Origin of the sequence: Myxococcus sp. CA033 (assembly GCF_013336625.1) — a bacterium.
Lineage (GTDB): Bacteria > Myxococcota > Myxococcia > Myxococcales > Myxococcaceae > Myxococcus > Myxococcus llanfairpwllgwyngyllgogerychwyrndrobwllllantysiliogogogochensis.
On record NZ_JABUMU010000021.1, the window covers coordinates 115,343 to 173,013 of the forward strand.

Here is a 57,671-nt window from a genome sequence, read left to right on the forward strand (position 1 = left end):
CGCTGCTGGGCGATGCCGAGCGCCTGGGGCACGTCGCTGCGGCCGGTCAGCTTGCTCCACGCCGCGGCGGGGCCAATGCCGTCGATGGCCGCCGGGGGGTTCGGGTAGACGCCGGCCTCCATGACCATCACCTCGCCGTCCGCCAGCTCGAGGAACTCGACCACGTTGCCGTTGTCGCGCTCCACGCGCGCCAGCACCGACGCGGGCGTCTCCGTCTTCTCGGTGGTGGTGGCGGCGTCCTCGATGCCGCAGCCGGCGGCGAGGACCATCATCATGACTCCAGGGACGATACGCTTCATGGGACTTCTCCCGAGCAACGCGCCTGGCGCCGCTCATGTTGTTGTGGGGTGGGATGCAAGTGCGCGCCGCGAAACCGCATGCGGACCGTGTCGGCGTGCTCCCGGTCCATGAGCAATGGCCGTGCCGCACGTGCTCTCAGAGGGAAGCGCGAGGAATCAGGGGCACGTGAGCGCAACGCCGGCCGGCAAGTCCTGCCGTGTCAAAGGCAGTCCTTGCTCGTGCCTGTCGCTCCGCTGGAAATGCAGTGGTGGACAGGTGCGGGCGCGGGCATGGGGCGTCCCGGAGGGAAGTAGGGCAGACTTGGTGGGTGATGGCCCCGGCGCCACGGATGGCGCGGTGGGTGGACGGGCAGCGCCCGTACCAGGGGCCGGGAGTCAGGCCAATGAAGCACAAGGAAGCCAGGATGGTGTCCGTCAACGGCCCCGCGGGTCGGTTGATGGCGACAGTCGAGGGCGACGGCGGCATCCCCGCCATCTTCGTGCACGACGTCGCCGGGGACCGGTCTCACTGGGCGGAGACGCAAGTGGGCCTCGCGACGCGCAGCGTGGCCTTCGACCTTCGCGGGCTGGGCGAGAGCAGCGGCTCCCACGGTCCCTTTGGCGTGGAGGCGGCGGTGGAGGATGTCGTCGCGGTCGCCGACGCGCTGGCCCCCGAGAAGTTCGTCCTGGTGGGGCATGGCTTTGGAGCCGCGGTGGCTGGCGCCTTCGCCGCGTACTACCCCGAGCGGCTGGCCGGGCTCCTCTATGTCGAAGCGCCGGGAGACCTGCGCCGCATGCCGGAGGCCGAGGCGGAGGCCTGGCTCGACAACTTCAGCGCCGCGAAGTACGGCGCCTTCCACGAGCACTGGCTCACGCCCCAGCTCCTCGCCGCGAAGGATTCCACGCGCGTGTTGGTGATGAAGACGATGCGCACGTCGCGTCGCGAGGCCATCGCCGGGAACCTGGAGTCGCTGCTCGCGCATGACCCGGACGCGGCGTTCGAGCAGTTCAAGGGCCCCACCCACGCGCTGGTGGCGGCCACGGGGCCGGAGACGCTGGTGGGACAGCGGGCCGACTTGTCCCGCACCGTGGCGCCGCACGCCAGTCACTGGCTGATGTTGGACTCGGCGAAGTGGTTCCACACGGAAGTGGTCCGCTTCCTCGGTCAGAGTCGGCACCACCCCTGAGCCACGCGGGGCCGGGTCCGCTCGTCTCGGGTGCATCGTCGCTCTACACTGCCTCCCTCCTGGAGGAACGATGCACCTGAAGAGACTTCATCGGTCGGCAGTGAGCGCGGTGTTCTCGCTGGCCACAGGCTTCGCGCTCGCCAGCGTGGCGGGCTGTTCGAGCGAGGATGCGCCGGGCGTGGACGTGCCCAACCCGCTGACCAATCCCAAGGATGGCCCGCCCGCCGGCAATCCGAACGCGGAGGCCACCTGCACCGTGCCCGCGGAAGCGGGGCTCGCTGACAGCTCCAGGCCGACCACCGTTGTCGGCACGGGAACGCCCGCGAGCTGTACCAGTGCCGCCTTTGTCGAGGCAGTGGCCCGGGGCGGGGTCATCACCTTCGACTGTGGCCCGGAGCCGGTGACGATCACGCTCGACAGGACGGCGAAGATCTTCAACGACAAGGGGCCGGAGATCGTCATCGACGGCAAGGGGCTGGTGACGCTCAGCGGAGCGGGCAGGCACCGCATCCTGTACATGAACACCTGTGACCAGAAGCAGGTGTGGACGACCTCCCACTGCCAGAACCAGGACCACCCTCGGCTGACGATCCAGAACCTCACGTTCGTGGATGCCAGCTCCAAGAGTGAGTCGGAGTTCGACGGAGGCGGGGCGGTCTGGGTGCGCGGTGGGCGGGTGAAGGTCATCAACTCCCGCTTCTTCAACAACGCGTGCGCGGATGTCGGGCCCGACGTTGGAGGTGGCGCGCTCCGGGTGTTCAGCCAGTACGACGGGCGGCCGGTCTACGTGGTGAACACGACCTTCGGCGGCAAGCAGGGCTTCGGCGGAGTCTGCTCCAACGGTGGTGGCATCAGCAGCATCGGCGTGTCGTGGACAGTCATCAACAGCCTCTTCTCCCACAACCGGGCCATCGGCAACGGCGCGAATCCCGCCACTCCAGGCACCCCGGGAGGGGGCAGCGGCGGCGCCATCTACAACGACGGCGACAGGATGACGCTGTCCCTGTGTGGCACGCGAATCGAGCACAACGAAGTCAACGCGCATGGAAGCGCCATCTTCTTTGTCAGCAATGACCATTCGGGCGACATCCGCATCGACCGCTCGGTCATCCAGAACAACCGGGGTGGCTCCTGGTACGTGACGTATCCCCAGATATCGAATCACTCGGATACGCCGATTGCCGTCACGAACTCCACGATTGAGTGACGGAATGGCTGTCAAGGTGCGGGTAAGAGTGCGGGCTACCATTGACACCAGTGAGCAATTGACTGGGAGTGAACAGTGTGCTTTTTCTCGCACTGCCTCGAGGCTATCAAAGGCTCATCAAAGGATCGTCCCAAATGTCAGTGGTTTCGAAGCTGCCCGCTCCGGCTGCCCCGCCCCCGGCTCAACCTTCCGGTACCGTCACGCTCTACAAAGACGCGGGTTGGGTGGGCTCGCCCTACTCAGTCAATACCCGTGATTACCTCAAAGACACACGCCATTCCATCGCCGGGTCGAGCCTTCACGACGAAGCGACCTGGATTGCGTTCAATCTGCCGGTAGGCACCGTCATGACCCTGACGGATAACTATGTCGCCCCGGCCAACGGCAATGTCTATGACCTCATCAACTGCGGCAGGGTGGTCGACCTCGTGGGAACAGGCCAGACCGAGGCCGTGGATCTCACGAAGATCAACCTGAACGATTGCATTTCGGCGTTCTTCTGGCACACGCCCGACCTGAGCGCCGGCGCCATCGAACTCTACGAATCCGCCGCCTTCGCGGGGAACCGCACCGTCCTGTTCCTCTCGGAGTGGGGCGCGGGAAAGACCTACGCCCTGGATGGCTGGTACATCAAGGATCGCGCGAGTTCCGTGCGCTGGCCCGCGCTGGTGGACGCCCAGATGGCCTCGTTGTTCAACAACAACGACGGCTCGGGGGCGGCCTATGGGAACATCAAGGCGTGGGGCAGCTTCTCGGAGGTGAGCAATCTCAAGGAGGTCGGATTCAACGACGCCGTCTCCAGTTTCTCCTGGAACAACCTCCTCCCGAAGCAGTCGTTCGTCAAACCGGTGGACATCGTGGTCCCCGACTCCGTCGGGAAGAGGGTGTCGGACAGTCTGCATTGGCCAAACGACTCCTCCGCGGTCCAGAAGCAGACCCTCTCGGTCGACGTCACGGACGAGCAGACGACAACGGTGACGGCCACCAACCAGTACACGGCGGGCATGCAGTTGAGCTATTCGCTCTCGGCCAAGAAGACCCAGGGAACGAATGAGGTGACCAAGGAGTGGACACTCAGCGTCGGCTTTGTCTATTCGCATACTGATGAATCGTCGTTGACCAAGACGCAAAAAACGACGCTCGTGGTCACGGTTGAGTTGAATGTGCCCCCCTACTGCATCTTCGACGCGACGCTGTGGGTGCAGCTGGGGCAACTGCCCCCTGGCACGACCTACAAGACCACGGCCGAGCGCTGGTATGACCAGGAGCTCAAGGGAAGCGTGTACGATCCTGCGAACGGCTACTGGAAGCGCACGGAGTCCGTCACCTTGCAGATGGGCGGAACCCTGGCCGTCAGTCAGACCTGTGAAACCAAGGAGAGCGCTCTCCCCGAGAAGCCGCCGGTCACCGCGCCATAGCATGCAGGCGTCGTGAATGGCTGATGGCCGCGCCGCTCCGAGGAGGGGCGCGGTGGACTTCCCGGCATTGATTCGCTAGGAACCGTCAGTCCATGAACTCAAGAATAAGCAGTGCGACTGTTTTATGGGCAGGAGTGCTGGCCGCAATCGCGCTCACCGGATGTACGAAGGAGGGTGAGCGCGAGAGCCGCGTGGGGACCGTGTCGCAGGCCGCGACGTCACCGGTGAGCGTGTCGGAAGCGGTGGCGATCACCAGCCAGGGCATGACGCAGAACGGCTCGGCGCACCGCAACGAGGCGCTGCTCGGGGTGTTCCAGACCGAGGACTACGAGGTCGAGGCGCTGCTGCGCTTCCCTCAGCTCGGGGTGCCGCAACGGGCGGTGGTGCAGAGCGCGACGCTCCGGTTCGCCGTGGAGACCTATACCGACGACTTCGCGATTCGTGGCTCGTATGTGCAGGCGCCCTGGAACCTGGTGGCTGGAGACCTGGGGTGGCAGTTCCGGGATGAGGACCTGGCGTGGGACCGGCTGGGCGCGGTGGGGCAGGGGACGGACCTCGTCGCCGGCTCCTCGTTCCAGGTCACCACGTTTCCGAGCACGGTGAGCGTGCACAACGTGCCGCTCGATGTCGCGGTCGTGCAGTCGTGGGTCGATGACCCTTCGACGAACCAGGGTGTGATGCTGGCGAACTCGAAGGTTGGCAAGGTGGCCAAGCTGTTCACCAGCCTGGCGACCCAGCCGGAGCGCCGGCCGATCCTCACCATCGAGTACACCCCTCCCGTGCCGAACAGCGACACCACGCCACCGACGGTGGCAATCACCTCGCCCGCGGGAGGCGCGACGGTGGAGGGCGTGGTCGCAATCACCGTGGCCGCGAGCGACAACGTAGGCGTGGCGAACGTGCAACTGCGCATCGACGGCCGCAACCTCGCCTCATCGCAGCTCGACACCCGCTTGTTCCGCAATGGCGACCACGTCCTGACCGCGCACGCGCGAGATGCCGCTGGCAACCTCACCACCTCGGCCTCCGTGCGCATCACCATCGACAACGAGCTCGTCGACACGGGTCCTCCGCAGGTCCAGGTCACCGCGCCGGTCGCGAGTGAGACGGTGAGCGGGCCCTTCACGGTGCGGATGAGCGCGGTGGACGACATTGGCGTCACCCGGGTGCATGTCGAACTGGATGGCACCCAGGTCGGTGAGGCGGACATGGCCGCCCCCTGGTCGGTGACGCTCGATACCGAGGCGCTCCAGCCCTACGGGCTTCGGCAACTGACCGCGGTGGCGCGCGACGCCGCTGGCAACGTCGCCAGCTCGGCGCCGGTCGCAATTACCGTGAGCGCGCCTCCGCCCGATACCATTCCTCCCGAGGTGCAGATCGTCTCGCCCGCGAGTGGCGTGACAGTGGGCGGCACCATCCAGATCAAGATCGACGCCTACGACAACGTGAGGATCGCCGGCGTGCAGTTGAAGGTGAACGGCCAGAATGTGGGCCGCGAGGACCTCAGCTATCCGTATTGGATCAACGTCACCACCACGCAGGTGGGCGATGGCACCTTCCCGGTGACGGCGGTGGCGAGAGATCGCGCCGGCAACCTCACGACCTCCGCGCCCATCACGCTCACCATCGCCAACGGGCCTCCGGTAGTCCTCGCCATTCCCGTGGCGCACCCTCGCGTCTGGTTCACCGCGTCCCGGCTGGCCCGTGCCCAGGCGTACTTCGCGCAGCACCCGTACACCCCGGTGGCGAACGTGCAAGGCCCCGAGCAGGCCATCGACGCGGCGATGCATTCGCTCATCACCGGCACTCCGGCGTCGTGTCGTTCCGCGATCACCTGGGCGGTGCAGACCGAAATCCCCATCAGCGAGAACACGGTGTCGAGCGATCCGGCCCGTTGGTACGGCGAGGCGGTGATCCTCACCTATGACTGGTGCTTCGCGCACCTGCTGCCGGCGGAGCGCACGACCTTGATTGCGCGCTGGAACCTCGCGATCGAGGCGCTCAACGACAACCCGTGGGGCGGCATCGGCATGGAGGGCAACAACTACTACACGGGCTACTTCCGCAACTCGCTCCTGTGGGCGATTGCCAGCTGGCATGAGAACCAGCCATACGCCAACAACCTCCTGCAGTATGCGATGAGCTCGCGCTGGGACTTCTCGCTCCGGCCCTACCTGGACGGCCCGGCCGCTGGCGGCGCACCCCACGAGGGTTCGACGTACGGCCGCCGGACGTTCGGCTACATGACGGTGCCGTTCACCACGCTCGGCCTGTACGGGCACGACATGTGGAACCAGACCAACTACTTCATGGAGTCGGTCTTCTGGTCCATCTACTCGACCACGCCAGGGCGCAGCCGGATGGGACAGTTCCAGCTGTTCGAGACCTTCCCGTACAACGATGACGAGCGCTGGTTGACCCGGTGGGACTCCAGCAACACCGCGCAGACGCTGCTGGGCAGCTACTTCGCCCCACTCATCGAGGAGTGGTCTGCCCAGCCGATCGCCGGCTATGCCAAGCGCTTCCTCGAACTCACCGGTCACCCGATTGATGACCGTCTGATTCGATATGTCTACAGCGCCACCGTGGCGGCGGTGCCGTCGAGGGACCTCGCGGAGCTGCCGCTCGACTACCACGCGCCTGGCCTGGGCATGGTGTACGCGAAGACGGCGTGGGCGCCCGATGCGACCATGATCAACCTGCAGTTCGGCATGACGTCCAACGCGGGCCATGCCCACCGTGACGCCGGCAACTTCCAGTTGTGGCGGGCCGGCGAGTTCCTGACGCGGGAGACGGTCGGTTACGCCAACTCGATTGTTGGCTACGCCGGGGGTGGCGCGGTCGACGTCGAATCGCCCGTCGCGCACAACACCCTCCTGTTCGAGGGGATGGGCACGGTCGGCTACTACCATCACGTGCCCCAGATGTTGCGGCTCCACTCGACGCCGGTGGTCAACTACGCCGCGGTCGACCTGACCGGTGTGTACGACTTGAACGACGAGTGGGCCCACCGCGAGGCCGAGGTCGGCAACCCGTACGCGGGCAGGGTGGTGCGGGAGACGCTGTTCGTCCGTCCGCTCGACACCTTGATTGTGTTCGACCGGCTGGAGAGCGCGAGCGACAACGCCGCGGTCGACAAGACCTTCGTCATCCACTTCCCGGAGAACCCGGTGCTCACGGGCAACACGTGGTCGGCGAACAGCGGCGGTCAGGCTCTGAGGGTCAGCACCCTGGTGCCGGCCACTCCGACGCGGCGAATCGTGGACGAGCGCGGCCCGGTGCGCCCCAACGGCACCTACCCGTACCCGGTCGGCCAGTTCCGTGGGGAAATCGAGACCAGCGGGCAGGTGGTGAGCCACTTCCTGCACGTGGTCCAGGCCAGGGATGCGGCCAGCGGTGCGAACCTGCAGCTCACGCTCAACGAGACGTCCACCGCGTACACGGTGACGCTGGTCCATCCAACTCGGGGGAGCGCTGTGGTCACCTTCGAGAAGGGGATTGCGAGCACAGGTGGCAGCTTCGGCTTCGCCGCCACGGGCGCGGTCACCCAGTCGCCGCTGCGCGCTGGCGTCCAGGTGATGACCGTCACGCCGAGCGGGCCGGTCTGGGGTCCGTGACCTGAAAAGAAGCGGGCATGGAAGTGGCTGATACCTGTAGTTTCAGCTCGATCGGAAACCAACATGGCCCGCAAATTCATGCCGTTCGCAATCATGTCGATACTCGCGCTGTCATCCCTTGTGATGGCAGCGCCGAGTACCCCTCAAGCGCCCCCCGCTCCACAACAAGCCCCCAAAGTCCCCAGCAAGAGCCCGCAACAAAAGAAGTCCCCACAGCCCGAGGAAACGAAGGCCAAGGCAAGTCCGCCCCCTGCAACGGGCAGTGGCGACTATGACCCCCGGTGGGCGAAAGGGGCCATGCCCGCATGCCATGCGGCATGCCAGAGACAGCACCGGACCTCCGCCAGGCAAGTCATTCCAGACAAGTCCGTGATAGACGTGGAGAAGTGCGACAATGTCGAGTGCGCATGCGCGAACAACGCAAGTGTCCGCACCCATCTCCCGGATGGCTCATTCTGCGTCAGATATTTGATTGTGACGCCGCCCCCCAAGCCGCAGTATGGCGTTTGCAAGCAGGGCCAGTGCTACGTCAAATAGCGGATTCCCGATTCGCAGAAGGAGTCAAAGGCCATGCGTCACCATCAAGTCTTGTTCAGCTTGCTCGTCCTACAGACGCTCGTCGTCGCCAATGCACTCGGCCAACAGCCCTACCAGAGCGCCGCGCTCTCCCTCCACAATCAGTACCGCGCGAAGCATGGCAGCCCGGCCTTGAAGTCGGATGCCAGCCTGATCGCCAATGCGGAGAAGTGCGCGAACTACTACGCGGCGAAAAAGACGATAGACCACACATGTCCTTTCAAGAACGGTGCGGGTGAAAACCTGAGTGGTGGCACGGGTTCGTGGTCCCCGGGCGACTTCACAGCCATGGGTGTCAAGATGTGGTACGACGAAGTCAGGTATTACGACTTCACGAAGCCTGGTTTCTCCATGCACACCGGCCACTTCACGGCGGTGGTCTGGAAGAGCAGCACAAAGCTGGGGTGTGGCGTTGCTACGAAGGATGGCTATACGGCCATGGCTTGTTTGTATAGCCCGCCGGGAAACATGATGGGGCAATTCCCGGCCAACGTCCTTCGCTTGCGGTAATCCAGCACCCGTGAGGCGCACTCACCGGGAGCGGAGGTCCACGTCTCCGCTCCCAGACACGGAACGTCAGGACTTCACGAGGCCGCGCCTCACCACAGCTGAACGGGCGCCGGAGAGAACCCCGACCTGCCGTTTCCGAACTGTCCGTAGAGGTTGAAGCCCCACGCGTAGACGGTGCCGTTCGTTCGCAGCGCCAGCGAGTGGTAGTAGCCCGCGGACACGGCCACGACGCCGGGGAAGCCCGGGACCTTGAACGCCGTAGTGTGGCTGGCCCCGGTGGGATCTCCCAACTGGCCCCAGACGTTGTTGCCCCAGGCGGAGAGAGTGCCATCCGAAATCACGGCCAGCGAGTGGTAGTAGCCCGCCGCCAGGGCCGTCGCTCCGGTGACGCCCAGCGCCTGAACGGGCAGCAGCCGCCGGGTCACCGTCCCATCTCCCAACTGGCCATTGGTGTTGAGGCCCCATGACCACACGGTGCCCCCCGTCTTCACCGCCAGCGAGTGGTTGTAGCCCACTGCCACGGCCACCATCCCCGTGAGGTTCAAGCGGCCCGGCGCCAGCTGCTGGGTGGTCGTCCCACTCCCCAACTGGCCCTGTGAGTTGGTGCCCCAGGACCACACGGTGCCATCCGCCTTCAGCGCCAGCACATGGCTGGCTCCCGCGAACGTCGCCACGGCCGTCACCCCGGTGAGGCCCACCACCTGGACGGGCGTCAATCGGGAGAGGCCCGTTCCATCCCCCACCTGCCCCTCGGTGTTGCGCCCCCAGCCCCAGAGCGTGCCGTCCGCCTTCAGTGCCAGCGAGAAGCCACTGCCCGCCGCCACGGCCGTCACGCCGGTGAGGCCGGGGACCTGGAGGGGAACCAGGCTCGCGAGCGTCGTCCCATTCCCCAACTGGCCCTGCGCGTTGTCGCCCCAGGCCCAGACGGTGCCGTCCGCCCTCACCGCCAGCGAGTGCGACGCCCCCGTCGAGATGGCGGCAACCGCCGTGAGCCCGGAGACCTGCGACGGAGACACCTGACGCCCGAGTGTCCCGTCTCCGAGCTGCCCGTTGTTGTTGTTCCCCGCCCCCCAGACGGTGCCATCCGTCCTCAACACCAGCGAGTGAGACGTTCCGCCCGCGGGCCGCTGGCTGCCGGTGAACTGGGTGATGATGGGGTACACCGTGTCGGCCTCGGGGAACGTGCCGTACTCGTACGAGTCGTGACGCCCCCAGGCCCACGCGGTGCCGTCCGATTTGAACGCCAGCGCGTGGTAGCGCGCCACTGCCAGGGCCGCCACGCCGGTCAGCCCTGGCACCTGCGTGGGCGAGAACCGGATGCTGCTCATCGCGTCCCCCATCAACCCATAGCCGCCGTAGCCCCAGGCCCAGACCGTGCCGTCGGTCTTCAATGCCATGGAGTAGTTTTCACCCGAGTCCATGAACGCGACACCGGTGAGGCCGGGAATCTGCGTGGGCGTCAGCCGGCGCGCCATCGTCGAATCCCCCATCCCGAGCACGCCGAACCAGTTGTAACCCCAGGCCCAGGCAGTGCCATCCGACCGCACCGCGAAGACGTGGGAGTGCCCTGCCCGCAGGAACACCACGTTGGTGAGGCCCGGCACCTGCGCGGGCGTGAGCCGGCTCGTGGTCGTCCCATTCCCCAACTGGCCCTGCGTGTTGTCGCCCCAGGCCCAGACGGTGCCGTCCGCCCTGAGCGCCACGGAGAATTCATAGCCTCCCGATACGGCCGTCACCTGCGAGAGTCCCAACGCTCGCGTGGGCGTCAGCCGCTGGGTGGTCGTCCCATCCCCGAGCTGGCCGCCATCGTTCTCGCCCCAGGCCCAGACGGTGCCGTCCGCCTTGAGCGCCAGCGAGTGCAGGGAGCTCCCCGCGACGGCCGTCACCGCCGTGAGCCCCGGCACCTGAATGGGCGACAGGCGGTTGCTGGTCGTCCCATCTCCCAGCTGACCATAGGTGTTGGAGCCCCAAACCCACACGGTGCCGTCCGCCCTCCGCGCCATCGAGTGGTTGCTGCCCACCTCCACCGCCGTCACGCCCGTGAGGCCCGGCACCGGCGCGGGTGTCGCCCGGGGAGTGGTCGTCCCATCCCCCAGCCGTCCGTCGTAATTGGTGCCCCAGGCCCACACCGTGCCATCCGGCTTCAGCACCAGGTTGTGGTGATACGCGGCGAGCGTGTCCTGGACCGCCAGTCGCGCCTGCTGCGTCCCCACCGCCTCCGCCGCGACGTCGCTCGGCGCCCCAGGCGCCAGCGCGTCCGGGAGCGGCTCTCCGCCCCCACAGCTCAACCCCGCTACCACCATGCACACCCACCAGATGGACCTGACGACAGAGGACACGGCGTCATTCCTTGCGCTCATGGACTTCCTCCTGGAGGTACGGCGAACATGTCCGTATCCCAGTTGCACTTCAGGGAGGAAGGGCCTCACTGTTTTTCAGTTTTAAGCTGGAAATACTCGTGCTGGATTGTTTTGGGAGCACTGGATGGAGCGCCTTGCACTGTCTTCCTGTGCGGGCGTGCAATGCCACCCGGCGCTACTTCTTGGGCTGCTTCTTCAAGAACCGGCTCAACCGCACCTTGCCCAGGCCGCGTCCGTCGAACAGGTACCAGGTGATGGCCGCGCCGAAGAGGCCCGCGGCCCGGGCGATGCCTACCGCGCCGAGCACCGGGATGTTCCCATACATCCACGGCTTGGGCGCGAAGGAGATGAACGCGCCCACGATGAAGCCACACGCGCACGGCCCCATGAAGGCAATCACCGCCGCGCTGCCGCACCAAGGCCGTTGCAAGGGCAACGCTCGATGGCCCCCTGATGGGTGGGGGCTTGTGCCATTGGGGGGTGCTGGCGGGCGGGCGTCCACCTTGAGGGCAGGACGCTTGTGGTCCCCTTCTTCGATGCCGAGGTTCCGCGCCGCCCTCGGAAGTCGCGGAGGGGGAGCCTTCATGACAATGCAGCGAAGAGAGAGTGGGCGCATGCCCATGTTCGGTTCACTCCTGCTGGGCCTGACGCTGGCCTGTGGAGTGGAGACGGCGAACCCTGGCGAGGACGAGCTGGGCCTCACGGAGGTCGTGGCCGAGCTGGTGGAACCCCCTCCTGGGATAGACATCTACCTGGACCGTTGTCCAACGGCGACGGCGGCGCCGGGCGCCACGCTGTTCGTCTCGAACACGGGGCCGTGGAATCCAAGCAGGCCCCTGGGCTCCACCGACAACCCGTACAGGACCATTGGCGCGGCAGTGAGGGCCGCGGTGCCGGGAAACATCATCGAGGTGCGTGGCGGAACCTATCCGGAGCACGTCCTCATCAATCCGGAGACGACGCGGCCGGGCACCGCCATTGCTCCCATCGTCCTCAGGGGCCAGGCGTCCGCGCGACCGCGCATCGTCCCACCGACGAACCGCGTTGTAGGCAGCGTGCTGAATCTGAGCCAGCCCTATTGGATCCTGCAGTTCCTGGAAGTGGACCTCCAAGGCAAGGCCTCGTTTGGTGCGCTCTTCGAGCGCAATACCTATTGTTCACAGTTGATTGACTCGACGCTGCACGGGGGCACCGCCGGTGGTGGCGTCGTCCTCAGCAATGCCAACAATGTCCTCGTCAGGCAGAACGAAATCTATAACTTCTCGAAGACGGGGACCGACTCACATGGGGTCGTGCTCAAGAACTCCGCGCGGGAGATCTTCATCCTGGAGAACCAGGTTCACCAGACCTCGGGCGACTCGGTGCAGTGCCAGATGAATGGCACGAGGCCCGCGTATCTCTATATCGAGTACAACCTGCTGCACGATGCGGGCGAGAACGGCGTCGACATCAAGGGCTGCGACTCGGTCTTCATCCGCTTCAACTCCATCTTCGACTTCCCCAACCTGACGCTCTACCCCTGGCAGGCAAACAACTCTGCCGCGGAAGCCGTGGTGATCCATGAGAACGCCACGAACGTTCAAATCGTCTCCAACTACATTTCCCAGGCGGGCCGGGGAATCTCGGTGGGAGGCCTCGCGGCGGCGGACCAACCGGTGGATCTGCTGATTCGCAACAACACCATCAGCGACATCTACAACTACGCGAACAGGGGCAACGGACAGGGCATTCGCGTCGTGCAGGCCAACCGGATACAGATTCGCTCGAACCTCTTGCAGCGGACGGCGGACGCGGGGTTGCGGCTGGCCGCGGATGAGCCCCTGGGCGCCACGGGTCTCGTGGTGTACGACAACATCCTGCGGGACATGCCACTCTTCGTGCGGTTGGGCCGCGCGCAGTACCGGCTCCTGGCGCAGATGGACCGCAACCGCTACGAGGGGCCCATCGGCAAGTTCACGGCGACGGGATTGGCCCTCGAAGTGGAGTTCCCCGTGTGGCGCACCAGGCTGGCACCCGAGGGACTGGAGCAGAACTCGCTGCGAGTTCCCTGACGATGGCCACATCCTGGCCGCGCGGTGGCGGGCGGCCAGGCCCTGTCTGATGCACGGTGGACGGGAGTGCCCTCTTCACGGAGGTCGCGAGCAATGGCTGGGTGGTCCTTCTGTCTCTCAACGCTGACTCCCGCCGAGCCTACGTCTCGCCTGGGGGTGTGTCGTCCTCGTCGAAGAGGCCGGTAGGCAGGCCGTCGAGGCTGCGCGCGTTCTTCTTGCGCCGGTACTCCGCCAGTCCCTCCTCGCCCTTGTTCTCAGCCCAGCGCGCGAGCGTGGGCCTGTCGCCGGTGAACTCGTAGAGGGGCACGCTGTAGCCGCAGGACTTCTGCACGAGGTCGATGTCGAGCTTCACCATCTGCCGGGCCCCCAGCGGCTCCACGCCGCGGAACTCGGAGGCCAGCAGATGGGTGTACCCGGTGCTGCCTCGGCGAATCACCTGGCCCCGCCCATAGAGGCGCAGAATCATGGGCGGCCCCTCGAAGGCGCAGAACATGAGGGTGAGGCGTCCGTCGGCGCGCAGGTGCGCGGCGGTCTCGTTCCCACTGCCAGTGAGGTCCAGGTAGACGACTTCGCTGGGGCCAAGCACGCGGAGCGAGTCGAGCCCCTTCGGTGAGAGGTTCACCCGACCGCTGCTGGCGGCGGAGGCCGTGAAGAACATCCGCTGGCGCAGGATGAAGTCGCGGTGGATGGGCTCGAGGTGCGGGAACTGGGTGGCCATCGGTGCGGTCCCTCTCCCGCGAAAGGATCCCCCCGCTCCCGGTCCGGGAATACGAGAGGACGCTTCCGCGCGGGTCGTGGCGTCGCGCTACTTCTTGGGCTGCTTCTTCAAGAACCGGCTCAGCCGCACCTTGCCCAGGCCGCGTCCGCCGAACAGGTACCAGGTGATGGCCGCGCCGAAGAGGCCCGCGGCCAGGGCGATGCCCACCGCGCCGAGCACCGGGATGTTCCCATACATCCACGGCTTGGGCGCGAAGGAGATGAACGCGCCCACGATGAAGCCACACGCGCACAGCCCCATGAAGGCAATCACCGCCGCGCTGCGCAGGTTCTCGTTCAGCTTCTCGAACTGGTCCGCGCGCACCGTCACGGTGAACTTGCCGGACTCCATGTCGAGCAGGATTTGCGACAGCTGCGTGGGCAGGTCCTGGGCCATCGACTGAAGCCGCAACAGCGTGCGCATCAGCCCGCCCTGGAGCTGCGTCGGGTCATACCGCCCCGCCAGCAGCTCCTTCGCATACGGCAGCGCCACCTCGATGATGTTCATCTCCGGGTAGAGGCTGCGCAGCATGCCCTCGGTGGAGATGGAGGCGCGGCTGAGCAGCGCGTACTCCTTGGGAATCCGGATGCGGTACTTCACCGCCAGGTCCAGCAAGTCCCTCAGCAGCGTGCGCGCGTCCACCTGTCCCAGCGTGGTGGGCAGGTGCGAGCCGAGGATGCTCTCGATGTCGTTGCGGAACCCCACCAGGTTGGCCCGCGCGTCCGGCACGCCCACGCGATAGAGGATGCGCGCCACCGAGTCGCTGTCCTTCAGCGCCACGGCCAGACACAACATCACCAGCGTCTCCTGCATCGGCCGCGTCAGTCGTCCCACCACGCCGAAGTCCAGCAGCGCCAGCCGGTTGCCCTCCAGGAGCAGGAGGTTCCCCGGGTGCGGGTCGCCGTGGAACAGCCCGTCGTCGAACAGCTGCCGGAAGCTCGCCTCCAGGATGTTCTGGGCAATGGCCTTCCGGTCCTCCTCGGCCAGCGTCTCCGGAGCAATCTTCACGCCCCGGATGAACTCCAGCGTCAGCACCGTGCGGCTGGACAGGGACGCGTACACGCGCGGAATCTTGAGGTAGGTCCGCTCCCGGTGGTTCTCCAGGAAGGCGCGGACGTTCGTCGCCTCGTTGATGAAATCCAGCTCCTCGTGGATGGCCCGGTCGAACTCGTCGACGATGCCCGTGGGCGTGTAGATGCCCGTCTCCTCCACCACGGCCTCCAGCAGCCGCGCCAGACTGCGCAGCACCCCGAGGTCGGAGTCGATGCTCGCGGCGATGCCCGGCCGCTGCACCTTCACCACGACTTCCTCTCCCTCCAGCGTCACCGCGCGGTGCACCTGGGCAATGGACGCCGCCGCCAGCGGCGTCTCGTCGATCTGCTTGAACAGCTCGCTGGCTTCCTTGCCCAGCGATTCGCGAATCTGGGAGAGCACCTGCTCCAGGGGAATCGGCTCCACGTTGTCCTGGAGCAGGGCCAGCTCCTCGACGAACTCGGCCGGCAACAGGTCCGCGCGCGTGGACAACACCTGGCCCAGCTTCACGAAGGTGGGGCCCAAATCGTTCAGCAACATCCGGAAGCGGCGCGCGGTGGAGGCGCGCTGGGCCTCGGGAGAGACCTCCACCTTCTCCTGGCGACCCAGGATGCGCCACAGGCCCGCGCGCTCGAGCACCTCGCCAAAGCCATGCCGCGCCGCGATGACGGTGATCTGCCGCACACGGTTGAGGTCCTGGAGAATCACGGGAGGTTCTGTCTCCTTGCTGCGACGGTACGACGTTATGCCTGTGCCACCGGCTTCGCCACGAAGCGCAACAGGACATAGCCCACCACCGCGGACAGCAGTGAGCCGACGAGGATGCCCAGCTTGGCCTCGTTCAACAGGTCTGGCTGCCCCGCGAAGGCCAGCCCCGCGACGAACAGGGCCACCGTGAAGCCGATGCCCGCCACCACCGACACGCCGTGGAGCTGCCCGAGTCCCGCGCCTCCAGGCAAGGTGGAGACCCGCAGCTTCACCGCCGCCAGGGTGAAGAGGAAGATGCCCACCTGCTTGCCCACGAAGAGGCCCGCGATGATGCCGAGCGGCAGGGGCGCGAGCAGGTCCTTCCACCCCATACCCTCCAGGGAGATGCCCGAGTTGGCCAGCGCGAACAGCGGGACGATGCCGTACGCCACCCACCCGTGCCACAGGTGCTCGAAGCGGTTGAGCGGCGGCTCCAGCTCCTCCAGCCGGTCCTCGATGTAGAGCAACTGCGCGCTCCGCATCGACTCATCCTCGGCGTTCTGGGTGCAATCGCGGATGTACGTGGAGAGCTCCTCCAGCACGTTCCGGCCCGGTCGGGTGGGGCGCGAGGGGATGCACAGGCCCACCACCACGCCGGCCAGCGTGGCGTGGATGCCGCCATGGTGCATCGTGTACCAGAGCGCCACGCCGCCCAGCAGCCAGACGATGCCGTTGCGGACATAGAAGCGGTTGAGCGCCATCAGCAGGGCAACCACCGCGGCGGCGGCGAGCAGCCACTCGACGTGCAGTCCCGTGCCGTAGAACAGGGCGATGACGAGGATGCCGCCAATGTCGTCGAAGATGGCGAGCGCCGTGAGGAAGACGATGAGCCCATGTCCCACGCGCGCCTTCACCAGGGTGAGGCAGCCAATGGCGAACGCGATGTCCGTGGCCATGGGGATGGCCCAGCCCGCCATGGCCGGGGTTCCCGCGTTGATGGCGACGTAGAGCGCGGCGGGCACCACCATGCCGCCCAGCGCGGCGATGAGCGGCAACATCGCGCGAGACATCGTGCGCAGCTCCCCCGCGCTCAGCTCGCGCTTCACCTCCATGCCCACGAGGAAGAAGAACAGCGTCATCAATCCGTCGTTGATGAGCTGCTGAAAGGTGAAGGACGCATGGGTGCCCGCCACCCCGAGCTCCAGGCGGGCGTCGAACAAGCCGACGTAGGACGACGCCCACGGGGAGTTGGCCCACACCATGGCGACCACCGAGCACAGGGCCAGGAGGATGCCGCTGCTGGCCTGGAGGCGGAAGAAGGCCTGGAGCGGGGCGATGGCCACCCGGAAGAGCGCGGGCACGGGCGCCGGTGAGCGGGTCCGGGGAGAGGGTGTGATGGGAGGCGTCTCCATGGTGGGGGGCAAGATGCCCGCGCCTTCCCGTGGGCGCACCCGTTTTCGGACGAGGGCCCGCCGAAATGTCACCCGTGCGTGCTAGGGAACTCGGCGGGTAGGGTGAGCCGTTCGTTGATCCACGGGGCGGGGGCATGAGAGAAGGGCGGGGATGGCCGTGACGCAGCAGTTGAAGGCAGCCAAGGCAGCAGCAGTGGAGCTTCCCGTGGACCCGACGCCGGACGTCGGCTCGGAAGGGGAGAAGGCGAGCGACGGCTCGGGCGCGAGGGAGATCGCGTCCCTGACGCCGATGATGCGCCAGTACCTCGAGGTGAAGGCGCTGCACCCGGACTCGGTGCTCTTCTTCCGGCTCGGGGACTTCTACGAGATGTTCTTCGAGGACGCCGTGCGGGCCTCCGAGATCCTCCAGATCACCCTCACCGCCAGGGCCAAGGGCGCCGACAAGGTGCCCATGTGCGGCATCCCCTACCACTCGTCGCGCCGCTACATCGCGCGCCTGATTGGCGAGGGCCTGAAGGTCGCCATCTGCGAGCAGGTGGAGGAGGCCGGCACCGGGCCCGGCATCGTCCGCCGCGAGGTGACGCGGGTCATCACCCCCGGCATGGTGCTGGACGAGGAGGTGCTGGAGCCTCGGGACAGCAACTTCCTGGCCGCCGTGTGCTGGAGCGAGCGCGGGTGGGGCGGGGCGCTGCTGGAGGCGTCCACCGGAGAGTTCCTCGCCATGGAGGCGGCGTCGGCGGCGGAGCTGGCGGAGTCGCTGTCGCGCGTGGAGCCCAGGGAGCTGCTGGTGCCTGGAGGGCAGCGTGACTCGGCGGAGGTGGCGCAGTTGTGCGCGCGGCTGCCTCGCGTGCCCGCCATCGCGGAGAGCGAGGCCGCGGCGTTCGAGCCCACGCGCGCGGCGGGGTTCCTTCGCACGCACTTCGCGGTGCAGTCGCTGTCCGCCTTTGGCCTGGATGACTCGCCCCTGGCCACGAGCGCCGCGGGCGCGGCGCTGCGCTACCTGAAGGACACGCAGAAGACGCCCGCGGCCCACGTGGACCGGCTCAGCCGCCAGGAGCGCTCCGGCAGCCTGCTGATGGACGAGTCCTCGCGCGCCAACCTGGAGGTGCTGCGCTCGCAGCGGGATGGGGGGCGCAAGGGCTCGCTGCTCGGCGTGTTGGATAGGACGGTGACGAGCATGGGGGCGCGCAAGCTGGTGCGCTGGCTGGCCTCGCCCCTGGGTTCGCTGCCGGAGATCCACGCGCGGCTGGACGCGGTGGAGGAGCTGTCCGCGCGCAGCGTGTGGCGCGAGGAGCTGACCGGCATCCTCAAGGAAGTGGCGGACCTGGAGCGGCTGACGGGCCGGCTGTCGCTGGGCGCGGGCAACGCCCGAGACTTGCGCGCGCTGGGATTGTCGCTGGCGCAGCTTCCCCGGTTGGGCAAGGCCCTGGCGCGGTGCCAGACGGCGCTGCTCCAGTCGCTCGCGGGGCCGCTGACGGCGCTGCCGGAGCTGGCGGACCTGCTGGCGCGCGCGGTGGTGGACGAGCCTCCCGTGGTGCTGAAGGAAGGCGGCCTCATCCGCCAGGGCTACCACGCGGAGCTGGACAAGCTGGTGGAGCTGTCCACGTCGGGCAAGGACATCCTGCTGAAGATCGAGCAGCGCGAGAAGGAGCGGACCGGCATCGGCTCGCTGAAGATCCGCTACAACAAGGTCTTCGGGTACTACCTGGAGGTGACGAAGTCGAACCTGCACCTGGTGCCGGCGGACTACATCCGCAAGCAGACCACGGTGGGGGCGGAGCGCTTCGTCACCCCGGAGCTGAAGGAGCACGAGGAGCTGGTGCTCACCGCGGAGGAGAAGCGGTGCGCGCTGGAGCTCCAGCTATTCGAGGAGCTTCGCGCGAAGGTCGCCTCGGCGGCGCCGCGCATCCGTTCGGCGGCGGAGGCGGTGGCGGCGGCGGACGCGCTGCTGTCCTTCGCGCGGTGTGCTTCCGAGTATGGCTACACGCGGCCGGAGGTCGATGCGTCGGAGGTGCTGAGCATCACCGCCGGGCGGCATCCGGTGGTGGAGCGGATGCTGGGGGCGGGGGAGTCCTTCGTCCCCAACGACGTGCGGATGGACCCGGAGGACGCGCAGCTGTTGGTCATCACCGGTCCGAACATGGCCGGCAAGAGCACGGTGATGCGGCAGGTGGCGCTCACGGCGCTGATGGCGCAGGCGGGCTCGTTCGTCCCCGCGAAGGCGGCGCGCATCGGCCTGTGTGATCGGATTTTCACGCGCGTGGGCGCGGCGGATAACCTGGCGCGCGGTCAGTCCACCTTCATGGTGGAGATGACGGAGACCAGCCACATCCTCCACCACGCCACGCGCAAGAGCCTCATCATCCTGGATGAGATTGGACGCGGGACGTCGACGTTCGACGGACTCTCGATTGCGTGGGCGGTGGCGGAGCACCTGCATGACCACGTGAGCGCGCGCACGCTGTTCGCCACGCACTACCACGAGCTGGTGGACCTGGCGCGCGAGCGGACCCGGGTGAAGAACCTGTGCATCGCCGTGAAGGAGCAGGGCGGCAAGGTCATCTTCCTGCGCAAGCTCATTCCCGGCGGGGCCAGCCGCTCCTACGGCATCGAAGTGGCGAAGCTCGCGGGCCTGCCTTCGGAGGTCGTGGGTCGGGCGCGGGAGCTGCTCCAGAACCTGGAGTCAGGCGAACTGGACGAGGCGGGACGTCCCCGAGTGGCGGTGCGGCAGAACCCGAAGCGCGCGGTGTCCACGGCGCAGCTCGGACTCTTCGGAGAGCCCGCGCCCGTGGCCCCTCCGGTGCCCACGTTGCCGGCCTCGCATCAGCAGGCGTTGGAGACGCTCAAGGCGGTGTCCGTCAACACGCTGACGCCGCTGGACGCGCTCAACCTGCTGGCGAAGCTCCAGCGCGAACTGGAGGGCTGAGCGACGCGCGGTCAGCCCATGATGTTCTTCTTGTTGTGAAAGAGCGGGTCGCCCAGGCGGCACACGTTCTTGCCTTCGAACTTCACGTCGAAGGAGTACATCATGAACTCGCAGGGGCCCTTGGTGGCGCTGCTGGCCACGCCGCCGCCCGCGGTGCCGGCCTCGTTGCCTGACGAGACGCTGTAGGTGGCCCCTTTCACCATGGGCATGTGCCCTTCAATGGTGACTGTCTTGGGGCCATCCGCCGCGTCCGCGGAGCGACCCACGTTCGGGTAGGGGATGGGGACCGGGCCGGCGGGAGACGGTGTCTTGCAGACGTCTGGCAGGACGATGCTCTGTCCCTTGCTTCCACCATGGGTGACGCCTCGACCGTTGACGAAGGTGGGCACGGAAAGGTCCTTTCTCGAAGGGGCGCGAGTGTCGTAAGCCGTCAGGCGCTCACGAATTCGTGGGGTTCCAGGAAGCGGAGATGGGGGAAGGCCTTTGACTCCAGCACGCGCTTGACGTCCTCGTGGACGAGGACCGCGCTGACGTTCTCCGCGAGCCGAAACAGCTTGAGGCCACGGGGCTTGTCACCATCAATGGCCAGGTGGTCGATGCTCGCGTCGATCAGGCGGGAGCTGTCAGGAGTGTGGAAGACGGTCTCCGCGAGGTTCGCGGCCCTCACCAGCCCGATGACATTGAAGGCCTTGTAGCCCCGGTGGACGACGGTTCCATCCTCGCTCTGGATGACGGCGTCATAGACGTCGAGGCTGTCCACACCTGCCTCGAGCAGCGCCGCATGGAACGCATTGCTCATGAGGTTGGCCGTATTGAAGTAGTCCAGCAGTTCTCCCTGCTCATTGCCAGGGATGATTCCGACGACGATGAGTTGTGAGGGCGGACGCTGGAAGGGTTTGCCGGCCCACCATCGGTCTCGAAGACTCAGGTTTGGCACGGGATAGATGAGCATCATGTCGTGGCTGCTCGACTCGAGAATGTAATATTTCGGGATCGCTTGCATCGTGACGGCTCAGAGAATCCTGGTGACGCTGCCCTTGGCCTTGGACCTGGTGAACTTCCCGATGCCTACCATTTCATCCGCATAGTCTTGAGTGAGGGAGTCCGTATAAAGTGGGGGGCGCCAGACGGACTTCGTCAGGAGTCCGCGGAGGCTCTCGGAGAGCGAATTCAGGCGTGCGGTGAGTCCCAAGGGCGGCGCGAACCTGTCCTCGTTCTCAGCCTTGCTCTCCATCGCGATGGAGCACGACTCGGTGGCCATCACCGCCAGGCGCTCGCCAATCGACTGAAGAATCGCTCTTGCCTTGTCCGAGTATGGTTTGTGACGCATGTGGAACTGCCTGCCACCGGAGGCTTCGATGGCGGCCGCGACGTAGGCGGGTTTGAATGCTTCTGTCTCTTCGCCCAACACGTCATCCTTGCGCTTCTTGAGGTATTTGAGTCCCAGGTCCGCGGGCCATTCGTTGCAGTTGGAGAGAGCGTAGGGGCTTGGTAACCATTCCCCATTCTCGGCGGCGTTGACGTCGTAGCCAATGGAATATCCCTTCTTGATGTAGCTCGACATGGCTGGCCCTCCCTTGTCAGGGAGGTAGTCCGCGATGCAGTTGTCGTCTCCCATGAAAGGAACGACGGAGGACCCCTTGAGCGACTCGTTTCCCGGGATGAGGTGATGGGGTGCGTACTGGAGGGGGTATTCCTCCTCCTCCTTGTCCTCCGCGTAGGTCTGAATCAGCTTCGGGCGTTTGACCGTTCCATAGGTCACGACCTCCCCCTTCTTGAACAGCAGGGAGACCTTGTCCGCTGCGGGCTCGAGGTTCTTGGCTGCCTTCATCTTCCTGCCCAGCACGCCGCCGTCCGTCGCCGCCATTCCTCCCACGGCGTCATCATCGGGGTTCTGCAGCAACATCTTCTGGGAGTGCGCGTCGCCTATCTCGTGCCAGGGGCAGGTCTTCTCGTTGTGCAATTCCTCTGACACGAATTCCGAGACGGCCACTTCTTCACCGATCTCCATGGTCCTCCTCCTTCCAAGTTCCAGTTCAGGCGGGCAGCAGGAGCGCCGCCGCACGGGCCTCCAGGTCGGAGGTGCTCCAGACCAGGGTGGGGCCCTTCACGTGTCCGGCGCGCAGGCGCTCCGCGGCGAGCACCAGCATCAGGGGTCCCAACGCCGCGCCGGCGTCGCCCACGCAGTCCGCGGGATGTTCGATGCGATGTGCCTCCTGGAAGCGCTCCGCGTTTCGCAGGTAGGCCACGCCCCATTCCTTGCTGGGCAGGCTCTCGCCATTGAAGCCCGCGAACACGCACTGCACCTTGGGCGCGTTGCCCGGCATCCCCGCGAAGAGCGCTTGAACCGCGTGGGCCAGACCGTCTCCAAGATAGGGCTCCTCGGAGTAGCGGTGCCCCTGCTCCGCGCCGACTCCCACGTGGGTGATGCGGGCCACGGGCTCGAGGCCGGAGCGTCGCGCGCCACCAGGAGTCGACAGGAGCAGGAAGCTCGCGGCCTCTCCCGGAATGAAGCCGTCCGTGCCCCGGGGGCGCAGTCTGTCCTCCGAGTCCAGCACGGCCAGCCTCCGGGGATGGTTGAAGGTGTCCAGCCCACCGACGATGACGGTGGAGGCCTGTCCCGTGGACAGCAGTCGCATCGCGTCGCGCAGGGCCATGAGGCCGCCCGCTCCGCCGTGCCGGTACACCCGGCTGCTGGCGACATCGAGCCGCACTCCCGATTGGCGGGCGAGCTGCTCCATCATCACCCGTGAGGAGGGGAGCTGAATCCCCCACCGGTCCTCGGGGAGGGCCAGGAGCAGGGGCGCCGCACCCGTGAGCCCCGCGCAGGCCTCCGCGAGCGCGTACGTGGACAGGCGCAACAGGCGAATCCAGGTGTTGGAGAGGCGCGTCCCGTCGACCTCCAGGGGCGGCAGGTAGTGCTCGGCGAGGAACGACACCACCTGCCGTTCATGGGCACGGTTCAAGAGACCCGCCTCCGCGAACCGCACGAGCCCCGCGCGGACGGAGGTCGCCGTGGTGGGCACATCGAGCCCCACCGGGGTGGTGGCTCCCAGCCCCACGACCTCCACGCCAGGCATGGCGCCGCTCACGAGCGAGCCCCCGTCATGCGCTTCACCGCGAGCGTCACCTGCTCGACCTTCAAGGCGCGCTTGTCGCAAGGAACGCATCCGCGCCACGTCAACGAGAAGCGGTGCTGGTCTGGCTCCAGGAGCAGGGTCTCGATGTGGAGGCGCGGCTTCTCCTCCTTGCCGGCGATGCGCACGGAGGCTTCCAGGTCCACCTCGGGCAGATGGAAGCGCTGCACGCCTTCGGGCGCCGCGTTGATGAGCTCCACGGGCTCGCCGCCCTTCAGCCAGGTCGGGTAGATCTGTCCCTCGGGGGCGGCCTGGAAGAAACGCGTGTCGAAGTCTCGCGGGAGATAGGGCGCGCGATGCTTCTTCCAGGCTTCGTCATACGTCCCCGCGAACCCCATGCGCGGCTGCCAGGACGGAGCGACGAAACCCACGCCGTGTGGCGTTGTCTTGTCGGACAGGCTGGTGAGGGGGAAGCCGGGGTGCGTGAGGTTGGGCAGCGGCGTGCCGTTCATCTCCTTGACGGCGCGCTGTCCCCGAAAGCCCACGCCCACCGGGTTTCGCATCTCCGCGAGGAAGCCGTGAGGGCCCGTCTGGTGACGGCCTCCGTAGGCGCGCTCCCACGTCAGGGGCACCCGCGTCGTCGGAATGGGCGTCGTCGCTGATGCGCCCAGCAGGCCCGCCTTCCAGGTCCTGTCTCCGTGGACCTGCACCAGCTTCTTGAGAGTACCCACCGACATGGACAGGCCAAAGTCCGACGCCGGACGTCCCTTGGGGGCGTGGGCGTCTCCGACGAGGACGACGTCCGTGCCGCGCTTCATGAGGTGTGATTCGCCCGAGTACTTGAGGCTGGTCTCTCCGGGAGGGCCCCAGTGCTCGTCCACGTGCGCGACGGCCTGCTGTGTCTCGGCGACGTGGAGCCCGCTGGAGGTCATGGCGAAGGTCGCCTTGAGGACCACGTACAGCGTGTCCACGCCCTTCTCGTCTGGAAACAGGTAGAGCGACGACGCGAAGGGGGTGGTGTTCTCGAGTTGCAGCATGGCGGTGTTCCCCTGGCTGGCATGCTCATCGCGTCGTGAGTCGCGGTCGGCCCGTCCTGGCGGCTGTCAGGCCCATGGCCAGGGCCGCGGCCTGCCGGTTCGCCCACGTCCGCGTGTCGAAGCGCACGGCGCCCTGCGTCTGGACCGCCAGGTCGAGCGCGAGCTGTTCGCGCCCGCGCATGGGCTCGGTGGAGAGGGCCTTCCACGCGACCTCGGGGGAAAGGGGCTGGCCCCGCAGGTAGCGCGTCTTCGGGGAGAAGCGGTCCTTCTCCTTCACCCACCACCGGGCGACGGCGGCCGCGTCCGGGAGGGGCAGGGTGGCTTCAGGAGATGGGACGAGGTCCGCGTCCAGGTCGTCCTCCTCGAGGGGCGGGAGGCCGTTCTCCTCGTCGTCCTTGGCGGGCCGTGCGAAGTCGCCTTCCAGCCGCAGCCCCGTCACGCGAGAGAAGGCTTCGCCCGCGAGGCGAGCGGTCCTGTCGTGCTTCATGGCCTCCAGACAGAGCTCCGCGGCGTGACGCCAGCCGGAGTGACCCAGCGCCCACAGGGCCGCTGACTCCAAGGCGGGCACGTCCAGCGCGGCGGCCATCCGGGACACGTCCTCGGCGTGACCCGCCGCCGCGAGCACCGCGAGGACCCGCGCGGCTTCGGGCGCCGTGCTCGCGACGGGCTTGCGGAGGGCCTGGAGCGCGGCGGGATATCCCAGGGCCAACGCCGTCTCACCGGCGGCGATGCGCACGTCGGAGCTTTGCGCGCCGAGGGCTGATTCCAGCAGGGGGCGCGCCGCTGGAAGGTCTTCACGGAGCGCTCTCAGGGCCGCTGTCTGGATTTCGGCGGACTCGCTGCGCAGCAGTGGCAACAAGGCCTCGGCCCCCAGCGCTTCGCCACGAAGACTCAGGAGGCCCACCGCCGCGGCCTGGAGTCCTGGTGTCGCTTGAAGCTCACGACGTCGCAGGAATTTCGAGACCTCGGCGGTGGGTGCCAGGCGCAGCGCCTTGAAGAGGGCTGTCTGTCGCGGACCTGGCGCCTCCGAGAAGAATGGGAGGAGCCAGTCCAGCGGCGCGCCCGTCGCCATCAGCGCGAGGGCCGCGACGAAGACCTCCTCGGGCCGGGTGCTCTCCAGCCAGGGAATGAAGAGTCGCTCGGGGGCTTCCGGGCCCGCGCACGCCAGCCCGTCCAGATGGGCCATCAAACGGGCCTCGGGCCCCTGCGCCACTTCGTGCAAGCGATAGTCAGGAGAATGGCGGGCCCGCTGCCATTGACTCGCGAGAAAGGCAGCCTCCTCCAGGTGTTCCTCCATGATGTCCCACATGACGGGGCATCGGCGTGGAGCCGCCATCAATTCACCTTCACCGCGGCACCCTTGATGCGCTGGACGCCTGACGCGTGCGATTCAATCTGGGTGCCTCGGATGACGACACGTCCATTTCGACGCAGGGTGATGCTGGCCTCGCCGCAGAGCAGCACGATTTCGTCCTGGCCTTCGAGGACGATGCGCTGGCCATCCACGCTGGCGGAGACAGGCAGCGCGGGGACCTTGGCTTCCACCGAGCGCAGGAGGTTCTTCCTCGGCTCCAGGAGTCCCATGAGGATGGGGCGGCCGGGCAGTCCTCCCTCGAAGGTGAGGAGGACCTCCGTCTGAGGCGCCACTTCCTCCAGGTTTGTCGTGCTCGCGCCGGCGAGCACGCGAGCGGGCACCGGGCCGGAGGGATTCCCCTCGAAGTCCACCAGCGGAAGGCCCTCCTCCGACATGCCCGTGAGGCGTCCCACGTGAGGGGTCGAAAAGAAGGCTGAGGACGGGCGAAGGATGACGACCTCCGCAGGGGCGGCGGATGCGTTTCGACGCTTCATGAAGACAAGCTATCAAAACCTGACAATGCAAAGTTGGACTTCCTGTAAAATCGAGCCTTTCTGGTGCTTGGCCTTGTTGGCATTCAGGGCTGTCTCGCGGCCCACATCGAGAGCAGGGGGGCTTCCCGGATGCGGGAGGCGTGACGAGATCTGGGGGTCTATGAAGCTGGCCTCCATCATCGTCGGAATCGGTATCGCGGGCTGCGCGGCCCGGGGCGTCCAGGCAGGGCCGGAGAGCGTTCCGGCCGAGGGTGGTTCAGGGCGCGACGTGCTCGTGTTCGAGGGCATGTGCGACGCGTCGGGCGCGGTGGCGCTGGGTGGCTCGTTGTTCGTGGTGGGTGACGACGAGGACAACATCCTCCGCGTCTATGCCGCCCGGCGCGGCGGCGCCCCGGTGCGCAGCGTGGACCTGTCACCGGAGCTGGAGCTGCCGGCCCACAAGAAGAAGGCCCCGGAGGCGGACATCGAGGCCGCCACGGGCCTGGGCTCGTACTCCTTCTGGCTCACGTCCCACGGCCGCAACAGCTCCGGGAAGAAGGCGCCCAGCCGCCTGCGCTTCTTCGCCACCGAGGAGAAGGAAGGCCTGCCCCAACTCGTGGGCCGTCCCTACACGCAACTGCTGGATGACCTGCTCGCGGCGCCGCAGCTCGGCGCGTTCCGGCTCGCGGACGCCGAGGGCCTGGCCCCCAAGGCTCCAGGTGGGCTCAACATCGAGGGCATGACGGCGATGGCTGACGGCGCGTCCATCCTCATCGGCTTCCGCAGTCCCGTGCCTCAAGGCAAGGCGCTGCTCGTTCCGCTCCTCAATCCGAAGGAGATGGTGCTGGAGGGCGCCTCCGCGCGCGTGGGTGAGCCTCGGCTGGTGGACCTGGGCGGAATGGGCGTCCGCTCCATGTCCTGGTGGCGCGGGCGCTATCTCATCATCAGCGGGGGCACGGATGGCGGGGGCACCTCGCACCTGTTCACCTGGGCTGGCGGAGACGATGCGCCCGTCCTGGCGAGCGACGTGGACCTGGCGGGCTTCAACCCGGAGGCCTTCTTCACACCCGAGGACGCGGAGGAGATTCTGCTGCTCAGTGACGATGGCTCGAGGCCGCTCGACGGCGTGGCGTGCAAGAAGCTCAAGGACCCCGCGCGCAAGCGCTTCCGTGGCATCTGGGTTCGCCCGGGGGAACAGGGCTGACGAGCGTCCTCCCTCATTGACGGGCCCACGGCGGCGTCGCGAGAATCACCGCTTTTCCGCCGGGGAGTCTCCGTGAATCGTGTCTCTGGTCTGCTGGCGTTGCTCTGCGTCTGTGTCTCGTCGGCCGCGCTCGCGCAACGCAAGGAGCTCACCCCCGCCACACCGGAGGCGACGTGTGAACTCACCCCCGCGCTGCGCCTCACCATGCTGGGCGGCGGCTCTTTCGACCTCAAGGAGCCGGCCCTCTATTTCTTCTCACGCTCGCGCAGCCAGGTGCAGGTGTTGGTCTCCCAGCCGGAGGGCGCGACGGAGCCTCGGCTCGAAGCCGTGGGCTTCTGGCATTTGAAGTCGGAATGTCTCATCTCCGTCGACGCCAAAGGCGTCCAGTACGGCTCGAAGCTGGATTGCGAGGACGCGGAGATCGAGGCGAAGGTGAAGGGCTCGGAGGTCACCATCCAGACGCCCGAAAAGGACGTCTTCAAGGTGACCCTTCCGTCCAGGGAGAGCGCCTCGCTGGGCCTGCGCATCACCCTCGTCGCCGAGGGCAACTTCCGGCGTGTGTGGGGCAGCCTGTGTGGGGAGTACAAGAATCCCCCCGCCACGGTGCCTGGCAAGGCGGATGAGTTGCGTCAGCTCAAGCGCCACTCGACGTTGAGCCAGGACTACAAGACCGGTACCAACAGCATCTTCCACATGGTGGGGGAGGCCCAGAAGCGCGCCCGAGGCGAGTAGCGCGCGGATACGCGGATCACGTGTAGGCTGTCGGCCCAATGCAGCTGGCCATTCCACATGCACCTCGAAAGGTGCGACTGACGCAGGTTCCCGGCGCGGTGGGTCGTCTCGCGCGAGATGCCGTGCTCGGGCTGGCTTTCATGGCGTTGCTCGGCGCCGGGGCCACCTGGGCGGGCCGCTTCTTCGTGGAGGAGCACGGCTTCAACGCGCGGGCGGAGGAAGTGGACGGGGTGCTGGTCGCCACGCGGCTCCCCCCGACGGACAAGCGCGACGGCGCCGAGGGCCTGCTCGAGGTCCTCTACACCTTCCAGAACGTGGAGCACTCCGTGTCGGACGTCCGCACCTTCGCGGAGTACGCGGAGGGGCTGGGCCATGGCGCGGTGGTGAAGCTGCTGGTGGACCCGGCCGCGCCGGGCCGTCCCCGTGAAGCCGGCTTCGCGCGGACCCGGGCCTCCCGCATGGGGTGGCTGCCGTTTGGGCTGGGGCTGGGCGCGCTCGGGGCAGTGGCCATGTTCACCCGCGAGGCCCGGAGACTGGTGCGCTCGGAAGTGGAGCCGCTGCGACTGGGCGCGTTGGTGTGGCTCACGCCGGATGCGCCCTTGCCGGAGGCTCGGGGCGAGGTGGTCTTCCCCGCCCACTACTTCCGGCAGGACGTCAAATTAGAGGTCCGCGCGCGGGTGCGTCCGGGCCGGGCGCCGGTGCGCAACGGGACGAAGGTGCTCGCGGCGGTGGTGCCTCGGGAGCCCGGCTGGGCGCGGGTCATCGACCAGGACCTGGCGGGCGTGCTCGGCTGGCTGCGCTGAGCTGACGGGTGGGGCCGAAAATTTGCCGGTGACGTGGGGCCGTGTGACACACGCCTGTAGCTCCCAGTTCGCCGGAGGTTCTTCATGTGCCCACGCCTTTTGCTCGCGCTGCCCATGCTGCTGTTGCTCGTCCCGGGCACGGTGGGGGCCGCGAAGCGGGATGAGGCGGAGGCCGCGTACCAAGGGGCTCGCCGCGCGTACTACACGCTGAAGGACGACGCGGCCCGGCGCAAGCTGCGCCACCACTGGCTCAACGTGGTGCACAAGTTCGAGGCGGTGGCGAAGAGCCACCCCAAGTCCGAGCGCGCGCCCGACGCCCTTTTCACCGCGGGCGAGCTGCTCCAGGAGCTCAGCCGCATCTCCTTCGTCGAAGAGGACCTGAAGTCGGCCATCGCCGACTACGACAAGCTGAGCCGCGACTACCCCAAGCACCGGCTGGCGGACGACGCCGCGCTGGCGCTGGCGCGCATCCACGTCCACCGGATGGACCGGCCCGAGGACGCGCGCCGCGTCCTGGCGGACATGCTCGCCCTCAACAGCAAGGGCGACCAGGCGAAGGAGATGAAGACGCTGCTGGCCTCGCTGCCGACGCCCAAGGGCGCTCCCGTCGCGCCCGCTCCGTCGCGCGGCAAGCCCGCCACGCCGGTGCCGAACAAGACGCCCGTGCAGGAGGAGAAGGCCACGGCGGTCGCTCGGGTGGAGACGCCGTCGGAGCGCCCGGCGTCCGCGCTGGTGGGTGCCATCGAGAAGCTGGCCCGCGAGCCGTCCCCGATGATTCCCCGCCTGGACCCCAGCGCTCCCGTGGGGGTTGAGTCGTCCGGTGAGGGCAAGGGGCTGGATGAAGCCGTCGCCGCCGCGCTGGCCGCGAAGGAGCAGTCCTCCAAGGCCCCCGCTGTCGCCGTGGCGTCGAAGCCCGTGGTGGCTCCGGTCGAGGTGGCCTCGTCGAAGGTCTCCACGCCGCGCCCGCAGGAGCGTCGCCCGGAGGCCGAGCCCGTCCATGCCGTGTCGACCGTCGCGGAGAAGCCGAAGGCCGAGGTGGCGCCGAAGAGCATCGAGGTCGCCGCCGCCGCGGTGGTCGAGCCGCCCAAGCCCATTACCCGTCCCGTGGATGATGAGGTCGCGCAGGCGCGGCTCAAGGCGGTGGCGAAGCAGTCGCGCCGGGCGGAGCTGACGTTGGCGGAGCAGCTGGGCCTCAAGGTGCGGCGCGTGGTCATTGATCCGGGACACGGCGGTCACGACACGGGTGCCATCGGCAAGGAGGGGACGCGAGAGAAGGACGTGGCGCTCTCCATCTCCCTCAAGCTGGCGGACGAGCTGCGCGAGCGCGGGTTGGAAGTCGTCCTGACGCGAGAGGATGATCGCTTCATCCGCCTGGAGGACCGCGCGAAGTTCGCCAACACGGAGCGGGGTGACTTGTTCATCTCCGTCCACTGCAACGCGGCGACGAGCCGGAAGCTGCGCGGCATCGAGACGTACACGCTCAACACGTCGGCGGACCGGTACTCCATCCGGCTGGCCGCGCGGGAGAACGCGTCGTCCGAGAAGGGCATCAGCGACCTCCAGTTCATCCTGGCGGACCTGGCGACGAAGGCGAACACCGAGGAGTCCTCGCGGCTCGCCAACCAGGTGCAGCGCAGCCTGGTGACGTCCCTGTCGACCAAATACACGGACATCAAGGGGCTGGGCCACAAGGAGGCCCTGTTCTACGTGCTGCTCGGCGTGAAGATGCCGGCCATCCTCGTGGAGACCGCGTTCCTGTCCAACCTGGACGAGGAGAAGCGCCTGGCCACCAGCGCCTACCAGACGGACGTGGCCAAGGCGATTGCCCACGGTGTCGAGGAGTTCCTCGGCGACCGCAGCCGCGTGGCGAAGATCGACTGACGGGTGCTGGCGACGGGGCGGGGTTCCCACGTCGCCAGTGCGCGAGTCGAGAGTCTTCAGCGGAGCGCGCGCGTCAGGAGCACCGTCGCCGCGAGGCACGCCACCGTCCGCACGTGATTCCACGCGGTCCAGCCGGACACATAGCGTGCCCAGTGGAGCGCGGCGTCCGCGCTGTCCGGGTTCAGCGCGGCCAGCGCGTCGTTGCGCGGCACGTTGAACGCGGCGGTCACCCCGAAGCAGCCGACGAGGAAGATGGCGCCTCCCAGGAGCCGCTCTCGCGAGTGTGGATCACTCCAGGTGCCTGGCGAGGACAGCACCAGTCCCGCGCAGGTGAGCGCGGTGCCGATGAACGCCGCGATGAACAGGCCCGACACCGCCGAGACGTTGATGGCCTGCATCGCGGCGATGCCCCGCGCCGCGGGCAACCGTGTCAGGCCGTTCATCACGAACGTCGAGAAGGCGAAGAACACGCCCGCCATCAGCCCGCAGCCGAGCACGGACACCCACGTCAGGATTCGCAGCACCGTCTCCATCATCCGTCCCGTCTCCATTCACTTCGTCGTGGCGGCGAGCGCGAGCTCTTCCACGAAGTCCTCGAACCGTGTCGGTGTCGTGTTGTGCGCGGTTCGCCCCGCACGAGGCATGACGCGTCCTTCGTTGAAGGCGAGGGTCATCTCGACATAGAGCCCGGCGAACGTCTCTGACATTCCGGCCTGCACGAGCGCCTGGGTCATCTCCGCGGGGGCGAGCCGGACATACTCGAGCCCAGGCTTGCCCAGGTGCGCTCCGAGTATGCGGGTGGCCTCGCGATAGCTGAGGTCCCTGGGGCCCAGCAGCTCCCGAATGGCGAGGCCCTTCCAGTCCCGATGCAGCATCGCCTTCGCCGCGACGTCGGCGATGTCCCGGGTCGCAATCATCGGAACGGCGAGGTCCGGCTCGACGGAGTCCGCGTTGACGCCCTGGTGCTCGATGACGGCGAGCGCATCGAAGAAGTTCTCGAAGAAGGACACCGGACGCAGCAGCAGCACGTTCGTGTCCGCAAGCGTCTTCAGGCGCTCCTCCTGCGCATGGAGCGTGGCGAGCAGCCCCGTCCCCTCCCGTTGCTCAGCGCCCAGGCTGCTCAAGGCGACGACGTGTCGCACGCCGCTGTCCCGGAGGGCCTGGACAATGGCCTCGCCCTTGCGCCGCTGGTCCCCGTGGTAGTCCGGCGACTCCCGGTCCGCTGGCAGCAGCGTGTAGACGGCCTCGGCGCCGGCGAACGCCTTCGCCAGGAACGCGGCGTCGCCCGGGTCTCCCACGAGCACCTGCGCGCCGCGCGCGGCGAGCTCCGCCAGTCGACTCTCGGAGCGGCCCAATGCTCGGACGTCCTGCCCGGCCGCGAGCAGCAACTCCACCACCTTCTTGCCCGTGTTCCCGGTTGCTCCCATCACCGTCAACATGTGTGCTCCCTGGGGCCTTGAGCCCCGTGGCATTGGCTTGCCTGGAGTCCAATATCGGGGCACGAGCCAGGACTCTCAATGATGCGAAGTCGCTGATTCATGCTCGTTCGTCCAGGCTGGGGTGGACGACGGGGAAGGTGGGGCGGATACTCGGGACATGAAGAACCTGATGCCCTCGGTGGACTCGCTCGGCGAGGCCCTGCACTTCCTGCGGATGAGCGGCACGTTCTATTGCCGCTCGGAGCTGACGGCGCCGTGGGGGCTCGCGCTGCCGGTGATGAAGGGCAGCCTGATGTTCCATGTCGTGACGTCGGGACAGTGCTGGCTCGAGGTCGATGGTGTGGAAGACCAACTGCTCCAGCCGGGCACGTTCGTGCTCTTGCCCCATGGGGAGGGGCATCGTGTGTCGAGCGAGCGAGGGGGGCCGACGCGGAAGCTGGAGGAGCTCCCCGAGGAACTCGTGAGCGAGCGCTACTCCGTCCTGCGGCACGGTGGAGGAGGGGCACCCACGACGCTCATCTGTGGGGTCGTGCGGTTGGACCATCCCGCCGCCCGGCACCTCGTCACGTTGCTGCCGAGCGTCATCCGCGTGGAGCCTTCGGGCTCACCCCGCATGGACTGGCTCCAGAGCACGTTGCGCTTCATCGCCGACGAGGCGAAGGAGTTGAGGCCCGGAGGCGAGACGGTCATCACCCGGCTCGCGGACGTGCTGGTGGTCCAGGCGCTCCGAGAGTGGATGGCCCAGGGGGCCGGCGCGCGCACGGGCTGGTTGGGGGCGCTGCAGGACCCTGAACTGGGGCGCGCGCTCGCGCTCATCCACCGCGAGCCGACGAGTCCGTGGACGGTGGCCTCGCTGGCCTCGCGGGTCGCGATGTCCCGTTCGGCGTTCTCGGCGCGCTTCACGCGGATGGTGGGCGAGCCGCCCATGCACTACCTCGCGCGGTGGCGGATGTACGTCGCGCATACGGCGCTGAAGGAGGAGCGCCCCGGGCTGGCCGAGCTCGCGGAGCGCATGGGGTATCAGTCCGAAGCGGCCTTCAGTCGCGCGTTCAAGCGCTTCATGGGCGTGTCACCCGGAGCCGTGCGCAGGGGCGACGCGACGTCGCTCCCGTCCCTGGGCATGTCCGCGTGAGTGGTCGGCCACCTTCCAGAGCAGCGGCACCGTTTCAGTCCCCGACATCATGCGGGCGGGACGACGTTGGACCGCCTCGCGTACCCTGGTGAGCCACTCACATCGAGCGCGACGACGTCGGACTCTTCCAACTGCCGCTCAAGCTGCTCAACAACACGTTCGCTTACAACCACTACACTCGCTGTTGCTCGGGCGAAATCGGTCGATGGTGGAACAGCCAGGCGCCGCCTCTCGGGCGGCGGAAGGACCCAGCTGGCACGTCCACAGGTCGTGCACGGCTTGTGGCGGTCCTCGCCAACCAGCTTGCCGCCCGGCATCACCTGCAACTCGAACAGTTCGCCGTCGCTCCGAGCACGCCGGAAAGTCGCTGGCACCGAAACAGCTCCGGTCAGTCCGTCGAGACACCGCACGACGTCCGGTCGCACCAGCAGTGTCCACGGCATGTGGACGCTCACGGGACCGAACCGTCCCTGTGCCCGCCCCGTCAACGGGCCAAAGCCCGACCCCGGCGTCACCACCGCGCCGCGCGGCACCAGCGGCAACACGCTCGCTCGCAGCGCCGTGAATTCGGCCCACGGGACGCACCGTGGGCGCTCAAGGGCCTTTGCTCCCCCACCGAGCTTCGACAAATCCACTGCTGGGTAGTCGTAGCCTCCTCCTCCCCACGTGTTGCCGCATGTGGGGCACGAAACGCCGGGCAGCTGCCAGCGCCTGCCCATGTCGTACCCCCCACTCCACCGCACCGTTTCGCGTTCCTGCAGTGTGTAGTACCGCATCACTCATTCTCCGGCGGAGTACAGCCGCAGGGTCTGCCAGTACGTCATTGGCATTCCGATGAGCCCATACTTTGAAATCATCCGCGCCCCCTGCTTGAAGTGGTCGTCGCGCGTGGCCGTGAACCTGTTCGCATCAATCCACTTCCTCCAGTCCCGATTCCACGGGCCACCATTCTCGCCCGCGTGGACTCGATGGTGTTCATCGACCGCGACCAGCAGAGTGTACTGGTGGATGTTGATGCCGACGAACTCGAAGTACCCAGCGAAGGCGCGGGGGAAGATGTGGTGACGTTCCTTCGGCCTCCTCGTCCACTCGGCGATGGCCTTCCGCGCCGCCTTGACGCTCGGCAGCTCCTCGCGCTGGTACCATGGGATGACGAAGACGGGCTGCCGCCCTGGTAACGGCACTGCGCCACCCCAGTACCGCTGAATGCGGGCTGTAGCGCCGCCAGTCTGCGCGGGTGGAAACCGCAGCGCGAGCGGAGGCGACGCGAGGTCCTCGCATCGGAACAGTCCACACGCCTCCTCGCCACAGGCGGGCGCATAGCATCCGCCTTCCTCCCCGGACGCTGCCGACCTGGCGCAGGAATCCGCGGAGTCCTCCACGCCATTGTCGAGCAACGCTGCGTCGCCGACCTGCTCCGGCATGGATGCGCATGCGGTCATCAGGACCGCCATCCACGTCACTGTCTTCAGACTCATGGGCTCCCCCCGCGCCGATTCGAGGCCGCGCTTTGGCAGACGATGACGCAACCGTTTGCAACCGTGCAGCCGCGTCCACTTCGACTCCGTCCGACCTCCAACATTCTTTTTCGGGGCAGATGCGCGCGTGCTTGATTGAAGTTGCCCCGGTTCCGCAGGGCGTCCCGAGGTTTCGCCATCAAGCGGCGGCGCGGTGCCGTGCTCGATTCGACCCGGGCCTCGACCGCCAGCGCAATGTCATCGAGCGCGCTTTCGGGCACCTCAAGGACAAGCAAACCACTGGCACGCGCTACGGCAAGCTCGCCGTCAACAACCTTGCCATGGTGCAGATGGCGCTCATCTTCTCCTACTTACGCCGCTTGCATCCGTCAGACATGACCTGGCGCCCCACGGCTCGCGGTGAACGGGGGCACGGGAGGGCCCTGACGCGGAAGCTCCACCGTGAAGGTGGACCCACGTCCAGCCTCGCTCTCGACCCGAACCGACCCGCCCAGCCTTTCGACGAGCTGGCTCACGATGTGGAGGCCCAATCCCAGACCTCCGTAATGTCGCGACGACACCGCACGCTCGAAAGCCCGGAAGATTCGCGTCTGTCGCTCCGGTGGGATTCCAATCCCCTGGTCCCTCACTTCCAGCAGCGCTGTCGCGGCGTTGCCTTCGACCACGATGTCGATGGGCCTTCCTTCGCCGTACTTGATGGCGTTGGCGAGCAGGTTGGTGACGATTTGATCGAGCCGTGAGCGGTCCCACACGCCAGGCATCGGCGTGTCGGCATGCACTCGAAGCCGGGCTCCCGAGGTGGCCAGCTCGGGGGCGAAGCGGGCCGCGATGTCGCGGACCAGCGCCGCGAGGTCCACCTCCTCGAGTTCGAGGTCGAGCCGCCCCGCATGGATGCGTGAGACATCAAGCAGCGTGGTGACGAGCTTGGCCATCCGCTTCGCCTGTCGCTCGATGGTTTCGAGCGAGTGGGCCACGGTTTCCATCGGCGCGGCACGGAGCGTCCCCAGCCGGGCGAGGCGCAGCAGGCCCTGCACTGACAGTTGAAGGGACGTCACCGGGGTCTTCAGCTCGTGGGACGCAATGGAGAGGAACTCATCGCGCAGGCCGATCGCCGTCTGGGCCTGCTGATAGAGCCGGGCATTGTCCACGGCCATCGCCGCGCGGCGGGCAAGCTCCTGGGCGAGGACCAGCGACGCCGGGCCGTACTGGCAGCCCTCGCACTCGCGGGCGAGCGTGAGCGCGCCGAGCGTCCGGCCCCGGGCGAGCAGCGGCACTGAAATCCAGGACTGGAACGGGACGTCTCCCGAGGGCGCCGAGGTGTCTCCCATCGGGAAGAACGCCGGCTCACCGGTGCGCAGCACCTTGCCAGGGCCCTGCGCTGCCTTGAGGTCGGGTGGCGGCGCATAGACCTTCGCCGGAGACCTGGCGAGAAGCGCTTCGGATTGGGCCTGCGTGATTCGCCGGACCGTGTGATCCGGCTCCAGGAGATCGAACGCGCACCAGTCCGCGAACCGCTGGACGGTCAGCTCCGCCACGCTCCGCAAGGAGTCCTCGGGGGCCAGCGAGCCGGCGAGCATTCCGGAGGCCGTCGCCAGGAACGCGGATCTCCCTTCCTGCTCCTCGGCCCTGGCGCGTGCCTGCTGCTCGCGTTGGAACGTCTGGTCGCGCTCCTGCTCGGCCCGGCGCTGCTCGGTGATGTCGATGCCGGTGCCAATGACATACTCAATCTCTCCCGTCTCGCCACGCAGCACGTTGCTGGCCCAGGAGATGAGGCGCCGCTCTCCGTCCCGCGTCAGCCAGAAGCTCTCGTATTGTTCGTTCCCCATGCCCGAGGCCAGCACGGCGAAGTCCGTCTCGACGCGCGCGGCTTCCTCGGGAGGCTGGAGCCGCTTCCAGAAATGCGCACCGCGGAGCTCCTCGAAGGAGAAGCCCGTCACCTCCTGGCACGCCCGGTTGAAGCGGACGATGCGCCCTTCCGGATCCAAAACAATCACCAGCGCGCGGGCCGTATCCAGGACCGTGGAGCTGAAGTCGCGCTCACGTTGGAGCTCCCGCTCCGTGCGCTGTCGAGCGGTGATGTCCCGGAAGTAGACGGCCCTCCCATAATAGACACCGTCCGCGCTCACCACCGGGGCGTTGTACTGCTCGAACACCCGGCCATCCTTGAGCCGCAGTTCGTCCTGTCCCGACGCGTTCTCGTGTTCGGAGAAGGCGCGGGAGCGCGCCGTGAACAGGGCGGGCTCTTCCACGCGCTCCGCCATCGCGCGGAGCAAGGCCTCGCGGGAGGCGGATTGGATGTCTTCTTCCAGTCCCCACATCTGCGCGAAGCGGCGGTTGTGGGTGAGCGTCCCGCCGCCAGGGGAGGAGATCAGGATGCCCTCGACGGAGGCTTCGCTCAGGGACTCCCACAGTGTCTTCTGTTGGTGGAGGTCGCGCTCGCTGTCCAGGGTGCGCGCGAAGAGTCGCCGGTGGACGAGCGCGGTGCGGAGGACGCCGCCGAGGCGCTCCACCATGCCCCGGTACTGGCGCGGCAGCCGAGGCTCCCGGTCGAAGTACAGCAGGAGCACGCTGGAATCGCGCCCCGCGTCTGTCGTTCCGGGGATGACGGGCACGGACCAGCACGCGAGTCCCGGCGGGGCCAGCTCCGGGTAGGGCAGGTCCACCGAGGCGGGGCATGGCGCCAGGGGATGCTCCAGGGGACCCGGAATCGGCAGGCGGCGGGAGGCGGCGGAAAGGCCGCTCGCGCCCAGCAGATGGACCCGTCCCCGCGCATCCTCCTGGAGCCAGAGGGCCACGGTGCAGCTCAAGCGCTCCGCGAGACGGTCCAGGAAGGTGTCCGCGGACTTGTTCGGATCGAACAGGTCGAGCGCCGCGACGGTGAGCTCCTGGAGCACACTCAGGAGCGCGAGGCGTTCCTCGGTGAGCTTCTGGTCCGTGTTCGCCTCGTGGTCCACCATGTCCCGCATGGGTCCATCACCCCGGAAGGGCGAGCACCACCGCCGTCTTGTTGTGGAACTGTGGAACTCCTCCCCCCAGGGCCCCCACCTCGCCGAGCGTGAGGCAGCCCACGACCGGGGTGTCCTCCCCGAGTGCATCCTGGAAGCGCGCCAGTTCGTCGCGGAACTCCTCGCCCAGGATGTGGTACCGGGAGATGCAATCGAACACCACCGCGCCGCCCAGCGTGCCTGAGGTGGCTTCCCGCGCCAGGGTGGCGGCGCGGGCCGCGGCGTCGAGCAGGTCCGCGCGCTCGCCCTCCATCACCCGGACCAGCGAGCCGTCCGGAACCTCTGCGACGCAGCGGACAGCGCCGTCGGGCTCGACGGCGAGCGGGTCTCGAATCACGAACTCCCCATTGGCCTGGGGAATCCCCAGCGGGTGCGTCATCGCGAAGCGCGCGAAGCCCTTTTCGTCGAGCACGTCTCCTCGACTCGCGGCGGTGCGCCGGTAGACCTCGAACGCGCACTCGTACTCGAGCTCGACAGCGGTCGCTCCTCGGGCCTTCGTGACCTGGGTGGGTGGGCCGTACGGATGCCACCCATGCTGAATCCCGACGCCGATGGGGGCCAGGGTGTCGAGGGCAATCACCACCACCTGGTCCCGGTAGGCCTGGCCCTCGGTGAACTGGGCCGCCTTGACGAGCTGGAGGTTGTTGCCAGCGCCGCCACCCACCCAGCCGATGCCCGCGCCTGCTTCCTGCTGAGCCCCTCGTACGACCTCGGTGGGGTTTCCGCTGAGCGCGTCTGGGAGGATGATCAACGCGCGCCGATGTTCAGGGGGCTTGGGGGGCAGCTTTCCGACGGCTTGCGCCACCGCGGAGCGTCCGGCCAGCCTGGGGGCCTCGCTGACGGGCCCGCCCATTCCCACGCCCACCTGGAAGTCCTTCCCGCGGAAGAGCGCGACCACCAGCCCTTGGAGCAACAGCTCGGCTCCCGCGAAGACGCCCGCCGCGCTGCACCCGGCCCAGGGAATATCCCCCAGCTCCCGCTGAACCGCGGACGCCAGGGACGCCGCGTCGTACTGGTCCGTGCACAGGACGAGGGCGAAGCGCGCGTCATCCCCTTCGCGAAGCGCCTCCTGGATGGCTTCATGGGCGGCGGCTTCGCAATCGGGTGAGTTGCTCTTTCCGATCTGGATCCACATGGGCTCTGGAATCGATATTCATTCGCGAGCGCGCTTGCAGGACCCGGCGGCTTCGCATGCCTCGCCTGGAAGGCGGGTGCCGACCAGGGTGGTGCGGAGAACGCCAGCCGGCCAGTCGGGCCCGTGGTGGCACTCCCACTCTCCGGACGGTTCTGGTGGCGGACCGGCCTGCTGGAGCGTCATCCCTGTCGAGATGCATCTCAGAAACTGTTGGTATGCGCATGCTGTAAACATCGCGTCAGACGCAATTCGCGGTTCCGTGCGTGCCGGTGTCGCCGCCGGGGCCGAGAATGAGGGGACCACCCGGCAGTCTGGGGGGAGCAGTCCACCCCATGATCCTGTCGCACCGGGCATGAGCGACCTGTTTTCACAGGGGTGGGCTGCGCCCCCTGGTTGGTCTGACGCTTGCTTTGCGATTCAGGTTGCACAACCGGAGGGTCGCGCCGGGCATCCCGTCTCACGGCGGCAATTACAGTCATTCCGCAGAGTGAAACAACACATATCTCATAATCCAAGAAAGACATCTAAGACTTGAAGATCAGACTATTCACGAATAGTCTCGTCGAAGTTTCGAAGTTGAAACAACGAGGAGAACTCAACGTGAATCCTGATTCGAAGTGCAACGCGGTGGCGTTGGTGTGTCTCGCCTTGATGGGCTGCGGAGACGCGGTGCCCGAGGGCGGCGCACCTCCAGGCTCACCCCCTGAAGTGGTCGACTCGACACTCGCCCCGGAGGGATGGGAGACGGTCGCGAATCAGTATCAGTCGTTCACACTGACCCAGCCCTCGACTGTCCGGTTCGGACTCGGCGAGACCTGGGTGACGAAGGAGCTGGCCGCGGGCAGTGTGTATTGTTTCTTCAATCCGGACCCCGCGCCCGGCAAGTTCAAGACGTGCCAGCGCAAGACGCAGCAGAACCCGGTGCCGGAGCCGGCGCTCAGCCCCGCGTGTGCCACGTTCTACCCCTCGGGTTTCGCGCTCTCCAGCGTTCGTCAGGCCCCGGCGGTTCCCGCCTTGGCGAAGCCCGCGAAGGGTGTCGCGGTTTCGGAGCCGACCTACAAGACGTGTCTCGTACGCGCCACGGACCATACCGCTGACGGCGTCTCCGGCTTTGCTCGGAACGACTACTCCCGCCGTCAGGCCTTCAACTCGAACAGCACGAAGCAACTGGTGTATGCCCTCGACGGGTACTGGCACGTGTATGACGCGAACACCCGCGCGCGACTGAAGCAACTGTCGGGGCCGGCCGGGGACGCGGAGCCGCAGTGGCACCCGACGAACCCGGACCTGCTGTACTACCTGCCCACCAATGGCATTGGGATGAAGCTCCACGAGCTGAACGTCGCGACCGGGGCGACCCGCGTCGTGGGTGACTTTGGCGCGCGGTTGAAGGCCCGGTGGCCGGCCGCGATGGCGGCCTGGACGAAGGCGGAAGGTTCCCCCTCGGCGGATGGTCGCTACTGGTGCTTCATGGTCGATGCGACGGACTGGGTGAGCGCGGGCGTGTTCACCTGGGACCGCGACACCAACACCATCCTGGGCATGTACGACACCCACGGCGACCGGCCCGACCACGTGAGCATGTCCCCCAGCGGGAACTACTGTGTGGTGTCCGGCGATGGGGCGGGGGGCACGGCGGCGTTCTCGCGTGACTTCAGCACGAGGACCCAGTTGCTCGGCATCTCCCAGCACTCGGACCTCGCGCTGGATGCCAATGGCGAGGATGTCTACGTGGCCATCGACTATGGCTCCAACGAGGGGGACGTGTTCATGGTGAACCTGCGCACGGGCGTGCGCACGGCGCTGTTCGCGACCTACCTGAGCGGCACCGCGACGGCGCTGCACGTCTCGGGCAAGGCGTTCGCCAGGCCGGGCTGGGTGGTGGTCAGCACCTATGCCGACGGTGGTGGCTCACTGCAGTGGCTGCACCGCAAGCTGCTGGCCGTGCAGCTCAAGGCCAATCCGACGGTCTACACGCTCGCGCACCACCGCTCCTCGCCGAACGGCTACTGGACGACGCCCGTCGCCAGCGTCAACCGCGACTTCACGCGGGTGGTCTTCAACTCCAACTGGGGCAACGGCAGCGATACGGACGTCGACACGTACGTGGTCGAGCTGCCGGCGAACGCGCTGCAGTAACGACGCGGCGCTCTCGGGGCCCCCGTGCTCGAGCGGGTAGGGGGCCCGCTTTCCCATCCGAATCCATGACCCATGCGTGTCCGTGCGTGGCGCGGTGCCGTGGTCTCCACTCAGCGAGGAACGTTCAACATGAGTCCTGCCTTGAAGCATGACGTGATGGCATTGGTGTGTCTGGCGTTGGTGGGCTGCGGCGACGGAGCGGACGAGGGCGGTGTGCCTCCTGGCCCACTCCCTGGGGCGGTCGACTTGACGCTCGCTCCGGAGGGATGGGAGACAGTCGCGAACCAGTATCAGTCGTTCACGCTGACCCAGCCGTCGACCGTCCGGTTCGGACTCGGCGAGACCTGGGTGACAAAGGAGCTGGCCGCGGGCAGTGTGTATTGCTTCTTCAATCCGGACCCGGCGCCCGGCAAGTTCAAGACGTGCCAGCGCAAGACGCAGCCGGTGCCGGAGCCGGCGCTCAGCCCCGCGTGTGCCACGTTCTATCCCTCGGGGTTCGCGCTCTCCAGCGTTCGTCAGGCCCACCCGATTCCCACCTTGGCGGAGCCCGCCAAGGGCGTCGCGGTGACGGAGCCCACGTACAAGACGTGTCTCGTGCGGACCACCGACCACGCCGCGGATGGCGTCTCCGGCTTTGCTCGAAACGACTACTCGCGCCGTCAGGCCTTCAACGCGAACAACACGAAGCAGCTGGTCTACGCCCTGAATGGGGCCTGGCATGTGTACGACGCCAACACCCGTGCGCGGCTGAACCAGTTGTCAGGTCCGGCTGGGGACGCGGAGCCGCAGTGGCACCCGACGAACCCGGACCTGCTGTACTACCTGCCCACCAACGGCGTTGGCATGAAGCTCCACGAGCTGAACGTCACGACCGGGGCGACCCGCGTCGTGGGGGACTTCGCCGCGCGGTTGAAGGCCCGGTGGCCGACGGCGAACGCGGCCTGGACGAAGTCGGAGGGCTCTCCCTCGGCGGATGGTCGCTACTGGTGCTTCATGGTCGACACGAGCGACTGGAGCAGCGTGGGCGTGTTCACCTGGGACCGCGACACGAACACCATCCTGGGCACATATGACACGCTGGGCGAGCGTCCCGACCACGTGAGCATGTCCCCCAGTGGGAACTACTGCGTGGTGTCTGGCGACGGGGCGCGGGGCACGGCGGCGTTCTCGCGCGACTTCAGCGCGAGGACTCAGCTGCTCTCGAAGTCCGAGCACTCGGACATCGCGCTGGACGCCAATGGCGACGACATCTTCGTGGCCGTCGACTACCAGTCGAACGCAGGCGACGTGTTCATGCTGAACATTCGCACGGGTGTTCGCACGGCGTTGTTCCCGACGTACGTGAGCGGCACCGCGACGGCGTTGCACATCTCCGGCAAGGCGTTCGCCAAACCCGGATGGGTGGTGGTCAGCACCTATGCCGACTATGGCGGCGCCCTGCAGTGGCTGCACCGCAAGGTGATGGCCGTGCAGCTCAAGGCCAATCCGACGGTCTACACGCTCGCCCACCACCGCACCGCCTCGAACGGCTACTGGACGGAGCCGGTCGCCAGCGTCAACCGTGACTTCACGCGGGTGCTCTTCAACTCCAACTGGGGCAACGGCAGCGACACGGACATCGATTCGTACGTGGTCGAGCTGCCTGCGAGCGCGTTGCCGTAGGAATACGGCGCATGGCTGCGAGGCGGCTTCCTTCCGGGGAGGCCGCCTCATTCGTCAGTGCTTCGCCCAGGCCCATGCCCGAAGGACAGACCTACAGCCCCAGCTCGCTCATGGGGATGCGGTACATGTCCCCGGTGCCGCCCCCGATGCCTTTGAGCGAGCCCTCGTCCCGAGGCGTGTCGAAGCGCTCGCCGACGTCCCCCGTGAAGGGGCGGGTGCTGCTGAAGTAGAGCCACTTCCCGTCGGGAGACACGCTGTGGTTGTACTCACTGGCGCGCGTGTTCAGCCCTTCACAGAGGCGCCGCGCGGGCTCCCAGGTGCCGTTCACCTGGCGGCTGAGGAACAGGTCATAACCTCCCAGCCCGTCCGCGCGGCGCAGGGCGCTGAAGAGCAGATAGCTCTCGTCCGGAGCAATCCAGGGCTCCAGCTCGTGGACCGTGGAGTTGATGGCCGCGCCCAGGTTCTCTGGCGGTTGGTATGCGCCGTCGACCCAACGGGAGACCCAGAGATCGCTCCCTCCGAGCGTGCCCACGCGCTCGCCCCCGAAGTAGAGGTTGCCGTTGGCGGCGACCGCGGGTGACCACTCGTCGAGGCTCGCGTCGTTGACGGGCGCGGGCAGTCTTCGTGCGTCTTCCCATTCGCCGTTCGTGCCCAGGGATGCGGCCCAGATGTCATACGACGCGCGCGGATCGGGCTCGCCGGGCTGGGGGCGATTGGAGATGAAGTACACAGTACGCCCATCGGGCGACAGGTGGGGATCCGCGTTGCTCCACTGGTCCGCGAAGCGAGGGAGCACGGGGCGAGACCAGACCCCGTCGTCCCCGAGCCGCGTCTCGTACATCGTGTACCGCTCGAAGCTGTCGTCGGCCCTCCCGAAGAGGACGCGGCGCTGGTCTGGCGAGAAGGCCATGAAGAAGTCCCAGGCGCCCGTGGTGAAGAGGCCCGCGCCGTAGAGCTCGGGCGTACAGGCGGCGCGAGGCGTCGCCGTGCGTCCCGAATGGGCGCCACATGCCAGCGTCGTGAGGCTCAGCACTCCGAGAACCCCTCGCATCCACTGCCTTCCGGTCATCGTCAGTCCCTCCTGGACGTGCATTCCGTCGTTGGGAGGTCAGCGGTAGCATCCGGGCATGAGGCGAAACTTTGGGAATCTTGCGTCGGCTCCGTCCACGCTGCCCGGGCGCCCTGGTGGCTATCACCTGCTCGGGCAGGGCGAGGCCTTCGACGTCAGGGACTGTGTTTGTCTGGAGGGCGCGGGGAGCCCTGCCTTCGGCGGTCAGCATCCTCGCGTCCGGATCAGCGTGGTGTTGTCAGGTGTCTTCCATGTCCGTGCTCGCGAGGGGGCCGCCGTGGTGGGGCCCGGAGCATTGCTGCTGGGAAACCGCTCCGCCCCGTACGAGTACCGGCATGTCGATGATGGGGGAGACCGCTCCATCGTGTTCGACTGTTCGGAGTCGCTGTTGGAGGATGCGTTGCGTTCGCTGGGGCGCCACGCGCATGTCGAGCGTCCCTTCGAGCGGGTCTGCATCCCCGCTTCGGTCGCCTCGGCGGAGGCCGTCCTGCTCACGCATCACGCCCTGGCGAGTGGAGAAGCAGAGGCCCTGCGTGAGGCGGCGCTGACGGTGATGGGGACGGCGCTGACGCTGGGGTGTGAGCCAGGGGAGGCGTCGCTGGCGGTCTCGGAGCCGCAGGCGCGCCGGATTGCGCGGAGCCTGCGCTACATCGAGACCCACAGCGCGGAGGACTGTTCCCTGGAGACCCTGGCCCATGTCGCGGGGCTCGCGAGCTTCCACTTCCTGCGCGTGTTCCGGGCGATGACGGGGCAGACACCTCGACAGTTCGTCATCGCCACGCGGCTTCGCGCGGCGGCGGCGGCACTGCGGATGACGCGCGCTCGAGTCACTGACGTCGCCCTGGAGGCCGGCTTCGGTGACCTGTCCCACTTCACGGCGAGCTTCACGCGAGCGTTCGGCGTCTCGCCTCGAGCCTATCGCTCGCGTGCAGGGGATTGACGGACAGTCCCGCCGCCGCCAGGGAACGGTTGGCACCCTCGGCGCACCTGCCCGTGGTACCACCCGGGTGATTCTCTTCGAGGAGCCTTGGTGAACCGTGTCCGTCCCCTGGATGAGTGGGTGTCCCGCCTTTCCACCTCGAACCCGAAGGACGTGGCGGCGGCACTCGAAGTGCTGGGCGAGGCGCTCTGTGCGGACGATGAGGCGGTCCGGGAGCGAGCGGCACAACTGCTGGTGAAGGAGCTGGCCCGGGCTGGCTCGGCCGCCCAGGGTCCCATCCTCCGCCTGCTCCAGACGTCCTGGTGGCCGCCGCAGGTGCAACTGGCCGAGCCCGCGCTGGAGGCGGTGCTGACCGCGGTGGCTCGAATCGACGTTGATGCGCCCGAGCTGGATGAAGCGGCGCTGCTCATCGCGAACCTCTACCGGGCAGCCCCGTTGCCGCTGAGCGCGCTGGAGGGAGCCCTGGGCCACGCGAAGGCCTCGGTCCGTCGAGTCGCCGCGGGCTGTGTGGGCCGCGTGGGCAAGGCGGCGGTGTCGTTGCTTCCTCGCCTGCTCACGGTGTTGGACGACTCGGAGTCCGTGGCGGGGGCCGCGCTGGAGTCGCTGGGCTCGCTCGCCTCCGCCGCGCCGGAGGTGGCCCTGCCCGCGTTGTTCGACCAGGTGAGCCGGGCGGAGGGGACGCGGCAGTACCTGGCGCTGACCTCGCTGCGGAGCCTGGTGGAGGAGGGCCGCCGAGAGGGCAAGCCCGCCCCGGAGCTGGCCTCCCTGGAGCCCGTCTTGCTGAAGACGGCCGAGGACCCCCAGCCGCCCGTCCGCCTGGAGGCGGTGTCCCTGCTGGGCCTGGGGCGCCTGTCCTCGCTGTCCACCGTGGCCGCGCTGCGCAAGCGCCTCCAGGATGAGAGCCCCGCGGTGGCCGCCTGCGCCGCCGTGGCCCTGCTGCGCGTCGGGGCGCCTCCCCAGGAGGCCGCCTCGCTCCTGGCAGCCCAACTGGCGTCCGCCGAAAACCCGGACAAGGTCGGCGCCGCGCTCAGCGCGCTGGAGGGCGTGGAGCCCGCCACCCTCGGCCGCATCCGCGACACGCTGGCGGCGGCGGCGCGAGGCGCGTCGGGGCTCGTCGCCGAGGCCCTCCATGAGCTGCTCCCGCGCAACGCTTGATGGAAATGCCTTCCGGCGGAGAATGCCTGAATTTCATGATAAATTGGAATTCAGGCGCTCGGGCTGGGATTGACTGAACGGGCGTCCTTCGCGTTCGCGCGGAAAGGCACCCATGTTCAAGTCCCTTGGCTGTGTCCTGTTGGCGTCTCTCCTGGTGGGCTGTGTCGGCACCGAGTCCGACCTGGAGGACGAGGCGTCCTTCGAGGAGAGCTCCGAGCAGGCCATCTGTGGCATTGGCTGTCCGCCCGGGCAGCATCCCACGGCCTATTACTGTGATCGCTTCGCCTGTGGCGCGCTGGCCTGCAACTTCAACAACTCGAACGCGACGACGTGCGCGGTGACGCCCAACTGCGGAACCATCACGCAATGCGGGCTGGGGTGCCCCGCGGGCTTCTCCGCCATCGCGTTCGTCTGCAACCTGAGCTGCGGCTTCTGCGGTGGGGGAACGGTCAACGCGACGCAGTGTCAGTCCAACACCAGTCCCCAGGGGTGTCCCTGTGCCGCCCTTCCGGTGGGGAGCGCGGTGGACCGGGGCGCGGCGGGAGGGCTGCACTACCTGGAGCTCTACTACTCCAACTTCACCAGCTCGAACCCGAGCATCGGGACGGCGAGCTTCAACTCGCTCAGCTGCGTCAACGGATTCTCGGTGGGGCAGATTGTCTGCAATGGCTCGCCGGTGAGCGCCACGGTGACGTACTCCGACACGCAGCAACTCAACATCGCGATTCCCGCGTCGAGCGTGGCTCGGAGCTGCGTCGCCCATAGCTCCAGCACCAACTCGCAGTACATCCGCTTCGCCTTCACGGTGCCCGGCACTCCGTAGCCCGGCGCTGGCTCCAGGAAACACCGCGGGCCCGGGGCGTCCTGTTGGAACGCCAGCCGGGCCCGCTTCCGCTTTCTATCGGCGCGTCGAGCGTCAGCGCAGCTCCTGGGAGAACCGCTCGCGATAGCGCCCCTGGAGCGACTTCAGCGCTTCCGTCATCCCCACGGCACGGTACTGGTCCGCCAGGAGTCGCCACGCCTCCATGTGCTGGGGCTCCAGCGCCACGACGCGCTCCAGGTGCGTCCGTGCTTCCTCGCGAGGGCCGGACGTGGAGGCCAGCCAGCCGAGGATGAAGTGCGCCTGCACCGCCTCCTCGTGCGCGGCCACCGCCCGCCGACATGCCGCTCGCGCGGGCCCCGACCTGCCCGCGCGCATGTGGACCTCGCAGTCGAGCACGTGCTGCACCGCCGCGCGCGGGAACTCCCGCTTCAGCCAGGCGAGCCGCGCCTGCGCCTTCGTCGCCGGCCCCTTCTCCAGGTACACCTCGATGTCCTTCACCGCGCGGATGAGCTCTCCCTCCCGCTCCACCGCGACACCGCTCACGGTCGCATCCACCGGCAGCGCCATCCATCGTCGCGTCTGCAGGGCCCACGTCCGCAACGGCTCGGTCCGGGACCCATTGCCCATCTTCAGGGTGGCCTGCTCGGCCCAGGTGAGCGCGGAGGTCTGCTTGAAGAGCGCCGCGAGGTCTCCCCAGCCTTCCGGCGGCGTTCCGGCGTTCGCTTCCATCCGCTGCCGCGCGCGCACGAGGTGGCCTTGCGCCTCCAGGTGACGCTCCTGGTGGAGCTCCAGGACGGCGAGCTGAAGCAGGGCGGCGGCCTGGTCGGGGAACTTCTCGGCGGCGGACTCGCACTTCTCGCGGGTCGCCGGCAGCTTGGGGGCGACCCGCGTGTCCAGGTAGCAGGCAAGACCTTGGAGGTGGGCGTCCTCCGGGTAGCGTCGAGCGAGGGGCTCCATCTGCTGGGCGGCGACCTCGACACGCCCCTCTTTTTCGAGCGCGAGGATTTCGTTGAGCCGACGCCGGTCGTCCGGCGACAGGGTCGTCTTGGGCTCGTGCTGGACCAGCGGCGCCTTGCCTTCGCGGACCTTCGCGAGCCAGTCGACCACGGCCTGCTTCTCCGGACCTTCCCAGTCCGGCGAGGTCGTCGAGGCCAGTTGCCCACCCAGCTCGGTCGCCCAGGCCCGCGCGGCTTCGTCATCTCGACGACCCGCGGACGCATGGCGAAGGCTGGTGGCGAGCAACGCCAGGGTCTGCGACGCGAAGGCCGCCTGATTCGGCGCGTAGCTCGGGAACATCATCCAGTGCGAGCTGCGCACGTGGAAGGCCCCCAGCGTGTGCGCCCACTCATGGAGGAAGACGGACGTCTCCTTGTGCGCCTTGCGCTGCTGGTAGAGCGTCTGCTGTTCGTCCGCCGGCAGGTGGATCAGCGCTTCCATCATGGCGCGGACCTCCTCCGGGTTTCCCATCTCGCGCAGCACACAGTGGCGCCCGAACATCCGGGCCATGCCCAGCTCATGCTGCGCGGAGGAGAAGAACTTGAGCGACGAGACGAAGCCCACCACCAGGTCCACGTCCTCGCCCGGGTCCGCCAGCTCCAGCGCGGCCAGGGAGCCCTCCAGCTCGCCCTCGACGCCGCGATGCGCCCACTCGCGCGTCGACTCGAGCTCGAAGACAACGCCCAGCGGCCCTCGCACCACCGCGCTCGCGCGTTGCAACTGGGACACGATGCTGCTTCGCCAGCGAATCACCTGCTCGCGGTAGTCCGCATCCGCGTAGACGCGGACCCGAACCTTCCGAACCGGACCCGCCGAGGACTGCGACGAAGTCTCCAGCTTCGCTGGAGCGAGGGTTTGTGCATGTTCCCGCGCGTAGTCCACGGGGCGCTTCACACACGACACCCCCAGGACACAGACCCATACCGCAAGCAGGGCGCAACGCGCCTTGAATCCCATCACACGACCTGTGCTCATTCAGTCCCCACCCTCGAAGCGCGCCAGGACCCCACCTGACTCCCAGCGCCAGCTCATGACGCGGGAGGGAGTGCGAGCCTTGGCGGCGCGGCGGCGGCGAATGCTAGCACTCCATGAAAGTGACAGTCCCTCGTTCTCGCGGGGTTCGCTCCGAGTCTCCGTCCGAGTTCTTCGAGCCCCCATGAACTCACCCACCGTCTCAGGCAGCCCTCACCGTCTTCGTGCCGAGGATGAGAACACCCGAGAGGGGCCCGACCCGGTCAGTGGATGCGGAGGGTATCCAGGAAGGGCAGGGAGATGGGCAATCACAGTCTTCGATTGAAGCCCGTGAGCGCACGCCTTTTGGCAGACAGCCCATCACCGCTTGAGTCGGTTCCAGCCACCACTCCGGGAGGACGGGGGCCGCGGATGGCTCGTGAACTCCAGGTGTGTTCGGCCTGTGCCACCAGTCCGGCCCTCACCCTCGCTGCGCGCCGGTGCCACCGGCAGTGGGGGCTCGCGGGCCCTGTCGGAGTGCGTCGTGCGATGACGCCGCGCGCTGATTTCAACGCCGTGAGTCAAGCGCTCAGTGCGCCATGACAGAACCATGACAAAGGCATGGAGTCGCCATGGACCTTCCACCTATACCGCCGCAGTAGGTTGGCTGCATTCGCTGACCTGCAACGGGGCTTCTTCCATGCGTGTCATCTCCCCAGGCCTCCTCGTGGCGGCCGTGACGGAACTCTCGCTGTCGAGGAGCGCGAAGCTGGTCCGGCTCAAGGACGTCATCGCCTGGTGTGAGTGGAACGGCGTGGACTACGAGGGGCCGGGCGGCAAGCAGCAGGCGCTCTGGGACGCGGACCGCGAGGAAGCCCAGGGGCACCGCCGCCTGCTCAAGTTCAAGAGTGGTGAGTGCAAGCAGTCACGCGCGGGCTGGGCGCTCATCGCGCACGGAGACAAGGCGCGCGAGGCCGCGGCACAGCTCACCTGGCGCGAGCAGCTCTGGGACGGAGAGAAGTGGGACTGGCTCGGCGGGAGCGCCCCTGTCGTGGCCCGCCGCCCCAACGCGAGGCGGGAGCGGCCGAGCAACGAGTCCAACACGGAGCACCTCGTCGATCAGCCTCGCCTCCTGGTCGGCTGACACGCCTCTGCGGTGGGAACTCGCCGCCTGCTGGCGCCTGCTTCCTCCAGGGGTAGGCCCCCTGGAAGAAAAGGGCTGGGGGCTCGCGGACGTCGCGGCTACCTCGCGCGCCGCCACTTCACCTCGCCGACGGCGCCCGTTCCACCGGTCGTCGGCGCGGGGACGATGTACTTCAGCTCGTCGCCCGTCAGCGTGAAGGTGCGCCGCTGCTGCGTTCCCTCCCAGTTCGGGAACGAGGCGTGGTCGATGTGGAAGGTGACGGTGCGCTCCACCTCGTTCACCGAGTACCGGCCGAAGTGGGAGTTGGTCCCGCGCACGGTGGCCTGATTCTCCTCCGGCGTCCCCTGGCTCTTGTCGCTGGACGCGAACCGGGCGCGTCCCGCTCGGAGGATCTGGATGGAGTAGCGCCCCTGGCCATCGAACATGAGCAGGCCCTGGGGCTCGGCACCGTAGAGCTGCACGCGTTTCCCATCCGGGAGCACGTTGTCGACCAGGACGAGCGTCCAGGACCCCACGAGCTGCTCCTTGAAGGACTTCTCCCCGGCGTCCGCCTCGCGTGAGGGGAGCAACACCGCCAGGAGCAGCAGGGACACGGTGGGGAGGGCGCGCAATTGGCTTCGAGTCATCGGGTTCCGTCCGTTCACATCAGCACCCCACCGCCGTCCACGCTGAGGACGGTGCCGGTGAGGAAGGGGTTGGTCATGGCGAAGAGGGTGGCGGCGGCCAGGTCCTCCGTCCTCCCCACGCGGCGGGCAGGAGCCTTGCTGGCGTAGTCCGCGAAGAGCCGCTCGCGGGCCTCGGCGCCGAGCCGGTCCCAGAAGGAGCCGGAGTCCACCACGCCCGGAGAGATGGCGTTGAGCCGCACCGGCGCCAGCTCCACGGCCATGGCCTTGGTGAAGGCTTCGAGCCCTCCGTTGACCAGGCTGGTGATGGAGGTTCCGACAGCGGGCTTCCAGGCGCGGAACCCGGAGAAGAAGGTGAAGGAGCCCTCCGGGGAGATGCGCGGCGCGGCATGTTTCACCAGGAAGAGGGGAGCCCAGAGCTTCGCGGCGAAGGCTCGCTCGATGGCGGCGGCGCCCAGTCCGGAGAGGGGGCCGACGGCGCCCTGGCTCACGGTGCTCACCAGATGGTCGAAGGAGCCCACCCCTTCACAGAAGGCCGCCACCTCTGCTTCCACCGTGGCGTCCAGGACACGGACCTCACGGGGGCCCTTCATCAACTCCGAGGTGGCCTCCAGTGTCTCGCGCTTGCGGCCCGCCAGCACCACGTGGGCGCCTGCCTCGGATGCCACGATGGCCACGCCCCGGCCGATGCCTGAGCCAGCCCCAACGACAATCACCTTCCTGCCTTCCAACTGCATGGGTGCGCCTCCGCGTCGGATGAACTCCGTAACCCGATAATAAGGTTACGGACGGAGGTATGTTCGAGAAACGGTAACCTGTCAATGGGGTTTCATGGCGCTCGTTTCGGGCGGCGCCGTGGCGCGGTCGCGGACTTCCGCCAGGGACAGGTACCAGCACGGAGAGTCGTTCTTGCGGCGTGCGTGGCCCGGCGCATGTCCTGGCCGGCCGCTCCCGTCAGAGGGCGGCTTTGTCACATCGCGGGAGGTGTGCGTCCTGGAGGAACGCCCTGCCTGCGCGCTGCGTCCCTCGCGCACGCGACGCGAGGGCCTGCCTGCACGACACCTGACGGGAGGCCGCGTGGCGCTCCACTTGCACTGGGCCGCGGTTCCTCTCGCGAAAGACCTGCCTCGGTGCATCTCCTGCGACACGTCGTCGACTGCGCGCTGTATTCCCTCTGCCTCACGGGCCTCGCGCTGCTGTCGCCGAGCAACACGGGCTGTGGCGCGGCCCACTCGGACTCATCGTCCCCAGGGGTCCGCGCCTCGCCCGGCACTCAGAGGGTGGCGCTCGACACGGCGTCAGTCCTCACGGCCCTCGCCGATGTCCGTCCCACCGCGTTCGCTCCGAGCACCCCCCCGTGCGTGTCGCGGGAGGGTGCCTGCACACCAGACTTCCCTGCGCGCGGTTGTGAAGCGCGCGAATAGCGTCCGACTGCGACGGTCTGCTCAGTTGCAGCCCTGGCTGGTCAGCCAGTCCACGCCCCGGGTCCGCGTGGCCGTGCCGCTCGTACCGCCGCCGTCCGTGTTCGAAAAGGACAGGGACACGCTGGCGCCCGAGGACTGGTTCCTGAGTTCCATCGTCATGTTGTTGGGGATGAGCGTGGTGGAGTTCGGGTAGTTCGCGCCGATGGTGTAGCGGATACGGCCGCTCGGGAGGCTCCCGCACTTGGCCATCTTGTTCTCGAGCTGCACCCAGTTGCCACGGTTGAAGTTGGCATCCTGAGGCACCAGGTTCGCCCGCCCGCCCCATCCTCCAAGCTGCGAGCCGATGAGGTGTCCCCCGTCATAGTCGTTGCTGGAGTTCTCCGCGTCGCCCCACTGCCCGACGGTCGTCTGACAGGAGTCGACGCGCGGCGCGGCGGTGATGGGCGGCAGGTTCTTGTACGCCCGGCTCGGTCGGCCCGCCGTGTCGATGAAGTAGTACTCGCCGTCGAAGTTGTGCCAGATGTTCCGGTCGGCCGACGGGAAGTACTTCGGGCAGTCGCGGATGGCTGCCTCTGAGACTTCCCCGTGGATGACGTAGCCGACGCCGTACTGCTTCAGCGCCCCCCGGATCTCCTCCTCCGTGTGGTGCTCGAAGAACTCCATGAGACCGCTCGGGCCGCCGAAGTCCTGCTCGAGCTGACGGGCGGCACCATCGCCGCCCAGGTCCGTGTCAGTGACTCCGCAGCCGCCAGACATCAGGACAAACACCGCCGCAACGAAGAGCTTGTTCAGCGCGCGCATTCTCTTGGGTCCTTCCCGAGTCGGTTTCACTGGTTTCAGTGACTCGTTTACCAAGAAAGAGAGAGTCGTAATACGTGAATTTGCGGTGAACTGCGGCCTCGTGGCTCCACGGAGAAGGAGGGGGCCGGCGAACTCCCGGCCCCCTCGGAGTCAGCGCACTACCAGATGCAGGACGGAATGCCGGGGAGCAGCGGGAACGAGGAGAGCGCGCCATCCGGCACGACGCCATCCGCGGTGACTCCGGTCACTTCGCCCTTCCACATGGTGGGAGAGCTGGAGCGATACCCCATGTAGTACACGGTGCTGCTCGAGCGCTCGCGGAGGAGCGTTCCGCAATACACCTCGTTGGTGTACTGACCCACCGTGCCCAGGGGAACGACCTTCACGGCGGACGAGCCGCCGAAGTAGGCGAGGTCCGCGGGGGTGGTGACGGGGAACACCGCGCCCGCGACGAAGAGATAGATGTCGCTCGACGTGCGGTCCTGGATCAGCGCGCTGTACACGAGCATGGGGAAGACGTCCCGCGACCCGGTCGGGACGTTGTTGACGCTCGTGGTGTCATCCCAGAAGCCCAGCTCCGTGGGATTCGGAACCCACCAGTCCTTCGCGCCCACCACGACGTAGATGGCTGTCTCGCTGAGCTCGCGGATCAGCGTGCCGTCTCTGGGAATCACTTCATAGGTGTTGATGGTGGCCTGGGGCTGCGTCACCGAGGGGGCGAAGACGTAGTGGATCCACTCCCCAGCGGGAATGAGGAACCTCGCGCCACCCGCCACCACATAGCGGTTCGTGGTGTCGGAGGCGCGAAGGACATGACCGTCAGCGTAGGGCGCATAGCCCGCGAGTGCCTGGGCACCGAAGAGGCCCAACCCCAGGGCGATCAAACGAGGAATGAATGCAAGGAACGAGGCAACGCGCACAGGGATTCTCCGTTCAAGACGTGTGTGCCGCCGAGAGGGGCCGGCCCGACTCGATGACAAAGGGGATACGCCGCCAGCCTTTGGCTTCGGTCGTATCCCTTTCACGGTTTGTCGATGTGCGAGGTGCTTCCGCGATTGCTGAAAATTCGTCCCTGACGAGACCTGGCCGCTACTCGCCCACCGCGACGTAGCGCTCATCCTCGTCGTAGTTGCGCTGGTTGCCCGCCGCCACGGTGTCCGCCAGCTTCGCCACCAGCTTCGCCCCCTCCGGGGTGAGCGTGTTCTCCGTCACGTCCAGGTGCTTGAGGTGTTTGAACGCCTCGGCATTGTCCGCGAGCACCTTCGCGCCCACGTCAGACAGACAGCCCATGGACAGGTCCAGCTTCTCGAGCTGGGGGAGCACCTTCGCGGTGGGCAACGCCTTCGCCAGCTCGTCCGTGAACTCCGCGTTGCACAAGCCCAGGGCCTTGAGGGCTGGCAATGGACTTGACGACCGCCAACGGCAGACGCCCTGTCTCGAGGGTGAAGTCGCGCAGCTCTGGCAGGTCCATTTCGCCCACGTCCAGGGCCGCGCCGCGCAGCCGCAGCGAGCGCAGGTGGGGCAGCGCCGCGTAGAGCCCCGAGACGCCGTTCAGGTAGGTCCAGGAGATTTCCAATTCCCTGGGGTAGTCGAAGTCGCCGAGGAAGAGGCTCTGAATCGTCGATGAGCCTTTGGCCTGGATGATGGCCTGGGTGACGTCTTCGTAGTCGTTCCCCCCGTCCGCCGTCACGATGCCGACGCTGAGTGACTTGAGGAATCGCGCGGAGGGGTGGGCAAGCAGCGTCGACACCGTCTCCGATACATCGAGCGTGGAGTTGAATTCCTTGCGACCCACTCTCGCGGCGCGGATGAACCCCAGGTGCCACTCCAGCGAGAGTTCCTCATCGGCCCACGGTGTCGCCAGCGAGCCGAGCAGCAGCGCCTGGTGCTTCTGGATGAGCGCCGTCACCCGGCGTTTGAGGTCGCTGGCCTCCGCGCCTTCGGCCTTCGACGCCGCGTGCTGGAGCGCGATGAGTTCACCGCGCGGGTCGCCCTGGCTCTGGAGCCAGTCTCCATAGACGAGGTACGTTTCTACGTTGTCCGGGTCCTTGAGGAGGGTGGCTTCGAACTCCGGATTGGATTTGCCCTCCGGCGTGCTCTCGCTGAGCTCGTTGGAGCTTGCTTCCTCGACCTCGTCCCGCGCCATGGCTGTCCACTCCCGCGCCGAACGTGGCGCGCCTCGGACCAGACGCTAGTGAGGTGGACCGTCACATGGCGAGGAGAACAGCGCCCCGGTGAGATATCTGGCGCCATTCTCCTCATGACCGCAGTCACCGTCGGGGCGCCTGCTGCGTGCCTCCTGGAGCCAGCACCTCCCTGGGAAGTCCATGGGTTGCGAGGCCGTCCTGGGGAGGCATGTATGGGCCTCCGGGTGGCATCGTCGTGCCTGCGCACCCGGAGGGGAGCTACAGGCGGCTCAGGGGATGACGATGTGCGAGTGCATGCCGCGCCCGTCATATGGCGTGGCGCCGCAGCGGGCACGGGCCCAGTCGCCATTCACCGCGGAGCAGATGCGGAAGGCCTGGATGTTGGAGGAGGGCACGTTGATGCCGGGCGTGTCGCAGCGCCCCAGGTAGGTCCAGGAGAGGCTCTTGTTGACGGAGGTGACGCCGATGCAGGGGCCAATCCACGCGCCGGTGTCTCGTCGCTGCACGTCGATGGAGTACTGAGCGGTGGTCTCCTCCTCGCTCCAGCTCAAGTCCACGAAGGGCGTGTAGCCACCCGGCAGGTCCAGGGTGACGTCGTCGGAGATGCCGTCATAGGCCCGCTCGACGAAGGGGCCCCAGACGTTGTTGTTCGAATAGAAGATGCGGAAGGCGGCGATGTCGCCTTTGGTCACCACGCGGTCTCCAGCGCTGCGGCACACCCCGTCGAAGACGGTCTTGTTGGCCTGTCCCAGGACGGCCACGGAGAGGCACGGGCCAACCACCGTGCCGTCGCGCAGCACGACGTCGAGCGAGTAGCTGTACCCGGTCAGCTTGTTCCACCGGACGTTCACCTGGTTGAGCGAGTGCAGCGAGCCGTCCGGCTTGAAGGCGACGCGTTGTTTGTACGTGCTGCGCGAGGTGAGGTTGCCCGAGGCGTCGAAGGCGCCGACGTGGAAGACGTTGAAGTACTCACCCCGGCGCTCGACGATGACGTTGTGGCCGTGGCTCTGCACCAGCCTGCCAGCGGCGTTGCGCAGGGGCTGGGAGAGTCGCCGCACCGCCCGTGCTCGCGTGAGCTGGGGGATGGAGTCTCCCATCACATAATACATGGCGTACTGGCTGTTGTACCAACCACCGCTGAGGAGCAGGTAGTACTGGCCGTTGCGCTTGAAGACCTCGGGGGCCTCGTTGATGCCTTCCTCGTAGGCGGGCGTCGAGAAGATGGCCGGGCCCGCGTGGTTGTAGACGGTGCCCGGGGCGGCGGTGTTGAAGGAGGAGATGTTGTTGCCCCGGTCGAACCAGACATAGAAGAACCAGCGGCCCGATGTGTCATTGAACGTGGCCGAGTCGATGCGGATGTTCCGGTTGCAGCCCTGCGGCAGGCACGCGGTGCCGGTGGAGGTGCGAGGCCAGGTGGTGTTGGCGTTGATGGGCTGGGGCGCGCCGAACTGGAGGTTCAGGTCGGGGGCGGTGGCCACGAAGGTGGTCACCTCCTGGCCGGACGGAGGACACGCGGCGCCGTTGGGGACCCGGTGCGCCGAGAAGTACAGCTGGTACACGCCTTCGTATTTGCCGAGGTCCGGGGCCCAGAGGAAGCAATAGTCATACACGGGGTCGGCCACGGACGGGTCATAGGAGCGCTTGAGCTGGAAGCTCGTCAGGTCTCGCGTCTCGTAGATGGGCAACTGCCACCCGTTGCCGGTGCCGGAAAGGAAGAACAGGTCATCGTGTTCCTTGTAGACGTCGGGGTCCGCCATCCCCGGGACGAGCAGTGTGCGCCGTCCGTAGTCGCCACCGCGCGTGGCGCAGGCGGCGTCGGTGAAGCCCTCGTCACAGATGCAGCGCGCGGTGCCTGCCTCGTCACGACAGACGCCATGACCGCTGCAGGTGACGCCGTCGCAGACGCCAGCGAGGGCGTGCGATGTCGAGTGAACCTCTTGTTTGGGCTCCAGCTCCGGTGACGATTCACCCCCACATCCGACGAAGACCAGGAAGAGCGCGGACAGCGGGACGACGACACGTGCGATGTGCATGGACTTCCTCCTGGGAGCAGCGTCGCAGGAATGAGGCGTCGGATCATGCATCTGTAGAAAGAGCGCCTCTCGTCATCCCGCCCGGTCCACGGGACGCCTCGGACGTCGGGTGTGATCCCACGCTCCTCGGACATGAGATCAGACCTTCTCGAAGAAGGCGATCAGGCGGCTCGTCACCTCTTCGCCTCCGTCTCCACACGAAGGGACGTGCGGGCAAGACGCCCAAGGACGTCTGCGTCGTCGGGGCGCTGCCCACCTGCGGGCGACTCAGCGTCGAATCTGTGATGGGTTTGTGCTGACTCATGCATGGTTTTGGCTGTGCGAAGCTACGGGCATTGTGCCGAATCGGCAGGAATCTTACCGCGGTCATGAATTGGCAATTGACAGGCCACCATCGGGGCGTTATGAATTTCACTGCGGGTGAATAAAAACAGCCCGCGTTCAACGTCAGTCTAGCTTGGTGCCCGCGAGCTCCGCGCAAGCCGTCGCGAGGCCGTGGTGCGTCCTTTCAGGGGGGAACTCAATGAAACACAAATCAATTTCGCTCGTCATCATGATCACGGGGGCCGGTTTGCTCGGCCTCATCGGCGGTTGCAGCCCGATTTCCGTCGAAGACAATGACGCGTACGTCGGTTCGGCCGACTCCGCCCTCACCGCCGACCAGTGCGATTACTTCGACGTCAATGGTAAGGTCCATATCTGCCACAAGACCAGCTCGACGACTCATCCCTACACAATCGTCCGTGTTAGCGAGCAGGCGTGTATCAACGCGCACAGCGCTCACGACGGCGACTACGTCACCAGCCTCGACCCGACCTCGCCGATCTACGACCCGACGTGCAGCGGCCAGGGCTGCCTGTCCGTGAACGCGCCGTGCGACGCCACGGTCCCCTGTTGCGACGGCCTCACGTGCCAGAGCGGCACCTGCGTCGACGTCAACGAGTGCGTCGCCGGTACCGACAACTGTAGCGAAAACGCCACCTGTACCAACACCGT

General features: G+C 67.3%; 47 protein-coding genes (2 of these 47 running past the window's edge). 19 read left to right on the top strand and 28 right to left on the bottom strand.

From position 1 onward, the window contains the following. Nucleotides 1-299, bottom strand: the 5' portion of a protein-coding gene (locus tag HUA78_RS34455; RefSeq protein WP_174464364.1) for a hypothetical protein. Its footprint begins 412 nt before the window's first position; 299 of the gene's 711 nt are visible here — the first part of the coding sequence; it begins with the start codon at nt 297-299; the stop codon falls past the left edge of the window. A 383-nt stretch (nt 300-682) separates the two neighbouring features. Here HUA78_RS34455 and HUA78_RS34460 point away from each other — a divergent pair, with 383 nt between their 5' ends. The 5 genes from HUA78_RS34460 (at nt 683) to HUA78_RS34480 (ending at nt 8,793) form a co-directional block, all read left to right on the top strand. Further along, nucleotides 683-1,465 (top strand): alpha/beta fold hydrolase, encoded by a 783-nt coding sequence (locus tag HUA78_RS34460; RefSeq protein WP_174464365.1) that lies wholly within the window; start codon nt 683-685, stop codon nt 1,463-1,465. A 70-nt stretch (nt 1,466-1,535) separates the two neighbouring features. After that, the gene (locus HUA78_RS34465) at nt 1,536-2,672 is read left to right on the top strand and encodes a hypothetical protein (RefSeq protein ID WP_174467034.1); all 1,137 of its coding nucleotides are present in this window, start codon (nt 1,536-1,538) and stop codon (nt 2,670-2,672) included. Between the two features lie 134 nt (nt 2,673-2,806). Further along, the gene (locus HUA78_RS34470) at nt 2,807-4,090 is read left to right on the top strand and encodes a hypothetical protein (protein ID WP_174467035.1); all 1,284 of its coding nucleotides are present in this window, start codon (nt 2,807-2,809) and stop codon (nt 4,088-4,090) included. Between the two features lie 134 nt (nt 4,091-4,224). Continuing rightward, nucleotides 4,225-7,707 carry an Ig-like domain-containing protein gene (locus HUA78_RS34475; protein WP_371745727.1) on the top strand — a complete coding sequence of 1,161 codons (3,483 nt, stop codon included), beginning with the start codon at nt 4,225-4,227 and terminating at the stop codon, nt 7,705-7,707. A gap of 570 nt (nt 7,708-8,277) precedes the next feature. Continuing rightward, nucleotides 8,278-8,793, top strand: coding sequence for a CAP family protein (locus tag HUA78_RS34480; RefSeq protein WP_174478103.1), 516 nt, complete (start codon nt 8,278-8,280; stop codon nt 8,791-8,793). Between the two features lie 89 nt (nt 8,794-8,882). Here the strand turns inward: HUA78_RS34480 and HUA78_RS34485 are convergent, their stop codons facing one another. After that, nucleotides 8,883-11,153: an RCC1 repeat-containing protein gene (locus HUA78_RS34485; protein ID WP_254624054.1), complete on the bottom strand. Its 2,271-nt coding sequence runs from the start codon at nt 11,151-11,153 to the stop codon at nt 8,883-8,885. A gap of 175 nt (nt 11,154-11,328) precedes the next feature. Further along, on the bottom strand, nt 11,329-11,583 hold the full coding sequence (locus tag HUA78_RS34490) for a hypothetical protein (RefSeq protein WP_254624055.1): 255 nt from the start codon (nt 11,581-11,583) through the stop codon (nt 11,329-11,331). 184 nt (nt 11,584-11,767) lie between these two features. Here HUA78_RS34490 and HUA78_RS34495 point away from each other — a divergent pair, with 184 nt between their 5' ends. Further along, nucleotides 11,768-13,204, top strand: coding sequence for a right-handed parallel beta-helix repeat-containing protein (locus HUA78_RS34495; protein WP_174478104.1), 1,437 nt, complete (start codon nt 11,768-11,770; stop codon nt 13,202-13,204). Nucleotides 13,205-13,343: 139 nt separating this feature from the next. Here the strand turns inward: HUA78_RS34495 and HUA78_RS34500 are convergent, their stop codons facing one another. The 3 genes from HUA78_RS34500 to nhaA all read right to left on the bottom strand — a co-directional run bounded on the left by HUA78_RS34500 (nt 13,344) and on the right by nhaA (nt 17,092). Beyond that, on the bottom strand, nt 13,344-13,922 hold the full coding sequence (locus HUA78_RS34500) for a pyridoxamine 5'-phosphate oxidase family protein (protein WP_174478105.1): 579 nt from the start codon (nt 13,920-13,922) through the stop codon (nt 13,344-13,346). An 87-nt stretch (nt 13,923-14,009) separates the two neighbouring features. After that, on the bottom strand, nt 14,010-15,701 hold the full coding sequence (locus tag HUA78_RS34505) for an AarF/UbiB family protein (RefSeq protein ID WP_174478106.1): 1,692 nt from the start codon (nt 15,699-15,701) through the stop codon (nt 14,010-14,012). Between the two features lie 35 nt (nt 15,702-15,736). Next, nucleotides 15,737-17,092 carry a Na+/H+ antiporter NhaA gene (gene nhaA / locus HUA78_RS34510; protein ID WP_174478107.1) on the bottom strand — a complete coding sequence of 452 codons (1,356 nt, stop codon included), beginning with the start codon at nt 17,090-17,092 and terminating at the stop codon, nt 15,737-15,739. A 151-nt stretch (nt 17,093-17,243) separates the two neighbouring features. Here nhaA and mutS point away from each other — a divergent pair, with 151 nt between their 5' ends. Next, complete coding sequence (mutS, locus tag HUA78_RS34515; RefSeq protein WP_174478108.1) at nt 17,244-20,018, top strand: DNA mismatch repair protein MutS; 2,775 nt, start codon at nt 17,244-17,246, stop codon at nt 20,016-20,018. A gap of 11 nt (nt 20,019-20,029) precedes the next feature. Here the strand turns inward: mutS and HUA78_RS34520 are convergent, their stop codons facing one another. Genes HUA78_RS34520 through HUA78_RS34550 form a run of 7 tightly spaced genes read right to left on the bottom strand, consistent with a single transcriptional unit; the run spans nt 20,030 to nt 25,980 of the window. Then, complete coding sequence (locus HUA78_RS34520) at nt 20,030-20,407, bottom strand: DUF4150 domain-containing protein (RefSeq protein WP_174458294.1); 378 nt, start codon at nt 20,405-20,407, stop codon at nt 20,030-20,032. A 41-nt stretch (nt 20,408-20,448) separates the two neighbouring features. Continuing rightward, entirely contained in the window at nt 20,449-20,973 is a 525-nt protein-coding gene (locus HUA78_RS34525) for a hypothetical protein (protein WP_141644635.1), read from the bottom strand. A gap of 57 nt (nt 20,974-21,030) precedes the next feature. Continuing rightward, entirely contained in the window at nt 21,031-22,029 is a 999-nt protein-coding gene (locus HUA78_RS34530; RefSeq protein WP_174478109.1) for a hypothetical protein, read from the bottom strand. Nucleotides 22,030-22,054: 25 nt separating this feature from the next. After that, complete coding sequence (locus HUA78_RS34535; RefSeq protein WP_174478110.1) at nt 22,055-23,098, bottom strand: beta-ketoacyl synthase N-terminal-like domain-containing protein; 1,044 nt, start codon at nt 23,096-23,098, stop codon at nt 22,055-22,057. Nucleotides 23,099-23,106: 8 nt separating this feature from the next. Continuing rightward, on the bottom strand, nt 23,107-24,132 hold the full coding sequence (locus HUA78_RS34540) for a DUF2169 domain-containing protein (protein ID WP_174478111.1): 1,026 nt from the start codon (nt 24,130-24,132) through the stop codon (nt 23,107-23,109). 25 nt (nt 24,133-24,157) lie between these two features. Beyond that, a complete protein-coding gene (locus HUA78_RS34545) occupies nt 24,158-25,441 on the bottom strand; it encodes a TIGR02270 family protein (RefSeq protein ID WP_174478112.1) in 1,284 nt (427 codons plus the stop codon). A gap of 26 nt (nt 25,442-25,467) precedes the next feature. Further along, nucleotides 25,468-25,980, bottom strand: coding sequence for a DUF6484 domain-containing protein (locus HUA78_RS34550; RefSeq protein WP_174478113.1), 513 nt, complete (start codon nt 25,978-25,980; stop codon nt 25,468-25,470). Between the two features lie 160 nt (nt 25,981-26,140). On the opposite strand from HUA78_RS34550, the gene HUA78_RS34555 reads away from it, so the two are divergent. From HUA78_RS34555 to HUA78_RS34570, 4 genes are all read left to right on the top strand, one after another. Continuing rightward, nucleotides 26,141-27,163, top strand: a complete 1,023-nt coding sequence (locus tag HUA78_RS34555) for a DUF3616 domain-containing protein (RefSeq protein ID WP_174478114.1) — start codon at nt 26,141-26,143, stop codon at nt 27,161-27,163. A gap of 72 nt (nt 27,164-27,235) precedes the next feature. Further along, nucleotides 27,236-27,895 carry a hypothetical protein gene (locus HUA78_RS34560; protein WP_174478115.1) on the top strand — a complete coding sequence of 220 codons (660 nt, stop codon included), beginning with the start codon at nt 27,236-27,238 and terminating at the stop codon, nt 27,893-27,895. Between the two features lie 38 nt (nt 27,896-27,933). Continuing rightward, nucleotides 27,934-28,698, top strand: coding sequence for a DUF3592 domain-containing protein (locus HUA78_RS34565; protein ID WP_174464380.1), 765 nt, complete (start codon nt 27,934-27,936; stop codon nt 28,696-28,698). An 84-nt stretch (nt 28,699-28,782) separates the two neighbouring features. Then, on the top strand, nt 28,783-30,579 hold the full coding sequence (locus HUA78_RS34570; protein WP_174478116.1) for an N-acetylmuramoyl-L-alanine amidase: 1,797 nt from the start codon (nt 28,783-28,785) through the stop codon (nt 30,577-30,579). Between the two features lie 56 nt (nt 30,580-30,635). On the opposite strand, the gene HUA78_RS34575 is transcribed toward HUA78_RS34570, so the two are convergent. Continuing rightward, nucleotides 30,636-31,115: a DUF1772 domain-containing protein gene (locus HUA78_RS34575; protein WP_141644645.1), complete on the bottom strand. Its 480-nt coding sequence runs from the start codon at nt 31,113-31,115 to the stop codon at nt 30,636-30,638. 15 nt (nt 31,116-31,130) lie between these two features. Then, a complete protein-coding gene (locus HUA78_RS34580; protein WP_174464383.1) occupies nt 31,131-32,018 on the bottom strand; it encodes an NAD(P)H-binding protein in 888 nt (295 codons plus the stop codon). A 157-nt stretch (nt 32,019-32,175) separates the two neighbouring features. Between HUA78_RS34580 and HUA78_RS34585 the strand changes: the two genes are divergently transcribed. Beyond that, nucleotides 32,176-33,150 carry an AraC family transcriptional regulator gene (locus HUA78_RS34585; RefSeq protein ID WP_174478117.1) on the top strand — a complete coding sequence of 325 codons (975 nt, stop codon included), beginning with the start codon at nt 32,176-32,178 and terminating at the stop codon, nt 33,148-33,150. A 47-nt stretch (nt 33,151-33,197) separates the two neighbouring features. Here the strand turns inward: HUA78_RS34585 and HUA78_RS47815 are convergent, their stop codons facing one another. The 4 genes from HUA78_RS47815 to HUA78_RS34610 form a co-directional block, all read right to left on the bottom strand. Beyond that, on the bottom strand, nt 33,198-33,926 hold the full coding sequence (locus HUA78_RS47815) for a double-CXXCG motif protein (protein WP_174458307.1): 729 nt from the start codon (nt 33,924-33,926) through the stop codon (nt 33,198-33,200). A gap of 3 nt (nt 33,927-33,929) precedes the next feature. After that, nucleotides 33,930-34,628: a TIGR02269 family lipoprotein gene (locus HUA78_RS34595; protein ID WP_174464385.1), complete on the bottom strand. Its 699-nt coding sequence runs from the start codon at nt 34,626-34,628 to the stop codon at nt 33,930-33,932. 368 nt (nt 34,629-34,996) lie between these two features. Then, nucleotides 34,997-37,594 (bottom strand): ATP-binding protein, encoded by a 2,598-nt coding sequence (locus tag HUA78_RS34605; RefSeq protein ID WP_254624056.1) that lies wholly within the window; start codon nt 37,592-37,594, stop codon nt 34,997-34,999. A gap of 7 nt (nt 37,595-37,601) precedes the next feature. Beyond that, nucleotides 37,602-38,768 carry an FIST signal transduction protein gene (locus tag HUA78_RS34610; protein ID WP_174458309.1) on the bottom strand — a complete coding sequence of 389 codons (1,167 nt, stop codon included), beginning with the start codon at nt 38,766-38,768 and terminating at the stop codon, nt 37,602-37,604. Nucleotides 38,769-39,368: 600 nt separating this feature from the next. Between HUA78_RS34610 and HUA78_RS34615 the strand changes: the two genes are divergently transcribed. Together HUA78_RS34615 and HUA78_RS34620 are read left to right on the top strand one after the other, a co-directional pair. Further along, nucleotides 39,369-40,907, top strand: a complete 1,539-nt coding sequence (locus tag HUA78_RS34615) for a hypothetical protein (RefSeq protein WP_371745730.1) — start codon at nt 39,369-39,371, stop codon at nt 40,905-40,907. A 129-nt stretch (nt 40,908-41,036) separates the two neighbouring features. Continuing rightward, complete coding sequence (locus HUA78_RS34620; RefSeq protein WP_174478118.1) at nt 41,037-42,569, top strand: hypothetical protein; 1,533 nt, start codon at nt 41,037-41,039, stop codon at nt 42,567-42,569. A gap of 91 nt (nt 42,570-42,660) precedes the next feature. On the opposite strand, the gene HUA78_RS34625 is transcribed toward HUA78_RS34620, so the two are convergent. Continuing rightward, nucleotides 42,661-43,638 carry a PD40 domain-containing protein gene (locus HUA78_RS34625; RefSeq protein ID WP_174478119.1) on the bottom strand — a complete coding sequence of 326 codons (978 nt, stop codon included), beginning with the start codon at nt 43,636-43,638 and terminating at the stop codon, nt 42,661-42,663. A gap of 58 nt (nt 43,639-43,696) precedes the next feature. Here HUA78_RS34625 and HUA78_RS34630 point away from each other — a divergent pair, with 58 nt between their 5' ends. From HUA78_RS34630 to HUA78_RS34640, 3 genes are all read left to right on the top strand, one after another. Continuing rightward, nucleotides 43,697-44,578 (top strand): AraC family transcriptional regulator, encoded by an 882-nt coding sequence (locus HUA78_RS34630; protein WP_174464388.1) that lies wholly within the window; start codon nt 43,697-43,699, stop codon nt 44,576-44,578. A gap of 90 nt (nt 44,579-44,668) precedes the next feature. Further along, nucleotides 44,669-45,733, top strand: a complete 1,065-nt coding sequence (locus HUA78_RS47820) for a HEAT repeat domain-containing protein (protein ID WP_174478120.1) — start codon at nt 44,669-44,671, stop codon at nt 45,731-45,733. 112 nt (nt 45,734-45,845) lie between these two features. After that, a complete protein-coding gene (locus tag HUA78_RS34640; protein ID WP_174478121.1) occupies nt 45,846-46,556 on the top strand; it encodes a hypothetical protein in 711 nt (236 codons plus the stop codon). Between the two features lie 93 nt (nt 46,557-46,649). Here the strand turns inward: HUA78_RS34640 and HUA78_RS34645 are convergent, their stop codons facing one another. Continuing rightward, the gene (locus HUA78_RS34645) at nt 46,650-48,446 is read right to left on the bottom strand and encodes a matrixin family metalloprotease (RefSeq protein WP_174464968.1); all 1,797 of its coding nucleotides are present in this window, start codon (nt 48,444-48,446) and stop codon (nt 46,650-46,652) included. 757 nt (nt 48,447-49,203) lie between these two features. Between HUA78_RS34645 and HUA78_RS34650 the strand changes: the two genes are divergently transcribed. Continuing rightward, the gene (locus tag HUA78_RS34650) at nt 49,204-49,647 is read left to right on the top strand and encodes a hypothetical protein (RefSeq protein WP_174464967.1); all 444 of its coding nucleotides are present in this window, start codon (nt 49,204-49,206) and stop codon (nt 49,645-49,647) included. A gap of 98 nt (nt 49,648-49,745) precedes the next feature. Here the strand turns inward: HUA78_RS34650 and HUA78_RS34655 are convergent, their stop codons facing one another. The 7 genes from HUA78_RS34655 to HUA78_RS34680 form a co-directional block, all read right to left on the bottom strand. After that, on the bottom strand, nt 49,746-50,273 hold the full coding sequence (locus HUA78_RS34655; RefSeq protein WP_217442699.1) for a lipocalin-like domain-containing protein: 528 nt from the start codon (nt 50,271-50,273) through the stop codon (nt 49,746-49,748). A gap of 14 nt (nt 50,274-50,287) precedes the next feature. Continuing rightward, nucleotides 50,288-51,007: an SDR family oxidoreductase gene (locus HUA78_RS34660; protein ID WP_174458317.1), complete on the bottom strand. Its 720-nt coding sequence runs from the start codon at nt 51,005-51,007 to the stop codon at nt 50,288-50,290. Between the two features lie 708 nt (nt 51,008-51,715). After that, the gene (locus HUA78_RS34665; protein ID WP_174464966.1) at nt 51,716-52,495 is read right to left on the bottom strand and encodes a DNA/RNA non-specific endonuclease; all 780 of its coding nucleotides are present in this window, start codon (nt 52,493-52,495) and stop codon (nt 51,716-51,718) included. A 158-nt stretch (nt 52,496-52,653) separates the two neighbouring features. Then, entirely contained in the window at nt 52,654-53,415 is a 762-nt protein-coding gene (locus tag HUA78_RS34670) for a hypothetical protein (RefSeq protein ID WP_174458319.1), read from the bottom strand. Nucleotides 53,416-53,584: 169 nt separating this feature from the next. Then, a complete protein-coding gene (locus tag HUA78_RS46840; RefSeq protein ID WP_254624057.1) occupies nt 53,585-53,785 on the bottom strand; it encodes a hypothetical protein in 201 nt (66 codons plus the stop codon). Next, the gene (locus HUA78_RS34675) at nt 53,769-54,641 is read right to left on the bottom strand and encodes a TIGR02996 domain-containing protein (protein WP_254624058.1); all 873 of its coding nucleotides are present in this window, start codon (nt 54,639-54,641) and stop codon (nt 53,769-53,771) included. The genes HUA78_RS46840 and HUA78_RS34675 overlap by 17 nt, the downstream gene beginning before the upstream one ends. A 270-nt stretch (nt 54,642-54,911) precedes the next feature. Then, on the bottom strand, nt 54,912-56,675 hold the full coding sequence (locus tag HUA78_RS34680) for a family 43 glycosylhydrolase (RefSeq protein WP_254624059.1): 1,764 nt from the start codon (nt 56,673-56,675) through the stop codon (nt 54,912-54,914). A 523-nt stretch (nt 56,676-57,198) separates the two neighbouring features. Here HUA78_RS34680 and HUA78_RS34685 point away from each other — a divergent pair. Then, nucleotides 57,199-57,671, top strand: the beginning of a protein-coding gene (locus tag HUA78_RS34685; RefSeq protein ID WP_174478122.1) for an FG-GAP-like repeat-containing protein. It continues 1,447 nt past the right edge of the window; the window shows 473 of its 1,920 coding nt (coding positions 1-473); it begins with the start codon at nt 57,199-57,201; its stop codon lies beyond the right edge, outside the window.

What these genes read in the sequence shown, in the direction of transcription:
- HUA78_RS34500 (WP_174478105.1), bottom strand. Translation starts at nt 13,922, where the DNA reads ATGGCCACCCAGTTCCCGCACCTCGAGCCCATCCACCGCGACTTCATC.
- nhaA (WP_174478107.1), bottom strand. Translation starts at nt 17,092, where the DNA reads ATGGAGACGCCTCCCATCACACCCTCTCCCCGGACCCGCTCACCGGCG.
- HUA78_RS34535 (WP_174478110.1), bottom strand. Translation starts at nt 23,098, where the DNA reads ATGCCTGGCGTGGAGGTCGTGGGGCTGGGAGCCACCACCCCGGTGGGG.
- HUA78_RS34530 (WP_174478109.1), bottom strand. Translation starts at nt 22,029, where the DNA reads ATGGAGATCGGTGAAGAAGTGGCCGTCTCGGAATTCGTGTCAGAGGAA.
- HUA78_RS34585 (WP_174478117.1), top strand. Translation starts at nt 32,176, where the DNA reads ATGAAGAACCTGATGCCCTCGGTGGACTCGCTCGGCGAGGCCCTGCAC.
- HUA78_RS34485 (WP_254624054.1), bottom strand. Translation starts at nt 11,153, where the DNA reads ATGAGCGCAAGGAATGACGCCGTGTCCTCTGTCGTCAGGTCCATCTGG.
- HUA78_RS34660 (WP_174458317.1), bottom strand. Translation starts at nt 51,007, where the DNA reads ATGCAGTTGGAAGGCAGGAAGGTGATTGTCGTTGGGGCTGGCTCAGGC.
- HUA78_RS34655 (WP_217442699.1), bottom strand. Translation starts at nt 50,273, where the DNA reads ATGACTCGAAGCCAATTGCGCGCCCTCCCCACCGTGTCCCTGCTGCTC.
- HUA78_RS46840 (WP_254624057.1), bottom strand. Translation starts at nt 53,785, where the DNA reads ATGGGCTGTCTGTCTGACGTGGGCGCGAAGGTGCTCGCGGACAATGCC.
- HUA78_RS34540 (WP_174478111.1), bottom strand. Translation starts at nt 24,132, where the DNA reads ATGCTGCAACTCGAGAACACCACCCCCTTCGCGTCGTCGCTCTACCTG.
- HUA78_RS34550 (WP_174478113.1), bottom strand. Translation starts at nt 25,980, where the DNA reads ATGAAGCGTCGAAACGCATCCGCCGCCCCTGCGGAGGTCGTCATCCTT.
- HUA78_RS34640 (WP_174478121.1), top strand. Translation starts at nt 45,846, where the DNA reads ATGTTCAAGTCCCTTGGCTGTGTCCTGTTGGCGTCTCTCCTGGTGGGC.
- HUA78_RS34555 (WP_174478114.1), top strand. Translation starts at nt 26,141, where the DNA reads ATGAAGCTGGCCTCCATCATCGTCGGAATCGGTATCGCGGGCTGCGCG.
- HUA78_RS34580 (WP_174464383.1), bottom strand. Translation starts at nt 32,018, where the DNA reads ATGTTGACGGTGATGGGAGCAACCGGGAACACGGGCAAGAAGGTGGTG.
- HUA78_RS34565 (WP_174464380.1), top strand. Translation starts at nt 27,934, where the DNA reads ATGCAGCTGGCCATTCCACATGCACCTCGAAAGGTGCGACTGACGCAG.
- HUA78_RS34680 (WP_254624059.1), bottom strand. Translation starts at nt 56,675, where the DNA reads ATGCACATCGCACGTGTCGTCGTCCCGCTGTCCGCGCTCTTCCTGGTC.
- HUA78_RS34625 (WP_174478119.1), bottom strand. Translation starts at nt 43,638, where the DNA reads ATGACCGGAAGGCAGTGGATGCGAGGGGTTCTCGGAGTGCTGAGCCTC.
- HUA78_RS34570 (WP_174478116.1), top strand. Translation starts at nt 28,783, where the DNA reads ATGTGCCCACGCCTTTTGCTCGCGCTGCCCATGCTGCTGTTGCTCGTC.
- HUA78_RS34480 (WP_174478103.1), top strand. Translation starts at nt 8,278, where the DNA reads ATGCGTCACCATCAAGTCTTGTTCAGCTTGCTCGTCCTACAGACGCTC.
- HUA78_RS34595 (WP_174464385.1), bottom strand. Translation starts at nt 34,628, where the DNA reads ATGAGTCTGAAGACAGTGACGTGGATGGCGGTCCTGATGACCGCATGC.
- HUA78_RS34665 (WP_174464966.1), bottom strand. Translation starts at nt 52,495, where the DNA reads ATGCGCGCGCTGAACAAGCTCTTCGTTGCGGCGGTGTTTGTCCTGATG.
- HUA78_RS34605 (WP_254624056.1), bottom strand. Translation starts at nt 37,594, where the DNA reads ATGCGGGACATGGTGGACCACGAGGCGAACACGGACCAGAAGCTCACC.
- HUA78_RS34620 (WP_174478118.1), top strand. Translation starts at nt 41,037, where the DNA reads ATGAGTCCTGCCTTGAAGCATGACGTGATGGCATTGGTGTGTCTGGCG.
- HUA78_RS34525 (WP_141644635.1), bottom strand. Translation starts at nt 20,973, where the DNA reads ATGATGCTCATCTATCCCGTGCCAAACCTGAGTCTTCGAGACCGATGG.
- HUA78_RS34575 (WP_141644645.1), bottom strand. Translation starts at nt 31,115, where the DNA reads ATGATGGAGACGGTGCTGCGAATCCTGACGTGGGTGTCCGTGCTCGGC.
- HUA78_RS34610 (WP_174458309.1), bottom strand. Translation starts at nt 38,768, where the DNA reads ATGTGGATCCAGATCGGAAAGAGCAACTCACCCGATTGCGAAGCCGCC.
- HUA78_RS34630 (WP_174464388.1), top strand. Translation starts at nt 43,697, where the DNA reads ATGAGGCGAAACTTTGGGAATCTTGCGTCGGCTCCGTCCACGCTGCCC.
- HUA78_RS34650 (WP_174464967.1), top strand. Translation starts at nt 49,204, where the DNA reads ATGCGTGTCATCTCCCCAGGCCTCCTCGTGGCGGCCGTGACGGAACTC.
- HUA78_RS34675 (WP_254624058.1), bottom strand. Translation starts at nt 54,641, where the DNA reads ATGGCGCGGGACGAGGTCGAGGAAGCAAGCTCCAACGAGCTCAGCGAG.
- HUA78_RS34545 (WP_174478112.1), bottom strand. Translation starts at nt 25,441, where the DNA reads ATGTGGGACATCATGGAGGAACACCTGGAGGAGGCTGCCTTTCTCGCG.
- HUA78_RS34465 (WP_174467034.1), top strand. Translation starts at nt 1,536, where the DNA reads ATGCACCTGAAGAGACTTCATCGGTCGGCAGTGAGCGCGGTGTTCTCG.
- HUA78_RS47815 (WP_174458307.1), bottom strand. Translation starts at nt 33,926, where the DNA reads ATGCGGTACTACACACTGCAGGAACGCGAAACGGTGCGGTGGAGTGGG.
- HUA78_RS34460 (WP_174464365.1), top strand. Translation starts at nt 683, where the DNA reads ATGAAGCACAAGGAAGCCAGGATGGTGTCCGTCAACGGCCCCGCGGGT.
- HUA78_RS34470 (WP_174467035.1), top strand. Translation starts at nt 2,807, where the DNA reads ATGTCAGTGGTTTCGAAGCTGCCCGCTCCGGCTGCCCCGCCCCCGGCT.
- mutS (WP_174478108.1), top strand. Translation starts at nt 17,244, where the DNA reads ATGGCCGTGACGCAGCAGTTGAAGGCAGCCAAGGCAGCAGCAGTGGAG.
- HUA78_RS34495 (WP_174478104.1), top strand. Translation starts at nt 11,768, where the DNA reads ATGCCCATGTTCGGTTCACTCCTGCTGGGCCTGACGCTGGCCTGTGGA.